We start from the raw sequence: 53,507 nt of genomic DNA, 5'->3' as shown, positions 1-53,507 counted from the left end.
GGAAGACGCCAAAGGTCATCCTCGTCGCCGTCGCCCGTAAGCTGCTTGTTATCGCTTACGGCATCATGAAAACCCGCCGCCCCTTCGTCCCGACTTGACGCCCGACACGGTATCTCAAGAAGAGGTCCACCGCCGCAACCGTCGGAGGCGCGGCCGCCAGCAAGGTAAAGGCGCAAGGACCTGCCGAGCCGGTCCGTCAGAGCGTTGATTTTCGGGGTGTGGCCGGCCGCCGCGCAATGATCGCTCGCCCCCCCCCCCCGCATTTCCGCTGCCGGCGTGGCGGTGTGCGGATGGTGGACCTGCCGATCACCACGGCGGCTGCCGGACTTCAGGACGTGGAGGCGGTCGCCGGCTTATCCAAAAGCCGAACGTGAGCCGGCGACAGGACAAGCTCGCTTCGGAGCTTGAATCCCATCGTGTACCAGGATCGGCAGGTCCCGCGCCATGCGCATCTCGACGTCACGGATGCTGTCGATCCGGCTGCCGCAGCCGTTGCAGATCAACCGCCGCCCGGCCGCCGGCAGATTTGGAGCCAGATCTTTGGCCGTCCGCCCTCGCCACGCCCGACCCGTTCGCCGTGATAGCCTTCAGAGCCGCTGAGGGACAACAGCGCCTTCCTGACAGTCTGCTATGGTCAGCGACCACCAGTTTGTCAGGGAGCGCCGTTGTCCGTCCCTTCAGGGACTCTCGTGAAGACCCATTTCCTGCGGCGGCAGCGAGGACGCCTGCGGCCCGGCCTCAGTGGCGGAAGTGGCGCATGCCGGTCATGACCATGGCGAGGCCCTTTTCGTCGGCCGCCTTGATCACCTCGTCGTCGCGCATGGAGCCGCCCGGCTGGATCACCGCCGTCGCCCCCGCCTCGGCGGCGGCCAGCAGGCCGTCGGCGAAGGGGAAGAAGGCGTCCGACGCCACCACCGAGCCCACCGTCTGCGGCTGGGCGAGGCCCTGGGCCTTGGCGGCTTCCGCCGACTTCCACGAGGCGATGCGGGAGCTGTCCACCCGGCTCATCTGGCCGGCGCCGATGCCGACGGTGGCACCGTCCTTGACGTAGATGATGGCGTTGGACTTGACGTGCTTGCAGATGCGGAAGGCGATCAGCATGTCGCGCAGTTCCTGCTCGCTCGGCTGGCGCTGCGTCACCACCTTGAGGTCGGCGGCGGTCACGCGGCCGTTGTCGCGGCTCTGCACCAGGAAGCCGCCGGCGAGGTTCTTGTAGGTGACGCCCGGCGCCGCCGGGTCCGGCATGCCGCCGGTCAGCAGCAGGCGCAGGTTCTTCTTGGCGGCGAAGATGGCGCGGGCCTCGGCATCGGCATCGGGGGCGATGACCACTTCCGTGAAGACCTTGGTGATCTCTTCCGCCGCCGCCGCGTCGATGGGGCGGTTCAGCGCCACGATGCCGCCGAAGGCCGAGACGGGGTCGCAGGCCAGCGCCCGCTGGTAGGCGGCGACCACATCGCCGCCGACCGCCACGCCGCAGGGGTTGGCGTGCTTGATGATGGCGACGGCGGGCTCGTCGAACTCGGCCGCCAGTTCGAAGGCGGCGTCGGTGTCGTTGAGGTTGTTGTAGGACAGTTCCTTGCCCTGCACCTGCTCGGCGGTGGCGATGCCGGGGCGGTCCTCGCCGGTAACGTAGAAGGCGGCCTTCTGGTGCGGGTTCTCGCCGTAGCGCAGGGTCTGCTTCAGGCGGCCGCCGACGGCGAAGCGGCGCGGGAACTCGTCGCTCACCTGACCGGCGAACCAGGTGGAGATGGCGGCGTCATAGGCGGCGGTGCGGGCATAGGCGATGGCGGCCAACTGCTTGCGCAGGGCGGCGGTGGTGGCGCCGCCGTTGGCTTCCATCTCCGCCTGCACGGCGGCGTAGTCTTCCGGGTCGGTGACGACGGTGACGGCGGCGTGGTTCTTGGCCGCGGCGCGGATCATGCCGGGGCCGCCGATGTCGATGTTCTCGATGCAGGTGTCGAAGTCCGCGCCCTTGGCGACCGTCGCCTCGAACGGGTAGAGGTTCACCACCACCAGGTCGATGGGCAGGATGCCGTGCGCGGCCATGGCGGCCTCGTGCTCGGCGTTGCCGCGAATGCCGAGGATGCCGCCGTGCACCTTCGGGTGCAGGGTCTTCACCCGGCCGTCGAGCATTTCCGGGAAGCCGGTGAAGTCGGCCACGTCGATGACCGGCAGGCCGGCATCGCGCATGGCCTTGGCGGTGCCGCCGGTGGACAGGATCTCGACGCCCTGGCCGGCGAGGAACCGCGCGAAGTCGATCAGGCCCGACTTGTCGGAAACGGAAAGCAGCGCCCGGCGGACGGGAAGGGTGGTGGTCATCGGCCGTGAACCCTGGATGTCGGTGGAGGAAGGCTGGCCGCGCTATAGCACATGCGCGCGCCGGGCGGAAGGCTGGGGGCCGCCGCCGTTGCCGCGCGGGCCGCCGCTGGTGTAAGGGTGGGGGAACCGTCATCGCCAGGGCCAGCCCATGACCGCGCTCCGCAATCCCGTCTTCTGCGCCATCGACACCACCGACCTCAACGCCGCCACGCGCCTTGCTGCCCGCATCGGCGACACGGTGGGGGGCATCAAGCTCGGGCTTGAGTTCTTCACCAGCCAGGGTCGCCGCGGCGTCGAGCAGGTGGCCAAGGCGAGCGAGGCGCCGCTGTTCCTCGACCTCAAGTTCCACGACATCCCCAACACGGTGGCCGGCGCCATCCGCGCCGCCGTGCAGCTGCGGCCGACCATCGTTAACGTTCACGCCGCCGGCGGCCGCACCATGATGCAGGCCGCCGCCCGCGCCGCCAGCGATGCCGCCGCCGAGTTCGCCGTGCCGCGCCCCATGGTGCTGGCGGTCACCGTGCTGACCAGCATGGACGACGACGACCTTGCCGGCACCGGCGTCGGCCGCGCCGTCACCGATCAGGTCCGCGCCCTGGCGGCGCTGGCCAAGGAAAGCGGCATCGACGGCGTGGTGTGCTCGCCGCGCGAGGCCACCCTGCTGCGCGCCGACCTCGGCCCCGACTTCAAGCTGCTGTGCCCCGGCGTGCGGCCGCACTGGGCCGCCGCCGACGACCAGAAGCGCATCATGACCCCGGCCGAGGCGGTGGCGGCCGGCGCCGATTACCTGGTGGTCGGGCGCCCCATCACCGCGGCCGCCGACCCCATCGCGGCGGCGGAAAAGATCGTCTCCGAACTGCCGCGTCCGGCGGCGGAGGTGCGCTGATGCCGGTGCTCGCCAAGATCTGCGGCATTCGTGACGACGATGCCCTGGTGGCCGCCGTCAACCACGGTGCCGCCTACATCGGCCTGGTGTTCTTCCCGCCCAGCCCGCGCAGCCTGACGCCGGCCGAGGCGGCGGAGCTGGTGGACGGCCTGCCGGAGGACGTGAAGAAGGTCGGCCTGTTCGTCGACCCCACTGACGACCAGCTGGCCGAGGCGCTGGCCCATGTCCGCCTCGATCTGGTGCAGCTGCACGGCAGCGAGACGCCGGCGCGGGTGGAGCAGATCCGCCAGGATTGGGGCGTGCCGGTGGCCAAGGCGGTGGGCATCGCCGATGCCGCCGACCTGACCGCCGCCGAGGCCTTCGCCGATGTCGCCGACATGCTGCTGTTCGACGCCAAGCCGCCGGCCGGTGCCGACCGCCCCGGCGGCCACGGCGCCGCCTTCCCGTGGCCGCTGATGCGCGACTGGAAGCGCCCCGACGTGCCGTGGATGCTGGCCGGCGGCCTGACGCCGGAAACGGTGGCGGAGGCCGTGCGCCAGTCGGGCGCCGCCATGGTCGACGTGTCCTCGGGGGTGGAGCGCGAGCGCGGCGTCAAGGACCCGGAGCTGATCCGCCGCTTCCTGGAGGCCTGCGACCGGGCGTGACGGGGCGGCCAGGCGATCAGGCGGCCGGAGGAATGCGCGCCACCACCTTGATCTCGAAGTCGAAGCCGGCGAGCCAGGTCACCCCCACCGCCGTCCAGTTGGGATAGGGCGGCTGCGGAAACATGTCGGCCTTGACGGCCATGATGGTTTCGAACTGCCGTTCGGGATCGGTGTGGAAGGTGGTCACGTCGATGATGTCGGCCAGGCCGCAGCCGGCGGCGGCAAGGGTCGCCCGCAGGTTGGCGAAGGCCTGCCGGACCTGGGCCTCGAAGTCCGGTTCGGGGCTGCCGTCGGGCCGGCTGCCGACCTGCCCCGACACGAACAGCAGGTCGCCCGACCGGATGGCGGCGGAATAGCCATGCTGTTCGTAGAGTGCGTGGCGATCAGCGGGGAAAACGGGTTCGGGACGGGTCATGACTTGGTCCTTTCCGACCTGGAGATTGACATACGGAGCGTATGCGAGATGATCTCACATACGTCGCGTATGTCAATGCCGGGGCGGTCCATCTGACAGGGGAGGGGGCGATGGCTCAGTCGAAGCGAGCCGCAACGATGGAAGCGAACCGCGCCCGGCTGATCGCGGCGGCGCGGGCGGCCTTCGCCGAACACGGGTTCGCGGCGGCCTCCATGGATGACCTGACGGCGGCCGTCCGGCTCACCCGCGGCGCCCTCTACCATAGCTTCGGCGACAAGAGGGGGCTGCTCGCCGCCGTGGTGGCCCAGATCGACGGCGAGATGGCCCAGCGGGCGCAGGCGGCGGCGGAGGCGGCCGGCGGTGGCTGGCCGGGGCTGCTGGCCGAGGGGCGGGCCTATATCCGCATGGCGCTCGACCCGGAAATCCGCCGCATCGTCCTGCTGGACGGGCCGGCGTTCCTGGGCGATCCCTCTCAATGGCCGAGCCAGAACGCCTGCCTGGAGGTGACCCAGCGCACCGTCGCCCGCCTCATCGCCGACGGCGTGCTGAAGCCGGTCGACATCGAGGCGGCCGCGCGGCTGCTGAATGGTGCGGCGCTGAACGCCGCCTTGTGGGTGGCCTCCAGCCAGGCGCCCGAAGTCGTGCTCCCCAAGGCCGTCGAAGCCTTCGAATGCCTGTCGGAGGGGTTGCTGGCGCGGCCCGCGCCGGCCACGTCCTGACCGGCCTGCCGGAGCCAAACGAAAACCGCCCGCCGGCAGGACCGGCGGGCGGTGATCGCAAGCGGCAGGGGCGGCGGCCGATCAGGCGGCGCGCAGCAGCTTTTCCAGGCGTTCGGTCGCGGCGTCGGGCTCGATCTGCTCGACGGCGGCCAGTTCGCAGGCCAGACGCTCCAGCGCCTGTTCATAGATCTGGCGTTCACTGAACGACTGTTCCGGCTGGGTGGCGGAGCGGAACAGGTCGCGCACCACCTCGGCAATGGAGACCGGGTCGCCGGAGTTGATCTTGGCTTCGTATTCCTGGGCGCGGCGGCTCCACATGGCGCGCTTCACGCGGGCGCGGCCCTTCAGGGTGGTCAGCGCCGTGTCCATGACCTTCTTCGTCGACAGCTTGCGCAGGCCCGAGCTTTTCGCCTTCGCGACCGGGATGCGCAGGGTCATGCGCTCGCGCTCGAAGGTGATCACGAACAGCTCCAGGTCCATGCCGGCGATGGTCTGCTTCTCGATATCCATCACCTTGCCGACGCCGTGAGCGGGATAGACGACGAAGTCACCAGCGGTGAAGGGCACGTTGCTCGACATTTTCTTTTCTTCTCTTCCCGTCAAGTCACACCAGGACGATCGGCCGCCTCTGGGGAGTGGGCGGCGCAGACCGCGGGGCCGTTGGGGGCCGGGGTTCCTGCAACCGGGTGAACGAAGATGGCGTCCACCGCCACGCATCCGGCCGGTCCGCGTGGCATGGCGATCTGTAGATCCGGTTCGGGCGTCGCCCGTCTCGGCTGCTGGGGCGGGGCCGGCGCGTGGAGGCATCCCATCAGGGCCGGTCCCAAAAAAAGTTCCGCCGGCGAGACCGAGCGGATACGGGTTATTCTATACCACGAAACGGGCGTCCGAGACAGGTAAAAAAAGCGTCAAACTGCCGCCCGGCCCGTGGCGGCAGGCGCAACGCCGCTTTCCGGAACGCCAGAGGCGGCCGTTGCGGGCCGCCTCTGCATCGCATCGCACCATGGAGATAGTGCGACTCCGGCTCAGTCGCCAGAGCCGGCGTTTTCGGACAGCATCTCGGCCTTGCCGGGCTTGTCCTTCCAGTCGTCGGCGTCGGGCAGCGCGTCCTTCTTGCGGGTGATGTTGGGCCAGCTGCCGGCCAGCTCGCGGTTCTTCTCGGCCCACTTCTGGGCGATGTCTTCCGAGTCGGGGAAGATGGCTTCCGCCGGGCATTCGGGCTCGCACACGCCGCAGTCGATGCATTCGTCCGGATTGATGACGAGCATGTTCTCGCCTTCATAGAAACAGTCCACCGGGCACACCTCGACGCAGTCGGTGTACTTGCACTTGATGCAGTTCTCGGTGACGACGTAGGTCATTTGGGGGTCAACTCCGGTTCGCTCGTATGGTCGGTTGTGTGCGGGGGTACGACCCGCGAGGTCAGGACGAAATCCCGAGTCGCTGCATCACCCTTTTGCGGGCGTCGCCGCTCTCCGCGTCTTCGACGTAGAGCAGGCCGCAGATGCGGCGCATCAGGTTGGCCTCGTAGTCGTGGACCTCCTTGTCGGCGTACACGACCTCCCACAACATTTCCACCATCTCGACGCGCTGATCGTGGTCAAAATTATCCTTGATCGCGCGGGTGTAGGCGTACAGCTCGGTGGTCTGCGCCGCTTCCGCCTCGGCATCGGCCAGCAGCTGGGCGGCCTCCTCCGGGGTCAGGGTGAAGCGGCCCTGCAGCAGGCGCAGGATGATGGCGCGCTCGGCGGCGTCGAAATCGCCGTCCAGGGTGGCGGCCTCGACCATGACGGCGGCGGCGGCCAGCGCCACGTCGTCGCGGCCGCGCCGGCGGGACTCCGGTGTGCCGCCATCGAACAGGAGTTGCTTGAGTTTGTTCAGCATGACCCGTTTCACGTGATGTCGCAGGGCGGCGCGATCAAGCGCCGGGCGTGACGGGGGCCGCAAGCGGGCTTGCCTTTGGCGGCGGGATGCGTCACTTAACCACCATGACCAGCCCCACGCAAGACGCCAGGCGGTCGGCGCCGGCGGTGGCCCGCAACCGCGACCCCATCCTCTCGGTCCTGCAACGCGCGTTGCCCGGCCGCGGTCTCGTGCTTGAGATCGCCAGCGGCACCGGCGAGCACGCGGTGCACTTCGCCGCCGCCCTGCCGCATCTGGAATGGCAGCCCACCGACCGCACGCCGGAGTCGCTCGCCAGCATCGACGCCTGGGCCGCGGCGGCGGCGGTGCCGACGGTGCGGCCGGCGCTGCACCTGGACGTCACCGACCACCCCTGGCCGGTGGCCGAGGCGGCGGCGGTGGTCTGCATCAACATGATCCACATCGCCCCGCCGGCGGCCACCGACGGCCTGCTGCGCGGTGCCGCGGCGGTGCTGCCGGCCGGGGCGCCGCTGGTGCTCTACGGCCCCTTCAAGGTGGGCGGCTTCCACACCGCCGACAGCAACATGGCCTTCGAGGCCTGGCTGAAGGACCAGAACCCCGAGTTCGGTGTCCGCAACCTGGAGGACGTCGCCGACCTGGCGGCGGTGGCCGGCTTCGCGGCGCCCGAGACGGTGCAGATGCCGGCCAACAACCTGACGGTGGTGTTCCGCCGCCGCTAGGGGCGGGGACGGTCCTACTTCTTCGGCGGCGTCAGGCAGCGCGCCTTGAAGTCGGTGCCGAAGGCGTCCAGCGCCGCCCGGTCTAGGGTCAGCCCCGGCGTTTCGTAGGCGCCGCGCGCCGCCACCAGATCATCGAAGCACTTCTGCATGGGCGGGCCGCCGTCGCCTTCCTCGTCGGCGAAGCGGCTGGCCGGTTCCTCGTCGAAGCCGAGGGTGACGCCGGTCAGCTGGTCGCCGCGGAAGTCGGCGGTGCCGATGCAGCAGATGGCGCAGGCGGCGATGTCGTCATAGGCCGCCACCGAGGTCTCGGCGCCGTGCAGGGCGATGTCCAGCAGGTCGTAGGGTGTGATGGCGACGCTGGCGGTGATGACGCCGTCGGCCAGCCCGGCCTCGATGATGCCGCCGTTGCAGCGGTCGCCGCCGAACGGCCGGTCGATGACCGTCACCGTGTCGCCGTCGCGGCGGAACACCACGATGCTGGAGAACTGGCCGGTGCCGCCGCCCCACGCGCGCGTCTCCACCACCATCCCCGCCTCCGTGCGGCCGAGCACGCGGTAGCCCGCCGTCGCCGTGTTCATGGGCTCTTCCATGTCGGTGTAGCGGTAGGTGCGTTCCAGCCAGCCGTCGGCATCGGGGCCGGTGGCCGGGTGGTCCGGGTGCAGCTCCATGTTCTCGTCCAGGCAGGCGTCGGGTGAGAAGGTTTCCGGCAGCGCCTCGAAGCAGTAGGGGTCGATGGGCGCCCCCTTGACCATCAGCTCGGCCGGCAGCCCGGCCGGGGCCGCCGGGGACTCGGCCGCCGCCGGAGCTTGTGCCTGGGCCGGCGCCGGAGCCGGCGCCGGAGCGGCCGCCAGGGCGGCGGCCGGCAGCATCAGGGCCGCGGTCACACTTGCCGCCGCCGCCAGCCTGCGGCCGGCGGACGGGATCAGTCTCGTCGCCATGGGTTCTCCCTCCCCGAGCATTGTGCCGTTACGATACCACCAAGCGCGGTGGGGCCGAAAGAAAACCGGCGGGCCGAAGCCCGCCGGTTCCTGGCCTTGCCGGACTGCCGGTGCCGCTACCTTACTCGGCGGCGACGGTGGCGGCGGGGGTGACGGGCACCTCCAGCTTGTCCAGCATTTCCTTCGGCACGATCTGCCAGAACTTGCCCACCTCGCGGCCCCAGTTGGCGAGGATGCGCTGGGCGTGGGCCGAACCGGTCTCCGCCGCGTGTTCCTCGATCAGGGCCTTGAGCTGCTGCTCGTAGTGGTCGACCGCGATGCGCTGCCAGATGACGTTGTCGGGGTTGGCCCGCAGCTCGAAGCTGGCGTCCTCGTCGTAGATGTAGGCCATGCCGCCGGTCATGCCGGCGCCGAAGTTGGCTCCGACCGCGCCGAGGATCACCACCACGCCGTTGGTCATGTACTCGCAGCCGTTGGAGCCGCAGCCCTCCACCACCACGGTGGCGCCGGAGTTGCGCACCGCGAACCGCTCGCCGGCCTGACCGGCGGCGAACAGCTTGCCGGCGGTGGCACCGTAGAGCACGGTGTTGCCGATGATGGTGTTGTCGTTGGACTTCAGCGGGCTGGAGACGGCCGGACGCACCACGATGGTGCCGCCCGACAGGCCCTTGCCGACGTAGTCGTTGCTGTCGCCGAACACTTCCAGCTTCAGCCCCTGCACCGCGAAGGCGCCCAGCGACTGGCCGGCCGACCCGCGCAGACGGACCGTGATGTGGCCCGGCTGCAGGCCGGTCATGCCGTACTTCTTGACGATCTTGTGCGACAGCTTGGTGCCGATGGCGCGGTGGGTGTTCCGCACGTTGTAGGTCAGCTGCATCTTCTCGCCGTCCTCAAGGGCCGGGCGGGCATCGACGATCATCTGGGCGTCGAGGGTTTCCGGCACCTCGTTGCGGCCGACCGTCTGGCAGGTGGTCGGCAGGCCGCCGTTGTCCGGCTGCACCAGCAGGGCGTTGAGGTCAAGGTCGTCCAGGTGGCTGGCGCCGCGGCTGACCTGGTGCAGCAGGTCGGAGCGGCCGATCACCTCCTCCAGCGAGCGGAAGCCGAGGCCGGCCAGGATCTCGCGCACTTCCTCGGCGATGAAGGTGAACAGGTTGACCACCTTCTCCGGCGTGCCGGTGAACTTGGCGCGCAGGGCCGGGTCCTGGGTGCAGACGCCCACCGGGCAGGTGTTGCTGTGGCACTGGCGCACCATGATGCAGCCCAGCGCGATCAGGCTGGTGGTGCCGACGCCGTATTCCTCGGCGCCCAGCATGGCGGCGATGACGATGTCGCGGCCGGACTTCAGGCCGCCGTCGGTGCGCAGCTTCACCCGGTGGCGCAGACGGTTGAGCGTCAGCACCTGATGCACTTCCGACAGGCCCATTTCCCATGGCAGGCCGGCGTACTTGATGGAGGTCTGCGGCGCCGCGCCGGTGCCGCCCGAGTGGCCGGACACCAGGATGACGTCGGCATTGGCCTTGGCCACGCCGGCGGCGATGGTGCCGATGCCGGTGCGGCTGACCAGCTTCACGGTGACCTGGGCTTCCGGGTTGATCTGCTTGAGGTCGTAGATCAGCTGGGCCAGGTCTTCAATGGAATAGATGTCGTGGTGCGGCGGCGGGCTGATCAGCATGACGCCCGGGGTCGCGTGGCGCAGCTTGGCGATCTGCACCGTCACCTTGAAGCCGGGCAGCTGGCCGCCTTCGCCGGGCTTGGCGCCCTGGGCGACCTTGATCTCGATTTCGCGGCACTGGTTCAGGTATTCGGCGGTGACGCCGAAGCGGCCCGACGCCACCTGCTTGATGGCCGAGTTGGCGTTGTCGCCATTGGGCGCCGGCCGGTAGCGCTCGCGGATCTCGCCGCCCTCACCGGAGTCGGACTTGGCGCCGATGCGGTTCATGGCGATGTTGAGCGTGCCGTGCGCTTCCGGCGACAGGGCGCCGAGCGACATGGCCGGGGTGATGAAGCGCTTGCGGATGGCGGTGGTGCTTTCCACCTCGTCCAGCGACAGGGCGGCGCGGTCGGAGCGGAAGTCCATCAGGTCGCGCAGGTGGATGGGCGGCATCTTGTAGAGGCCTTCCACATACCGGCGGTAGGTCTGATAGCTGTCCGTCGCCACGGCGTGCTGCAGGGTGTGGATGAGGTTGCCGTCGAAGGCATGGCGCTCGCCGCCGTTGCGGCGGACGCGGTAGACGCCGCCGATGGGCAGCACCACCGCCCCGGCCGCATAGGCCTTGGCGTGCTGTTCCAGCACCTTCTTCTGGATGCCCTGCAGGCCGATGCCGGAAATGCGCGACGACATGCCGGGGAAGAACTCCGCCACCAGCGTGCGCGACAGGCCGATGGCCTCGAAGTTGTAGCCGCCGCGGTAGCTGCTGATGACCGAGATGCCCATCTTCGACATCACCTTCAGCAGGCCCTCGCCGATGGCCTTCTTGAAGTTCTTCAGGCAGTGCTCCAGCGGGGTGTCGCCGAACAGGCCGCGGGCATGGCGGTCGGCGATGGCTTCCTCGGTCAGGTAGGCGTTGACCGTGGTGGCGCCGACGCCGATCAGCACCGCGAAGTAATGCACGTCCATGCACTCGCCCGAGCGCACGTTGACGCTGGTGAAGGTGCGCAACTGCTGGCGGACGAGGTGGGTGTGGACACCGCCGGCGGCCAGGATCATGGGGATGGCGGCGCGGGTCGGGCCGGCCTTCTTGTCGGTCAGGATGACGTGGGTGCAGCCGCCGCGCACGGCGTCTTCCGCCTCGCGCTGGATGGCGTGCAGGGCGTCGCGCAGGGCGTTGTCACCGGCCGTCGGATCGAAGGTGCAGTCGATCTCCGCCGCCGTGTCGCCCATGTGGCGGCGCATGGCGTTGAATTCCGACGTCAGCAGCACCGGGCTGTCCAGCTGCAGCAGGTCGCACTGGCTGGCGTCCTCCTCCAGGATGTTGCCCAGGTTGCCGAGGCGGGTGTTGAGGCTCATCACCCGCGTTTCGCGCAAAGAGTCGATGGGCGGGTTGGTGACCTGGCTGAAGTTCTGGCGGAAGAAGCAGTGCAGCCCGCGATAGGTGTCCGACAGCACCGCCAGCGGCGCGTCGTCGCCCATGGAGCCGACCGCTTCCTTGCCGTCCTCGCCCATGGGCTGCAGGATCAGTTCCATGTCTTCCATGGTCAGGCCGTAGCCCATCTGGCGGCGGCGCAGGTCTTCGCCGGTGATGCCCAGCGTCTCGCTGTGGTCGGCGGCTTCGATCAGGCCTTCCAGCAGGGTGATGCGCTTGACCCATTCGCCGAACGGGCGGCGGGCGGCCAGGGTGTCCTTGAGGGCGCGGTCGCTGAAGAACTTGCCTTCGCGCAGGTCGACGCCGATGCACTCGCCGGGGCCGACGCGGCCCTTCTCGACGATCTCCGCTTCCTGCAGGCGCACCATGCCGGTTTCCGAACCGACGATAAGCAGGCCGCTGGCGGTGACGGAATAGCGCATGGGGCGCAGGCCGTTGCGGTCCATGCCGGCGACCACCCAGCGGCCGTCGGTGGCGCAGATGGCGGCCGGGCCGTCCCACGGTTCCATGATGCAGTTGTAGTAGCTGAACATGGAGCGATGCTCTTCCGGCATCAGCTTGTTCTGGCCGATGCTTTCGGGAATGAGCGCCGCCTTCACCTCCGGCGCCGAGCGGCCGGCGCGGCACATCAGCTCGAACACGTTGTCGAGCGCCGCCGAGTCGGAGCCGCCGGCCTGGATGGTCGGCTTCAGGTCCTCGATCATGTCGCCGAACACGTCGGTCGCCATGCGGGTCTCGTGCGACTTCATCCAGTTGACGTTGCCCATCAGCGTGTTGATCTCGCCGTTGTGGGCGAGCATGCGGAAGGGCTGGGCCAGGCGCCAGGTCGGGAAGGTGTTGGTGCTGTAGCGCTGGTGATAGATGGCGAAGCTGGAGACGAAACGCTCGTCCAGCAGGTCGGGATAGAAGGTGGTCAGCTGTTCCGCCAGGAACATGCCCTTGTAGATGATCGACCGGCACGAGAACGAGCAGATGTAGAACTCGGTGATGTGCTCGGCCAGCACCTTCTTCTCGATGCGGCGGCGGATGACGTAGAGGTCGTTCTCGAACTTGTCGTCGTCAACGCCCTTGGTGTTGGCGATCATGATCTGCTCGATCTCGGGGCGGGTGGCGTTGGCCTTCTCGCCGATCACCGAGATGTCGACCGGCACCTGGCGCCAGCCGTAGATCGAGTAGCCGAAGTTGAGGATTTCCGACTCGGTCACCGTGCGGCAGCGTTCCTGCGCCGCCATGTCGTTCTTCGGCAGGAAGATCATGCCGACCGCCAGCTTGCCGCCGGCCAGGTCGTGGCCGGTGCGCTGGACGTGTTCCTTGAAGAAGTCCTGCGGAATCTGGACGTGGATGCCGGCGCCGTCACCGGTCTTGCCGTCGGCGTCGACGGCGCCGCGGTGGAACAGCACGCGCAGGGCCTCGACGCCGGCTTCCACCACCTCGCGGCGGGGCTTGCCGTCGAGCGCGGCGATCAGGCCGACGCCGCAGTTGTCGTGTTCCCAGCCGTAGTCGTAGGCACCGGCCGCCTTCAGGGTCTCGGCATTCTTCTTCCAGGTCTCGACGAACTGGCTGCCGGACTCGGGCTGAACCTTCTTGATCTCGGTCATCGGTGTCTACTCCCTCAGGAGGCCTGGGCCAGGGCGGGCGCGCTCTTGTCGGCGGCGGCCTTGGCGGTCACGTACTGGTGGATGCGCTCGGCGGCGTCGCGGCCGTCCTTGACGGCCCACACCACCAGCGAGGCGCCGCGCATGATGTCGCCGGCGGCGAACACGCCGGGGATGGAGGTCATCAGCGTCTTGTGGTCGGTCTTCACGGTGCCCCAGCGGGTGACCGCCAGCTCCGGCTCGTTGAAGTAGACCGGCAGGTCTTCCGGCTCGAAGCCCAGCGCCTCGATCACCAGGTCGGCGTCCATGGTGAACTGGCTGCCCTCGATGGGCTGCGGGCTCTGGCGGCCGGAGCTGTCGGCGACGCCCAGGTGCATCTTGATGGCGCGCACGGCGGTCACCTTGTGGTCGGCATCGCCGAGCAGGGCTTCCGGCGCCGCCATCCACACGAACTCGACCCCTTCCTCGACGGCGTTGGCCACTTCGCGCTGGGAGCCGGGCATGTTCTCGCGGTCGCGGCGGTAGACGCAGCGAACGGCCTTGGCGCCCTGGCGGATGGCGGTGCGCACGCAGTCCATGGCGGTGTCGCCGCCGCCGATGACGACGACGTTCTTGCCGGCGGCGTTCAGCTCGCCCGACTCGTAGGCCGGGACGCTGTCGCCCATGCCGACGCGGTTGGAGGCGGTGAGGTAGGTCAGCGCCTTGTGCACGCCGGTCAGGCCGGCGCCGGGGCAGGTCAGCTGGCGCGCCTTGTAGACGCCGGTGGCGACCAGCACGGCATCGTGACGGGCGCGCAGGTCGGCGAAGGAGATGTCCTTGCCGACATCGGTGTTGGGGTGGAAGACGACGCCGGCGTCCTGCAGCAGCTTCACCCGCCGCTCGACCACGTACTTCTCCAGCTTGAAGCCGGGAATGCCGTAGATCAGCAGGCCGCCGATGCGGTCGTGGCGGTCGTAGACATGCACGGCATAGCCCTTGCCGCGCAGCTGCTCCGCCGCCGCCATGCCGGCGGGGCCGCCGCCGATGATGCCGACCGACAGGCCGTTCTCGGCATCGGGCACCACCGGCTTGACCCAGCCTTCGGCCCAGGCGGTGTCGGTGATGTACTTCTCGACCGAGCCGATGGTGACGGCGCGGTGGCGGCTCTGCTCCAGCACGCAGGAGCCTTCGCACAGACGGTCCTGCGGGCAGATGCGGCCGCAGATTTCCGGCATGTTGTTGGTCGCCGAGGACACCGCATAGGCTTCCTCCAGGCGACCGCTGGCGGTCAGCATCAGCCAGTCGGGGATGTTGTTCCCGAGCGGGCAGTGGATCTGGCAGAAGGGAATGCCGCACTGCTCGCAACGGGAGGCCTGATCCGCCGCTTTCTCCGGCTCGAACGCAGTGTAGATCTCGTCGAAGTCCTCGCGGCGCATCTCGGCCGGGCGCTTCGTCGGATACTCCTGCTCGAGCGTGGTGAAGCGTAGCATCTTGTTGCGCGCCATGGCGCAGCCTCCTCGCGTCGACTGATGGAATGGGGGACCGTGGTCACCATTCCAATAAGTGCGAAAACCGCGGACTCCAAGCAAAAAATAACATTTAGGTCAACTTTGTTTACCAATTTCCGCGCAATTTTATAACCTGCTGCCGCCGCACTGCCTCAAATGGCTGATGCTGCGGGAATTTTAGTTCACATTTGTGAACCATGTCCCGGCTTCCGGCGGAATCCCTGGCTGTGATAGAAGGACCGCACACCATCCGCAGGGGGTTCTGGGTGACGCTTCTACAAATCCTGGTGCTCGCCGTGGTGCAGGGCATCACCGAGTTCCTGCCCATCAGTTCCTCGGGCCATCTGGTGCTGGTGCCGGCGGTGACCGGCTGGCCGGACCAGGGGCTGGACATGGACGTGGCGGTGCACGTCGGCACGCTGCTGGCGGTGCTGCTGTACTTCCGCGGCGACGTCTGGGGCATGGCCGTCGGCCTCACCCGCGTCGCCCGCGGCCGCCGTGATCCGCTCGGCCGGCTGGCGCTGCAGATCATCGTCGCCACCGTTCCGGTGGTGGTGGCGGGCTTCCTGCTGCGCGACATGATCGGCACGGTCGGCCGCCTGATCGCGGTGATCGGCTGGACGACGCTGCTCTACGGCATCCTGCTGTGGGTGGTGGACCGCCTGTGCATGACGGTCAAGCGGGCCGAGCACATGACCTGGGGCGACACGCTGGTGATCGGCCTGGCGCAGGTGCTGGCCCTGGTGCCCGGCACCAGCCGGTCGGGCATCACCATGACGGCGGCGCGCATGCTGGGCTACGAGCGCGGCGAGGCGGCGCGCATCTCCATGCTGCTGTCGATCCCCACCATCCTGGGCGCCGGCGTGCTGTCGGGCTGGCACATCGCCGAAAGCGGCGACTGGCAGCTGACCCACGCCGCCCTCATCGCCGCCGGCCTCGCCTTCCTGGCGGCCCTGGTGGCCATCGCCCTGCTGATGGCATGGCTGAAGCGGGCCAGCTACACCCCCTTCGCCGTCTACCGCATCATCCTCGGCATCGGGCTGCTGGCCTGGGCCTACGGGATGATCTGAGCCGCCGGCTCAGGCGCCGCCGGAGCCGCTGCGGCGGTACTGGCGGACCCGCATGGCCAGGGCCAGCACGTACAGGAACACGGCGATGGCGATCATCGTTTCCTGGACTTCCTGGTGGTGGCGGGTGGAGATGTCGAAGGGCGGCGGCAGGGCGGTGCCGGTCCACACCTGCAGGCGGTCGAAGATGCGCGGGGCGAACACCAGCGCCGCCGCCGGCGCCAGGGTCACTTCCGGCGTCAGCCAGGCGAGGACGCGGCCGCGCTCCATCCAGCCGAGGTAGCCGCGCGCCCGCGCCAGCGGCAGCAGGCAGCCGCCGATCAGGATCACCGCCGCGGCGATGGCCCGCGGCTTCTGGTCGAGCGCCCGTTCGGCCATGTTGTGCAGGTTGGTTTCCTGCTGCTTGTTGACCGCCGCCATCCACTCCGGCGTGTCCCACAGGAAGAAGTGCTGGCCCCAGCTCCATTCCTCGCCGGCGACCACCACCGCCAGCGCCGCCAGCAGCCAGAAGCACAGCCGCAGCCAGCCCACCTGCCGCACCCCGTCGGACAGCGCCACATAGGCGGCGGCGACGGCGGTGAGCACGAACAGCACGGCGGTCAGGTTCTCGCCGAAGCCGCGCTCGTCGTTGACGTACCACACGAAGGCCTCGGGCGAGACCATGCGGATGGCCAGGGCGCCCAGGAAGAAGCCGAGCGGCAGCCCCACCCACAGCCATGCCGGCAGGCCGGAGCGGCGCACGGCGAACTGCGGATGCGGATGCGGATGGTCAAGGAAGCGCAGCGCCCGGTCGAGGCGGCCCGGCGCACGGGCGGGGGTGGTGGTGGTGTCCTGTCGCATGGGCGGGACTATGACGCAAATGTAGCAGGCCGTAAATGTCGGGAACGCCCCCGGAAAGGCACGAAAAGAACGACGGGGCGGCCACGGCTGGCCGCCCCGTCGTGCCATGTCTCCGGTGCGGCGGGGTGGTCGCCGCCGCCGCCGCGATCAGAGTTCCGAGCGGGGCTGCTCGCGCAGGATGATCTGCTTGTGCAGGCTGCGGTAGCGCGACAGGTAGGTCGGCACGATGGCCTCCACCGTGGTCGGCGTGATGCCGAGGTCGCGCAGGCCCGGCTGGGCGCCGGACAGCACGTTGTCCTTGCGCAGCAGCTTCACCTGATCGCGGGTCAGCAGCGGCTTCGGCAGCAGCTGCAGGAAGGTCGCCTGCAGGTTCGCCACCCACATGGGCAGGGGGGCGACCAGACGGTTGCGGCGGGTTTCGTGCGACACCAGCTTCATGACGTCGCGCATGGACAGCACCTCGTCGCCGCCCAGCTCGTAGGTTCGGCCGGTGGGAGCCATGGGCTCCAGGCTGCGCATCAGCGCCTCGGCCACGTCGCCGACGTAGACCGGCTGGAACTTCGGACCGCCGTCGCCGACCAGATCAAGCTGGAAGCCGCCGTCGGCACCGCGCCGCACCGCCGGGGCGTGGTCGGTGAAGAACGGCAGCACCGGCGACAGCCGGGCCATGGAGGCGAACAGGTTGAAGAAGCCGTCCTCCGGCCCGAACACCACGCTCGGGCGGACGATGGTGGCCTCGGGGAAGGCGGCGCGCACGGCCTTTTCGCCCAGCGCCTTGCTGCGGGCGTAGGCGGAGTCGCTGGCCTCGTCGGCGCCGAGGGCGGACATCTGGATGAAGCGCTTCACGCCCGCCGCCTTGGCGGCCTTGGCGACGCGCTCGGCGCCTTCCACATGGATGCGCTGGAAGGTGGCCTTGCCGCCTTCGGCCAGGATGCCGACCAGATTGATCACCGCATCCGCCCCTTCGACGGCGCGGCTGACCGAGGCATCGTCGAGCACCGAAGCGGGCACCAGGCTGATCTGGCCGAGGTCGCCCATGGGCTTCAGGAACATGGCCTTTTCGATATCACGCACGGCGACGCGCACCCGGTCGCCACGCGCCGTCAGGCGCTTGACCAGATGGCGGCCGATGAAGCCGGAGCCGCCGAACACCGTCACCAGACGAGGCTTCGTCATCGCAATGGGTCTCCCTCTGTCGGGGCCGCAGGCGCGATCGGGCCCCCACCAATCCAGGTGGGCGCAAGGTCGCACAGCGCGCGCCTTTACGCAACCGGACGGGTGGGGCGCGACCGCTTTTCCATACCTCTTCCTGCGCAGGGGCGGGGCGGCCGGAGCACCGCCGGACGCGGCCGGAAAATTTTTTGCATTTTTGTGTTGACGCCCACCCCCGATCTGAGTAGAAAGCGGTCCTCCGACGGACGCAACGGACCGCGAGACGCCGGCGAAGAGCAAAAAACGCTTGACGCACAACGGCTTAAACGGTATCCAGTGTTCGCTCCACCTGCCCAGGTGGCGGAATTGGTAGACGCGCAGGTTTCAGGTACCTGTGGCCGAAAGGTCGTGGAAGTTCGAGTCTTCTCCTGGGCACCATCTCTTCTGATAGTCGCGAGTTCGCGCTACAGCGCATCCCTCAACAGACGCGCTCACGGCGCCCGCCGCTTTTCCGGCCCAGCGCTTCAGGCGCCACGGCGGAAGGCGGTTTTCGCATGTCCATCACCCTGCATCGCGGCGACATTCCGGCCGACCTGACCTTCGGGGACAGCGTCGCCGTCGACACCGAAACCATGGGCCTGTCGCTGGTGCGCGACCGCCTGTGCGTGGTGCAGCTGTCGTCGGGGGATGGCACCGCCCATGTGGTGCAGCTGGGCCGCGACTACGACTGCCCCAACCTGAAGCGCCTGCTGGCCGACCCGGCGGTCACCAAGATCTTCCACTTCGCGCGCTTCGACCTGGCGATGATCCGCCGCTCCCTCGGCGTCACCTGCACGCCGGTATGGTGCACCAAGATTGCCTCCCGCCTCGCCCGCACCAATACCGACAAGCACGGCCTGAAGGATCTCTGCCGCGACCTGACCGGAGTCGAGATTTCCAAGGAACAGCAGACGTCGGACTGGGGCGCCGCCACCCTGAGCGAGCAGCAGCTGGCCTATGCCGCCCAGGACGTCCTGTACCTGCACCGCATGCGGGCGGCGCTGGAAGGGCTGCTGGCGCGCGAGGGCCGCACCGAACTGGCGGCCGCCTGCTTCGCCTTCCTGCCGACGCGGGCGGCGCTGGATCTGGCGGGTTGGGACGACTTCGACATCTTCGCCCACTGATTGACAGGGCCGCCGGGCCTCCCTTTATACGCCCGGCACGACGTTGACGCCCCCGGCGCGCGCGCGTAGGGTTCAGCTCGATTCCGGCTGCTGCCCTTGCCATGAAGGCGCCGCACTCCGCGCGCAGAGTGCCCGACGGACAGCCGCCCGTGACGGGCGTCGAGGGTCCGACCGCCAGCGCCGCGAGAGATGAAGAGAGACGAACCCGTGTCCATTGCCGAGCCCGCCGCCGCCCGCCTCTCCCCCCCGGACGTCGCCTCCGCCCGCCGTGTGCTGGCGCTGGAGGCGGAAGGGCTGACGGCGCTTGCCGACTCGCTGGGTGACGCCTTCGCCGCCGCCATCGAGCGCCTGCACGCCGTCGACGGCCGCATCATCATCTCCGGCATGGGCAAGAGCGGCCACGTCGCCCGCAAGATCGCCGCCACCCTGGCCTCCACCGGCCGTCCGGCGCAGTTCGTCCACCCGGCGGAAGCCAGCCACGGCGACATGGGCATGATCACCCGCGCCGATGCGGTCATCGCCCTGTCCAATTCGGGCGAGACGCCGGAGCTGGCCGACCTCATCGCCTATACCCGCCGCTTCGGCATCCCGCTTGTCGCCATGACCGGCCGCCCCGGCTCCACCCTGGCGGTGCAGGCCGACGTGGCGCTGGTGCTGCCGCGGGTGAACGAGGCCTGCCCGCTCGGCCTCGCCCCCACCACCTCCACCACCATGATGCTGGCGCTGGGCGATGCCATCGCCGTCTGCCTGCTGGAGCGCAAGGGCTTCACCGCCGCCGACTTCCAGATCTTCCATCCGGGCGGCCAGCTGGGCCGCCGGCTGCTGACGGTCAGCGACCTCATGCACAGCGGCGAGCGGCTGCCGCTCATCACCGCCGACCGGCTGATGAGCGAGGCCATCGTGGAGATGAGCGCCAAGTCCTTCGGCTGCGTCGGCGTGGTGGACGGCGACGGCCGCCTGGCCGGCATCGTCACCGACGGCGACCTGCGCCGCCACATGGGCGACGGCCTGCTCGGCCAGACCGTCGGCGCCGTCATGACCCGCGGCGCCAAGACCATCCGCCCCGGCGCCCTGGCGGCGGAGGCGCTGCGCATCCTCAACACCCTGTCGGTGACCAGCCTGTTCGTGGTCGAGGACGGCCGCCCGGTCGGCCTCGTGCACATTCACGACTGCCTGCGGGCGGGGGTGGCATGATGGCGCGGGCGGACCAGCCGGGTCCGCGTCCCTTCTCCGCCGGGCCGGCTCGCGGTCCGCAGCGGCGGCGGCAGCCGGCCGCCTACAGCCGCTTCGTGCGGGCCATGAAGGTGGGCCTGATCGGCATCGCCCTCGCCCTGGTGGTGCTGGTGGTGCTGTGGCCGCAGTTGCGCACCATCGAGGACGAATTCCTGGTCAAGTTCGCCAGCCTGAAGGGCGCCCGCGTCGACCGCATCGAAATGGTCAACGCCCGCTACTTCGGCACCGACGAGCGCAACCGCCCCTATGCGGTGACGGCGGCCCGGGCGCTGGAGATCGACGCCGACCGGGTGGAGCTGGAAAGCCCCAAGGCCGACATGACCCTTGACCAGGGCTGGATCATGCTCAACAGCGACAAGGGCTTCTACAGCAAGTCGGGCAAGACGCTGGAGCTGGTGGGCAACGTCAACGTCTTCCAGGACGAGGGGTACGAGTTCCACACCGCCAGCGCCATCGTGCACGTGGAGATGGGCGACGCCCGCGGCAACCACCCGGTGGAAGGCGCGGGCGCCTTCGGCTGGGTCGCCGGCGAAGGGTTCGAGCTGACCGACAAGGGCAAGCGCCTGCTGGTCACCGGCAAGTCGAAACTGGTGCTCACGGGGGTCGGGGGCACCCAGGAAGGACGATGAGGATCATGCAGGTGCGGATGCGGGCGGCGGTGACGGCCCTGGCTCTCGGGCTCGGGCTGATGGCGGGCGGCGTTGTGGTGGTGGCGGACGGCGCCCCGGCGGCGGCCCAGACCCTCAACCTCGCCACCGGCGGCAGCGGCGGCGGCCAGGGCGCCGCGCCGGTGCCCATCGAGGTGCTGGCCGACGACGGCATCGAGTGGCTGCAGGACGAGAGGCGCTTCATCGCCCGCGGCAACGCGGTCGCCACCCGCGGCACCACTCAGGTGCTGGCCGACCGGCTGATCGCCGACTACCGCGAACTGCCGGAGGAGCAGGGCGGCGGCACCCAGGTGTTCCGCCTGACCGCCGAGGGTAACGTCACCATCCGCAGCCCGCAGGAAACCGCCACCGGCACCCGCTCCATCTACGACGTCGACGCCGCCATCCTGTACCTGTGGGGCGGCCCGGCGAAGCTGGTGACCCCCACCGACATGGTCTCGGCGACCAAGGAAATCCGCTACTACGAGCGCGACCGCAAGGCGGTGGCCGAGGGCGATGCCGTCGCCGTGCGCGGCGACCGCCGCATCAACGCCGACGTCCTGACCGCCTTCTTCGTCGACCCCGAGGCGGCGCCGCGCAAGCAGCCCGCCAAGGCCGCCGCCAACGCCAACGCCAACGACAGCCTGGCCGGCGGCAGCGAGCTGGAACGCATCTATGCCGACGGCAACGTGGTCATCACCACGTCGAAGGAGCGCATCGAGGCCCGGCAGGGCAATTACAATGCCAAAACCGGTATCGCGGAGATGGAGGGTTCGGTTAAGATCACCCAGGGCAAGAGCGTGCTGCAGGGTGATCGTGCAACAAGCAACCTGAACACCCACGTCAGCACCCTGCACAGCGGCGCCGGCGGCATGGCGCGCGGCCTTCTGGTTCCGAAAACCCAGGAGGGCCGAGGCGGCGCCGGCGGCAGCAACTAGGGCACGCTCCTGAACACCGGGATCCGCAGGCGGCCGAACCCTCGGCCGCGGCGGTGGGAGAGAGGATCAGTCAGTATGGCGCTTCGCCCCGTCGATATCGCCGCCAGCACCACGCCCGCCGCCGCCGGTGGCGATGCCGCCGACGGGCTGCGGGTGGTGCAGGGCGATGCCGGCCTTACGGTCAACAACATCGGCAAGCGCTACAAGGGGCGGCCGGTGCTGCGCGACGTGTCGCTCGGCGTCCACCGCGGCGAGGCGGTGGGCCTGCTCGGCCCCAACGGCGCCGGCAAGACCACCTGCTTCTACTGCGTCACCGGCCTCATCACGCCGGACAGCGGCAGCATCATGCTCGACGGCCAGGACGTCACCCGCCTGCCCATGTACCGCCGCGCCCGCCAGGGCATCGGCTACCTGCCGCAGGAGGCCAGCATCTTCCGCGGCATGACGGTGGAACAGAACCTGCGCGCCGTGCTGGAAGTGGCCACCGACGACGAGGACGAGCGCCAGCACCGCATGGAAAGCCTGCTGGCCGAGTTTTCCGTCGCCCACCTGCGCCGCGCCTCCGCCCTGTCGCTGTCGGGCGGCGAGCGCCGACGGGTGGAAATCGCCCGCACGCTGGCGACCAACCCGCACTTCGTGCTGCTGGACGAGCCGCTGGCCGGCATCGACCCCATTGCGGTGGGCGAGATCCGCGACCTGGTGGCGCACCTGAAGAACCGCGGCATCGGCGTGCTCATCACCGACCACAACGTGCGCGAGACGCTGGACATCATCGACCGCGCCTACATCCTGCACGAAGGCAAGGTGATGATGGAGGGCACGCCGGCCGACATCGTCTCGCACGAGGGTGTCCGCCGGGTCTACCTCGGCGAAAAGTTCAGCCTCTAGGTCGCGGGGGACGCCGTCTCACCATGGTGCTCGCGCCCAGCCTCCACCTCCGCCAGACCCAGTCCCTGGTGATGACGCCGCAGCTGCAGCAGGCGATCAAGCTGCTGCAGCTGTCGAACATCGAACTGACCGCCTACGTCGAGCAGGAGCTGGAGCGCAACCCGCTGCTGGAACGGGCCGAACCGCGCGATGCCGCCGGCAGCGAGGACCGCTACGACGACCGCCGCGATGCCGGCGAGGGGCTGCTGATCGACACCCCGGACGGCGGCGGCACCGCCTCGGAAGCGCCGCTCGACATCGAGGTCGACAACTCCTACGACGCCCAGGAATACGACGGCGGCGACGGGCCGGCGACTGCGGCGGCCGGCGGCGACTTCGGCGACGACTGGTCGAGCGTCGGGGCCGGCGGCCGGCGCGACTTCATGGACGACGACGGCGGCTTCGAGAACACCCTGGCCGGCGGCGTGTCGCTGCGCGACCACCTGATCGACCAGCTGGCCTGCGACGTGCCGGAGGGGCCGGACCGGCTGATCGGCCAGGCCTTCATCGACAGCCTGGACGACAACGGCTACCTCACCGTCAGCCCGGCCGAACTGGCCGAAACCCTCGGCGCCCCGCAGGCGCGGGTGGAGGCGGTACTCGACCGGCTGCAGCGCTTCGACCCGCCCGGCCTGTTCGCCCGTGATCTGGCCGAATGCCTGGCGCTGCAACTGCGGGAGAAGGACCGGCTCGACCCCTGCATGCAGGCGCTGCTGGCCAACCTGGACCTGCTGGCGCGGCGGGAATTCCCGCAGCTGATGAAGGTGTGCGGTGTCGATGCCGAGGATCTGGCCGAGATGGTGGCCGAGATCCGCGCCTGCGACCCGCGCCCGGCGCTGCGCTTCACCGATACCCCGGCGCAGCCGGTGGTGCCCGACGTGCTCATGCGCCCGGCTCCCGACGGTGGCTGGCACGTGGAACTGAACAGCGACGCCCTGCCGCGGGTGCTGGTCAACCACCGCTATTACGCCCTGGTGTCGAAGGCGGTGCGCAACAAGGAGGAGAAGGGCTTCCTGGCGGAGAACTTCCAGACCGCCAGCTGGCTGGTGAAGGCGCTCGATCAGCGGGCCAACACCATCCTCAAGGTGGCGGTGGAGATCGTCCGTCAGCAGGATGCCTTCTTCGTCCACGGCATCAGCGCCCTGCGGCCGCTGATCCTGCGCGACATCGCGACGGCCATCGAGATGCATGAAAGTACCGTCAGCCGCGTTACTTCGAACAAGTACATCGCCACGCCGCGCGGCATTTTCGAGCTTAAGTATTTCTTCACCCAGGCCATCGCTGGCGCCGATGGGGAATCCCACTCGGCGGAGGCCGTGCGTCACCGCATCCGCGCCCTGATCGACGCGGAATCCGCCGATGACGTGCTGTCCGACGACACCATCGTCGACCTGCTGAAGAAGGAGGGGGTGGACATCGCCCGCCGCACCGTCGCCAAGTATCGGGAAGCGATGCGCATTCCCTCTTCCGTCCAGCGGCGCCGCGAAAAGCGCATGAAACTTACGCAGGCCTGAGTTTCGCCGGATGACGTAGAACTTTCGCCCGAAGGACTTGCGGACGGCTTGACTTGCGATGGTTTACGGCCTACCTTCCCGCGCCTTGATCACATCCCCGTGCATGCGACCTCGCCGGCCCCGGCCCGGCTCATGCAGGGCAACCGCGGCGGCTGCCACACGGCGGCGGCGGTCCACCGGAAGATCGGGGCAGCAGAAGCGGCGCTTGCATCCGGCCGCTCCGGCCCTGACTTATAATTGTCACAGCCTTTTTCACGACGAGGGACCGGCATGGAGATCTCCGATCTGCTCAGCCCCGAAGCCGTCATTCCCAGCCTGAAGGCGACGAGCAAGAAGCAGGCGCTGCAGGAGATCGCGAAGCACGCCGCGGAGCTGACCGGGCTGCATGAGCGCGCCATCTTCGACACCCTGCTGGAACGGGAACGCCTGGGCACCACCGGCGTCGGCAACGGCATTGCCATTCCGCATGGCAAGCCGCCGCAGCTGACCCGGCTCTACGGCCTGTTCGCGCGGCTGGAACGACCGATCGACTTCGACAGCATCGACGAACAGCCCGTCGACCTGATGTTCCTGCTGCTGGCGCCCGAAACCGCCGGCGCCGACCATCTGAAGGCGCTCGCCCGCATCTCCCGCCTGCTGCGCGACCGCGGCATCTGCGAGAAGCTGCGCGGCACCGACAGCGCCGAAGGGCTCTACCTGCTGCTCACCCAGCACGAAGCCAACGCCGCCGCCTGACCGGCTGCGCGACCGCATCGACAGACGGGGCGGCCCCCATGCGGGCCGCCCCGTCTGTCGTCGTGGCCCCGGTCTGATACCCGGCAGGAACCGCCGGGGCGGCATATTCTGCCGGGCCGCCGGTGCCGCCGCGGCCCCGCCGCCGGCCGGAAAACGGCCGCCGGCCAGGGGGTGGTGGAGCGGCCCGCGGCTTGCATGGCGGAAGGTCTCTCTCGCATTTTTTCCGTGTCTCCGGTGCCTGCCATGAAGATCGACCACCAGACCACCGCCGCTGCCGCCTCCGGGGCTGCCACCAACATCGCCAACGGAGCCATCGGCTCCGCCAGCGACGCCGAGAAGGCGCGCGAGTTCCAGCAGCACCTGAAGACCGAGCTGCTCGACAAGGGGCTGATGGGCTGGGCCAAGGACCAGTGGAAGGAGAAGCTGGAGGAAAAGCTGCGCAAGGAGGTCATGGCCGACATGAACCTCACCGACGCCCAGCTGACCTCCATGGAAGAGACCCTGCGACGGACCATCGAGCAGCTCATCCGCGAGCAGCTGGAGAAGAAGATGCAGGATTCCCTGGCCGGCGGTCCGGCCGGCGCCGGGGCGCCCGGTCAGGGCCAGGACAAGGGCGGCCAGCCCACCGGTGTCGCCGCCGGCGGCATCAGCGGCAAGCCGACCCTGTCGCTGCCGGCGCTCACCCTGGCGCAGGGCTGGGGCGTCTGATCAGCCCTCGCCGGCCTCCGTCGCCGGCAGGAACCGCTCCGCCGGCAGCCGCACGGTGACGCTGGTGCCGGTTCCCGGCGCCGAGCGGATGGACAGGGTGCCGCCGTGCAGCGCCACCATGTCGCGGGCCAGCGACAGGCCGAGGCCCATGCCTTCGTACTTGCGCCCCAGGCTGGCATCCACCTGGGTGAAGCGCTGCAGCGCCCGCTCCACCTCCGCCTCGCTCATGCCGATGCCGGTGTCGGAGACCACGGCGATCAGGCTGCCATCCTCCGCCGCCCGCTCCAGGCTGAGGGAGACGGCGCCGCCGGCCTGGGTGAACTTGACCGCGTTGGACAACAGGTTGACCAGGATCTGCTTCAGCCGCCGTTCGTCGGCGTGATAGGGCGGCAGGCCGGGCGCCACGTCCACCGCCAGGGCGACGCCGGCATCCAGCGACCGCTGCAGGGCCAGATGCTCCACCGCCTTGCCCAGGCGGGCGAGGTCCACCGGTTCCTCGGTTAGGGTCAGGTTGCCGGTTTCGATGCGCGACACGTCCAGCACGTCGTTGACCAGCGCCAGCAGGTGCTCGCCGGAGGCGCGGATGTCGCGGGCGTATTCCAGGTACGTCTCGCTGCCGATGGGGCCGAGGGCCTGCAACTGCATGATTTCCGAGAACCCGATGATGGCGTTGAGCGGCGTGCGCAGCTCGTGCCCCATGGCGGCCAGAAACTCGGTCTTGGTGCGGCTGGCGACTTCCGCCGCTTCCTTGGCGGCGCGCAGGGCGGCGTCGGCCTCGGTCAGGGCGGTCACCTCCGACCCGGTGCCGCGGAAGCCGATGAAGCGGCCGGCGGCGTCGTAGGCCGGCACGGCGTTGACGCGGATGTAGTGGACGCTGCCGTTGATGGGGCGGCTGCGGTAGACGAAATCGCGCACCGGCCGCCGCGATTCCAGGGCGGCGCGATAGGCGGCGATGCCGGTCGGGTTCCAGGTGGGGTCGAGCAGGTCGTCGCGGTGACGGCCGACCACATCGGCGGCGCGGAAGGCGGTGGTGTCGCTGATGCGGTCGGAGACATAGGTGAAACGGCCGAGCCGGTCCATCTCCCAGAACCAGTCGCCGGAGGACCGGGCATAGTCGCCGAAGCGGCGCTCCGCCTCCTTCTGGCGGGTGATGTCGGTCAGCACCGCGACGATGCCGTCGGCATTGCCGGCTTCGTCGTAGTAGCAGGTCTTCGACACGATCATGTCGCGGCTGCTGCCGTCGCCCAGGGTGACCCGCGCCTCGTAGCTGACGCTGCCGCCGGCGTCGAGCAGGCTGCGGTTGATCTGCTGGGTGTCGACGCCGCTTTCCCGCAGCGAGACGTGGAAGATGGAGCGGCCGATGATGTCCACCACCGGCCGCGCCACCGCCAGCTGGAAGGCATCGTTGCAGAACACGTAGCGGCCATGGGCGTCGTGGGCGTAGATGGGCATCTGGGCGGTGTCGGCCAGCGCCTGGACGAAGCGCATGTTGTTGGCCAGGGCCTGTTCCGCCCGCCGCTGCGGTGTGATGTCGCGCCCTTCGGGGATGAGCATGACCACCCGGCCGCCATCGTCGACCACCGGCGAGATGGACACATCCACCACCCGCGGCTCGCCGTCGGGGGCCAGGTGGGTGGCCTCGAACCGCACCACGCGGCCCTGGCGGGCCTCGGCCATGGCGTCGCGCAGCAGTTCCTGCTGCACCGGGTCGTGATTCCACCACGGCGTATCCTCGAACGGCCGGCCGATGAGGTCCGCTTCCTGCCCTTCGGCGAAGCGCAGGGCGGTGCGGTTGACCTCCAGCAGGCGGCCGTCGAGCGACAGCAGGCCGATGAACTGCACCGAGTTGTCGAAGATGGTGCGGAAGCGCGCCTCGCTGGCCGCCAGCGCCGCCTCGCGCTGCTTCAGGTCGGTGATGTCGGTGCGGACGATGAGGATGTAGTCGTCGACCGTGCGCGTCTCGTTGATGAGGAACCAGCGGCCGTTGGCCATCTGCAGCTCGAACGGCTCGCTGCGGGTGCCGATGTCGGCCAGCCGCGGCGTCAGCCAGTCGTCGTCGCCGTCCAGGGTGGCGAAGCGGCGCACGAAGTTGCGCTCCTTCATGGCCCGCAGGAAGGCCTCGAACGGCTGCCCCGGCTGCAGGAACTCGCCGAATCCTGGGAAGTCGTCGATGTAGCGGCTGTTGGCGAGCGCCACCGTCTTGTCGGGGGCCAGCAGCAGCACTCCGTCGGCGACGGTTTCGATGGCGCTCAGCAGGTGGACCTCGGCGCGGGCGGCGCGGTCTTCCATGGCGCGGCTGCGGGTGACGTCCAGCCACACGCCGATCACCCGCTCCGCCCCCGGCGCGTTGCCGTCGCCCAGTCGCTTGGCGCTGGACAGGATCTGCCGTTCCGTGCCGGCGGCACCGCGGATGCGCAGCAGGCCGCGCGACGAATCGAGCCAGCCGTCGACGCGCTGGCGGTCGTCGGGGTGGACGAAGGACAGCAGCGCCTGCCGCGACGCCGGCACCTCCGGCCCCACCTCCAGCAGCCGGCGCAGGCCGGGCGACCAGGTCTCGCGGCCGTCGGCATCGCGCTCGAAGCTGCCCAGCTCGGCCAGCCGCTCGGCCTCCGCCAGCTGGTCGGCGGTGCGGGCGGCGGAGTCGGCGGCGTCGCGCAGGGCGGTGATGTCGGTGTGGCTGCCGACCAGCCGCACCGCCCGCCCCGAGTCGTCGCGGATGACGCGAACGCGGCTGAGGAAGGTGCGCCAGCCGCCGTCGCGGTGCCGCATGCGGAACTCGCTCTCGTAGGCGACGGTGCCGTCGGCGGCGGCCCGGCGGGTGCGCTCCTCCACCCGCGCCCGGTCGTCGGGGTGGGTGAGGCGGGTCCAGGTTTCCCAGCTGTCGGCCAGGTCGTCCGGGCCATAGCCGAGCAGATCCTTCCAGCGCGGCGAATAGGTGATGGTGTCGGCCGCCACGTCCCATTCCCACAGGCCGTCGTTGGCGGCCCGCAGGGCGTCGTCCAGCCGTTCCTCGCGCGCCCGCACGGCGGCTTCGCGCTGCTTCAGGGCGGTGATGTCGGTGTAGCTGACGACGCGGCCGCCGTCGGGAACGCTGCGCTCCTCCATCAGCAGCCAGCGGCCGTCGGCCAGCGGCAGTTCGCGCTGCACGTCCTGGCCGCTGTGGTGCAGGCGGCTGCGCTCCGCCGCCAGGGCGTCGCGGTCGCCGGCGAAGTAGCGCGACTGCACCGCCGCCTCCAGCAGCGCGGCGAAGCTGCGGCCGGGCAGGAAGTGGGGCGACAGGTCGGGGAACAGGGCATGCAGGCGGGCATTGGCGTAGACGACGCGATCGTCGGCGCCATAGATCAGCACGCCCGGCCCCAGGGCATCCAGGGCGGACGCGGGAATGACCGCCTCGCCGGCGCCGGCCTCTCCCGGCGCTGCGGCGGCGGACAACCGCGAGCACGTGTCCACCGTGATCCTAAGCTCCCGCTTCCCGCATGTGCGCTCCCGCGCAGGGAGGTGCCGGCTGCGCATCTGACGCGCGCATTGGGCGGCACCCTGTCCGATCAAAAGTATTACAGCCTGAGGCGGCGGCATAGCCGGAAATTCCACTGCCGCCGGTACACCGCCAAGGCCCTGGTGCCGTCATGGAGATTTCCGTTTCTCTGCAACGCAGCATGAGGTATTGCGTCCCGATGACCTATTGGTCACCCTGCCAGACGCACGCGGGCCAAAAACCGCGACCGAGGACGAGACTGGGAAGGATCAAATCGATGTCTGATTACGTTGCGCCCCTGAAGGACATGAGCTTCGCCCTGAAGCTCGCCGGAATGGACGAGGTTGCCGCCCTTCCCGGCTACGAGGAGGCGTCCGAGGATCTGATCGCCGCCGTGCTGGAGGAAGCCGGCAAGTTCGCCCACGGCGTGCTGTCGCCCATCAACTGGGACGGCGACCGCAACGGCGCGGTGCTGGAAAACGGCGTCGTGCGCACGGCGCCGGGCTGGATCAACGCCTATCACCAGTTCGCCGAAGGCGGCTGGAACGGCGTGCCCTTCGACCCGGAATACGGCGGCCAGGGCCTGCCGTGGGCGGTGGCGACGGCGGTGAACGAGATGTGGCAGGGCGCCAACATGGCCTTCGGCCTGTGCCCGCTGCTCAACCAGGGCGCCTGCGAACTGCTCAGCCACTACGGCAGCGACGACCAGAAGCGCACCTACCTGGAAAAGATGGTCGCCGGCCAGTGGACCGGCACCATGAACCTGACCGAGCCGGGCGCCGGTTCCGACCTCAGCCAGGTGCGCACCAAGGCGGTGAAGGACGGCGATGTCTACCGCATCACCGGCTCCAAGATCTTCATCACCTACGGCGACCACGACCTTACCGAGAACATCATTCACCTGGTGCTGGCGCGCACTCCCGATGCGCCTCCGGGCGTGAAGGGCATCAGCCTGTTCATCGTGCCGAAGATGCTGGTCAACGCCGACGGCTCGCTGGGTGAGCGCAACGACGCCCGCTGCGTGTCGCTGGAGCACAAGCTGGGCATCCACGCCAGCCCGACCGCCGTCATGGCCTTTGGCGACAGCGGCGGTGCGATCGGCTATCTGGTCGGCGAGGAAAACCGCGGCATCGAATACATGTTCATGATGATGAACAATGCCCGCCTCAACGTCGGCCTGCAGGGCGTCGCCATCTCGGAACGCGCCTACCAGAAGGCGCTGGGCTACGCCAAGGAGCGCGTGCAGGGCAAGCCGGTCGGCTTCAAGGGCGACAAGACGCCGGCCATCATCGGCCATGCCGACGTGCGCCGCATGCTCATCACCATGAAGGCGCTGACCGAGGCGACCCGCGCCCTGGCCTACTACGCCATGGCCCAGTTCGACATCGCCGGCCGCCATGCCGAGGCCGAGGTGCGGGCTGCCGCCGCCGACCGGGTGGCGCTGCTGACCCCGGTGGTGAAGGCGTGGTCGACCGACGTCGGCGTCGAGGTGGCGAGCCTGGGCGTGCAGGTCCACGGCGGCCTCGGCTTCGTCGAGGAAACCGGCGCCGCCCAGTACTACCGCGACGCCCGCATCGCGCCGATCTATGAAGGCACCAACGGCATCCAGGCCAACGACCTGGTGTTCCGCAAGGTGACCCGCGACAAGGGCGCCGTCGCCATGGGCTGCATCGCCGACATGCGCGCCACCGCCGCCTCTGCCACCGGCGATCTCGCCCCGCTGGGCGCGGCGCTGGTCACCGGCATCGACGCCCTGGAAGCGGCCACCAAATCGCTGGTCGACAGCGACCCGGTCACCGTCGCCGCCGTCGCCTATCCGTACCTGCGGCTGTTCGGCACCGTCGCCGGCGGCTGGATGATGACCAAGGCGGCGGTCGCCGCCCAGGCCGCCCTGGCGGCCGGCGAAGGCGACCCCGAGTTCGCCCGCGCCAAGCTGGCCACCGCCACCTTCTACGCCACCAACATCCTGCCCATGGCCGGCGGCCATCTGGCGGCGGTGCAGGCCGGCGCGGCGCCGGTGCTGACCATGACCGACGAGCAGTTCGGCATCGATCTCTGATCGCCGACCGCTGATCGTTCAGCCTTGAGCAAGCGCCCCGGACCGGCTGGTCCGGGGCGTTTTGCCGTCGGCTGTGGCATGATGGCGGTTCCGTTCCCCGCCGCCTGCAAGGAAACCCGCCATGTCCGCCGCCGCCGCTGCCGCTGCCCGCACCGTCGCCCTCGTCACCGGCCATTCGCGCGGGCTGGGGGCGGCGCTGGCGGAGTCGCTGCTGCGCCGCGGGGTGGCGGTGGTCGGCCTCGCCCGCCATGGCAACGACGCCCTGGCCGCTGCCTTTCCGGCCCAGCTGCGGCAGGTGGTGCTCGACCTCGCCGACGTGGAGGCGGTGACGCAATGGGCGGCCGGTCCGGCCCTGTCCGAGTCGCTGGCGGGGGCGGAGCGGGCGCTGCTCCTCAACAACGCCGGCGTGGTGCAGCCCATCGGTCCGGCCGGCAGCCTGCCGCCGGAGGCGGTGGCGCGGGCGGTGGCGGTGAACGTGACGGCGCCGCTGCTGCTGACCGAAGGGTTCCTGGCCGCCACCGCCGCCGCCGGCTGCCGCGACCGCCGGGTGATGCACATTTCCAGCGGCGCCGCCCGCAGCGCCTATGCCGGCTGGAGCGTCTATTGCGCCACCAAGGCGGCGCTCGACCACCACGCCCGCGCCGTCGCGGCCGATTCGCTGCCCGGCCTGCGCCTGTGCAGCATGGCGCCGGGGGTGATCGACACCGACATGCAGGGCGAAATCCGCGCCACCCCGGCGGAGCGCTTCCCGCTGCTCGACCGTTTCCGCGACCTCAAGGCCGGCGGCGGGCTGATGGCCCCCGAGGCCTGCGCCGAGCGGCTGGTGGAGCATCTGCTGGGCGCCGCCTTCGGGGCGGTGCCGGTGGCCGACCTGCGCACCCTGGCCGACTGACTCGCCGCAGCAAAACCCGCACAAACATTGCAGCAGTTCTGTCGCTGCTATCGTTTCTGCAAATCATTTGCAGTTTCGACTTGTGAAATATTTGCCGCTGCCCTTGAATCAGGCGCAGTGGCCTGCAATATTGTGCAAACCTGACCGGCGCACGCTGGATTGGATTGGTTTGTGCATTCATCATGGGGAGACGGCCGATGCGGGGTGATCCGACCATCATCGCCGAACTGAACGGGCTGCTGGCTTACGAGATGCTGGCCGCAGACCAGTATTTCGTCCACGCCCACATTTACGAGGACATGGGCCTCCACCGCCTGTTCGCGCGCATCAAGCACGAGCAGGAAGAGGAACTGGAACACGCCCAGAAGCTCATCCGCCGCATCCTGTTCCTGGGCGGCGTGCCGGACCTTGGCACCCGCGCGACGCCGACCATCGCGGCCGACGTGCCGGGCATGCTGCGCGCCGACCTCGACATGGAACTGAAGGTGGTGAGCGAACTGCGCCGGGTGATCAAGCTGGCGGAGGAAAAGCGCGACTACATCACCCGCCAGGTGCTGGTCGAGCTGCTGGACGACACCGAGGAAGACCACGTCTACTGGCTGGAACAGCAGTTCCGCCTGATCGACGCGATCGGCATGGAAAACTACCTGCAGAGCCAGATGGAAGGGGGCGAGCCGTCATGAAGGGCAACAAGGACGTCATCAAGCAGCTCAACAAGGTCCTGAAGATTCAGCTGACCAACATCAACCAGTACTTCCTGCATGCCCGCATGCTGAAGAACTGGGGCTATCACGAGCTGAACGAGCGCAGCTACAAGGCCTCCATCAAGGCCATGAAGCATGCCGACAAGGCCATCCAGCGCGTGCTGTTCCTGGAAGGCCTGCCCAACCTGCAGGACCTGGGCAAGCTGCTGATCGGCGAGGCGGTGCCGGAAGTGCTCGCCAATGACCTCAAGGCCGAGCAGGCCTACCGCGAGCTGCTGGTCGAGGTGATCGCCCTGTGCGAGGCCGAGCAGGACTTCATCAGCCGCGAGATGCTGGTGGAATTCCTCGACGACGCCGAAGAGTACATCGACTTCCTGGAGACCAGCATCGGTCTCATCGGCAAGGTCGGCCTGCCGAACTTCCTGCAGTCCGCCATGGGCGAACTGGACGACTGAGGCACGGACGCCCGCGGCAGCCGCCGCGGGTTGGCCGGACGGAGCAGGGCGGGCGCCGCGACGGGCGCCCGCCCTTTTCCATGCCCGCCCGGCGCCGCCACGCCGTCGGCAGGCGGCTCACCGCCACGCCGCCGGCAGGCGGCTCAGCGCGAGTTATCGCCGTTGAACAGGTTGCCGACCGACCCCAGCACCGAGCCCTCGCCCTTGCTGCCGCCGTTGACCGGCGCCGCCGCCAGCATGCGGCCGGCGAGGCGGGAGAACGGCAGGCTCTGCAGCCACACCCGGCCGGGGCCGGTGAGGGTGGCGAAGAACAGGCCCTCGCCGCCGAACAGCATGGTCTTGATGCCGCCGGCCTTGACCACGTCCATGGTCACCGTGTCGGTCAGGGCGGCGATGCAGCCGGTATCGACGTGAAGGGTCTCGCCCGGGGCCAGCTCGCGGCAGACGGTGGTGCCGCCCATGTGGATGAAGGCCCAGCCGTCGCCTTCCAGCTTCTGCATGATGAAGCCTTCGCCGCCGAACAGGCCGGTCAGCACCTTGCGCTGGAACCAGATGCCGAGGGAGACGCCCTTGGCGGCGGCCAGGAAGCTGTCCTTCTGGCAGATCAGCCGGCCGCCCACCTGCGACAGGTCCACCGCCAGGATGGTGCCGGGGAAGGGGGCGGCGAAGGCGACATGGGCCTTGCCGCTGCCGGTGTGGGTGAAGACGGTGGTGAACAGGCTTTCGCCGGTGACCAGCCGCTTGCCGGCGCTGAGCAGCTTGCCGAACATGCCGCCGCCCTCCTGGCCGGAGCCGTCGCCGAAGACGGTGGTCATCTCCACCGACCTGTCCTTGTACATCATGGCCCCGGCCTCGGCGACGACGCTCTCGCCGGGGTCGAGCTGGATCTCAACGAACTGGGTGTCGTTGCCGACCAGGCGGAAATCCACCTCGTCGGACCGCTGCCGCCGCGCCGCCCCCCAGGGCGAGGCGGTGCCCGCCGGCGGCGGGGGCGGCGGCGCCGCCAGGCCGGCATCGGTCGCGAAGGCCGCCGCCAGGGCCGGCAAGGCGCCCACCGGCTGCCACTGCTCCATCCCCGCCCGCCACGCCCAGGCGTCGCGGTTGGCCCGCGCGTAGGCGATGGCCGACGCATCATCCAGCGGGCCGCAGCGGTCGCTGCCGCGGCTGAAATACCAGTCGCTCATGGTCTTCCCCCTCCCTCGACCGCCGGCACTGCCGCCGGGCGGCACGGTGATCCCTGCGCCGACCATCTCAGCCCGATTCCCCGCCGCGGTCAATGCAGCGGCGGGGAGGGGATGTGGACGAGGAGGAGGAGGGAAGGAGGGGGCGGCCGTCCTCAATGGGTGGCGCTGCCGGTGGCGTCCTTGGCGTGGTACTGCAGGAACTTCAGCACCAGACGGTTCTGTTCCTTGGTGAGCTGCGAGAAGCGCTCCATGGACTTGAGCTGGCCGATCCACTGGTTCGCCAGGAAGTGGTCGGGCGTGTGGGCCACATGGCAGACGGCGCAGTCGCCGTTGTACAGGTCGCGGGCATAGGCCCAGATGGGGGTGATGTCCGGCGCCACGTTCTCCTTGGGCAGCCAGACGTCCAGGCTGACCGGCATCCAGGTCTGGCCCGTATCCGGCAGAACCTGGGCGGCGCCGGTGGTGGCGCGCTCCACCGTCGGCTTGGCCATGACGGCGGTCAGGATGCGCTGGCCGGGGGCGCCGTAGATGACGCTCTCCGCCCCTTCCTGCTGCCAGCCGGAGACGGTGGCCTGCAGCCAGTCGCCGGCGCGGGCCTTGATCGCCAGTTCGGTCGCCGGCAGCAACTGGCCGGCCGCCTGCGTGCCGTTCTGTTCCAGGAAGAAGGGCAGGGTTTCCAGGGTGTAGGCGGCCTTGCCCAGGTCGGCGTGGGCGGCGGCGTCCTTCAGCTCGTCGAAGGCGCGGGCGAAGGCCTTGGACATGTCCGGCAGCTTGTGGGCGATGCCCTTGTGGCAGTCGATGCAGGTGCCGCCGGTCTCCAGGGCCTCGGCGTGGCGCTTGCGCGCCTCTTCGCGCTGCTCGGCCATGGTCATGGCGTCGAAGGCATGGCAGCTGCGGCATTCGCGCGAATCGGTCGCCTTCATCCGCTCCCACACGCCGTTGGCCATGGTCAGGCGGTAGTCCTCGTACTTCTCGGGGGTGTCGATGGTGCCGAGGATGGAGTGGTACAGGTCCTTGCTGGCGCGGACCTTGGCCGCCAGGTAGGGCCAGCCCTCCGCCGGTACATGACAGTCAGAACACTCGGCACGAATACCTTTGGTGTTCTGGAAGTGGACTGTCTTCTTATATTCCTCGAACGGAATGTTCATCTCGTGGCACGAGACGCAGAAGTCGTTGCCGTGGGTTGACTTGAGCGCCGCATGCAGTCCGCCCCAGCTTGCGCCGGCGACGCCGACGCCGGCCAGGAACACCACGCTCCAGGCCAGAGGGCTCGGCCGGCGGAGCCAGCCCCAGATTCGCTTGAACATTTTCCGCTCTCCTTCGGTCCGGGCCCTCGGGGACGTTCAAGCGCGACCATAGCATGAGGAGGTTAACGGCGTTCGTCGTGAGCTAAACGATTCATGCAACCCTGTTAAAGGTCAGGGTGAAATGTAAGTATCTTGTAAATGGACGCGAAGGTTTCCTATCCTGCCCGGACAAGAACGGCCCGGTGGTGCGCTGCCGGTCGGGGGGAGGCGAGCGAGCGTCGTGAGCATGAAAAGCGGACTGCACGTCCTGATCATCGGCCCGCACTGCGGCGATCACACCGATCTGGTGTCGCTGCTCGGCGCCAGCGACCTGGAAGTGGCGCTGGAACCTCGGCCGGATCGGGTGGGGGACCACGTCAACGGCACCCGGCCGGCGGTCATCGTGTTCGACACCGACATGCCGCCGCCCGGCGGGGTGGGCGTGATGGCCACCCTGCAGCGGGCCTGCGAGTTCGGTGTCATCGTCCTGTGCCCCGGCGCCGATGCCGCCGACTGCATCCTGGGGCTGGAATCCGGCGCCGACGACGTGGTGGAGCGCGACCGCGATCCGCGCGAAGTGGCGGCCCGCATCCGGCGCCTGCTGGTACGGGGGCAGGCGTTGCGCGACGCCGCCCAGGGCGCCGACGACATCGTCTTCTCCGACTGGCGCCTCAGCCTGGAGCGGCGGGACCTGCGGGCCACGGACGGCACCCGCGTCCACCTGACCCGCGGCGAGTTCGAACTGCTGGCCGCCCTGGCCACCCGCCAGGGCAAGGTCATGAGCCGCGACCAGCTGCTGGACCATATCAGCCACCGCGACTGGGCGCCGAGCGACCGCACCGTCGATGTCCTGATCAACCGCCTGCGCCACAAGATCGGCGAAAACCCCCGCGAGCCGCGCCACCTGGTGACGGTTCACGGGGTGGGATACGTGTTCAACCCGTAACCCCGAGCAGCCCCTTCCCGGAGGTTCCCATGCCCGAGTCCCTGCCTGCGGCCGATCGCGCCCATCTGTTGTCGTGGCTGTCGTCGGTGTTCCTGCGCGAGCCCGATGCCGCCGCCGTCGCCCTGATGCACGGGCCGCAGGGCGATGCCGTTGTCGCCGCCCTGGCGCCGGTGCCGCCGCTGGCCGCCGAGGCCGCCGCCCTGATTGCCGCCCTGCGGCGCCTGCGGCAGCAGGAGGACGACGACCGCAGCACCGCCCTGCGGCTGGCCGGGCGGTTCGCCACCCTGTTCCTGGGCGCCAGCGGCCCCAACGGCGCCCACCCCTATGCCTCCGTCTACGAGGACGGGCGCACCCACGGCGCGGCGACCGGCCGGTCGGCGGCCTTCCTTGCCGAACACCACCTGGCAGTGGCCGAGGGCGTGCCGGAGCCGGCGGATCACATCGGCATCCAGCTGGCCGCCCTGGCCGCGCTGGCGGAGCGGGAAGCGGCCGCCGCCGCCGAAGACCCCGCCGCGGCCGACGCCCTGCGTGCGGCCCAGGCGGGCTTCGCCGCCGCCGAGGTGCGGCCGTGGATCGACACCTTCCGCGCCAGGGTTGAGCACGACGATCCCGACGGCTACTACGCCGCCGCCGCGCGCCTGACGGCGGCGGTGCTGGAGGCTGTGGCGGCGTCGCCGGTGGCCCGTTAACAACCGGATAACAAAACAGTTTCGGAAATACACATCGACGCTGAAGGGCATTAACGGGCGGGCTGTAGACTGACGTCAACGGTACCCGCCGGGCATACGCAACGCGCCGCCGGGTCTCATCTCCACTGGGAACGGAGGCGACCATGGGATTGCAGTCCACATCCGCGCAGGGCAACGGCCTGAGCCGGCGCCTGTTCCTCCAGGGCTCGTCGGCCCTGGCGGGGCTGGCCGTGGCTGGCGGCGCGTCGGTGCTGGTGGCGGGTCGGGCCGCCGCAGCCCAAGGAGCCTCCGGCCTCATCCTGTCGGGCTCGCACTGGGGCGTGTTCAAGGCCAAGGTGGAGGACGGCAAGTTCGTCGCCGCCGAGCCCATCGCCGCCGACAAGCACCCGACCGACATGCTGCGGGGCCTGCCCGACAGCGTCTATTCCCCCGCCCGCATCCGCTACCCCATGGTCCGCGCCGGCTACCTGAAGAACGGCCCGCAGGCCAATGACGCGGCGCGCGGCAGCGAGGAATTCGTCCGCGTGTCGTGGGACCAGGCCATCGATCTGGTGGCCAAGGAACTGCAGCGCGTGAAGACCGAGCACGGCAACGAGGCGATCTTCGGCGGCTCCTACGGCTGGAAGAGCGTCGGCAAGCTGCACAACTGCCGCAACCTGCTCGGCCGTCTGCTGAACCTGCACGGCGGGTACATCAACCACACCGGCGACTATTCCACCGGCGCGTCGCAGGTGATCATGCCGCATGTGGTCGGCCGGCTGGAGGTCTATGAACAGCAGACCGCCTGGCCGGTGGTGGTCGAGCATTCCGAGCTGGTGGTGCTGTGGGGCGCCAACCCGACCATCACCAACCAGATCGACTGGATCCTGGCCGAACATGGCGGCTACGAAGGCTTCCAGGCGCTGAAGGAGAAGGGCACGCGGGTCATCGCCATCGACCCGGTGCGGTCCGAAACCATCGACTACCTGGGCGCCGAGTGGATCGCCCCGCGGCCGCAGACCGACGTCGCCATCATGCTCGGCATCTGCCACACGCTGGCCAAGGAAGGCCTGCATGACAAGGCGTTCCTGGACGAGTACACCGTCGGCTACGACGTCTTCGAAACCTACCTGATGGGCCGCGCCGCCGACGGCGTGGAAAAGACCCCCGAGTGGGCGGAAAAGATCTCGACCATTCCGGCCGACGTCATCCGCCAGCTGGCCCGCGACTTCGCCGCCAAGCGCACCATGCTGATGAGCGGCTGGGCGATGCAGCGCATGGACCACGGCGAACAGGCCCACTGGGCACTGGTCACCCTGGCCTGCATGCTGGGGCAGATCGGCCTGCCCGGCGGCGGCTTCGGCCTCTCCTACCACTACTCCAACGGCGGCACGCCGACCGCCAATGCGCCGGTCCTGCCGGGCGTCACCGCCGCCGGCAAGGCCGTGGAAGGCGCGGCGTGGCTGGAGAAGAGCGGCCTGGCGGCCATTCCGCTGGCCCGCATCTCCGACATGCTGCTCAACCCGGGGGCGACCATCGACTTCAACGGCGGCAAGGTCACTTACCCCGACATCCAGCTGATCTACTGGGTCGGCGGCAACCCCTTCGCCCACCACCAGGATACCAACCGCCTGGTCAAGGCGTGGCAGAAGCCGCAGACGGTCATCGTCCACGACATGGTGTGGACCCCGACGGCCAAGTTCGCCGACATCGTGCTGCCCGCCAACACCTCCTACGAGCGCAACGACATCGAGCAGGGCGGCAGCTATTCCCTGCGCCTGATGGCCGGGATGCACAAGGTGGTCGAGCCGCTGTACGAATCGCGCTCCGACTTCGACATCTTCAACGCCATCGCGAAGAAGCTGGGCTACGGCGACGGCTTCGACGAAGGCAAGTCGGAGATGCAGTGGATCCAGCAGTTCTACGACGCGGCGCTGGAACAGGCGCGGGCCCGGCGCATCGACATGCCGGCCTTCAAGGACTTCTGGGACTCCAACGAACCGCTGGTGTTCGAGCCCGACGAGGCGGCGCTGAACTTCGTCCGCTATGCCGACTTCCGCGAACAGCCGTTGCTGGAGCCGCTGGGCACGCCCTCGGGCAAGATCGAGATCTTCTCCACCACCATCGAGAAGATGAAGTATGACGATTGCCCGCCGCATCCGACCTGGATGGAGCCGGTGGAATGGGTGGGCGCCGAGAACGCCAAGTGGCCGCTGCACATCGACACGGCGCACCCGCGCTATCGCCTGCACTCGCAGCTCAGCGCCTCGGCCAGCCTGCGGGACAAGTACCTGGTCAACGGCCGCGAGCCGTGCTGGATCAACACCAAGGACGCCGCCGCCCGCGGCATCGCCGACGGCGACATCGTGCGGGTGTTCAACGACCGCGGCGAGATCCTGGCCGGCGCGGTGGTGACCGACCGGGTGCGCGAAGGCGTCGTCCGCGTCAACGAGGGCGGCTGGTACGACCCCGCCAAGCGCGGCCAGCCGGGCAGCCTGGACAAGTACGGCAGCGCCAACGTGCTGGCGGTGGACAAGGGAACGTCCAAGCTCGCCCAGGGCAACTGCGGCCACACGGCCATCGGCGACGTGGAGAAGTTCACCGGCGAAGTTCCGCCCGTGACCGCCTTCGACCCACCGCCCGCCACCAGCTGACACCGCGGCCTGGGGGTAAAGACAGGGAGTAAGGACACGGCGGCCATCGGGTAGACGCAGCCTCAGCGCTGCCGACACCCGGTGGCCGCCGGTGTTGTTTGGGGGTGGGGGGGGAGAGCGCTTTTTTTTGAGGGGGATGGTGAGGTCCCGGGCGTTGGGCCGGGAGTCGGATCTGCGGCAGGGGAAGGGTGGCGGAGAGGGTGTCCGCTTTCATCACAACAACAACAGGTGGTTGCCGGATTCGTGTAGCATATACCCATCATCCTACCCATCCTGCAGCCCGCGTTATAGTCCTCGCGCTTATGCCGTTCAAATCCGACAGCGACAGCATATCTGCACACCGGGGATAGCAATGGGGGCGGTAGGGTTGATCATATCTCGTCCTCGCTCGTTTGCAGGCCAGCGTGAGTCGGTGCCGTCGAGCGCTGCGGGGGGCTGATCGTAGCCCCTCCTCTAGGCCGCCGGGATGGCGAGGGCCCAGTCACTCAAGTGAAACAGGTGCGGCCCGGATATCGGCAATCAGCGGAGCATGCGCGCTGGCCAAACGAGGCCGTCTCTCGAAATCGCCAGAGCCTTTTAACCATTCGCATTGTCAAAATCCTGGCCACTTGTGTAGCACCCATCGGGTGCGCCATAACTTACTTGCGCAACTCGGAGCAGGTCCGCGATAACCGCAGATGGGGGGCAGGGTAATGGTGTCTATCGATCAGAGGCCCTTTGACTGGAGGGCTTCCAGATGCGCTTAAAAAGCCTCGGGTTTCACGAGAGTGGTTCGGACGACGATGTTGTCGCTATACTTGTCGGGCCAAATGGGTCCGGGAAGAGCAATTACTTGCGTGAGATTGCGACAGAATATCGCGGTAAACGAAGTGTCTCGATCATCTGCAACACAGCTTACGATCGCTTCTCCGGGTTAAGGGGCGTTGACCGAATCTCTGCGGGTCGCGGGGTGAACTCACCTAAGAGCATCATAAAACGGGCGGTGTCGGTGACCCTCGACAGCGAGGGTTCCGAATATTATCAGATCAACAAAATCCTCGATTATTGCGGGTATAAATCGCGATTCGGATTCAAGGTAGAGCGGCCGGGGGGCGGCGGCTTGGGTCCTGATCACCAGTCAGGATGGGACGATTTTGAGTTAGAGAAGTCGTCTTACTTCGCTGGAGACAGGGCCGATTTCGAACATGCTCGCCAACTCCTCAGCCTGGTGCCAAACGAAACAATCTGGATAGACCCCGCTAATTCACCTCTTGATTTTTCACTAAACCGTGAATTTGCGGCCGTTCTTCGCAATGAGCCCCACCTTCGAAAGGCAAACCTACTGCGCCGAATCCACTTTTTTTTAGAAAGAAAAGACGGATCGGAGATAGAAATTCATCATGCAAGCTCAGGAGAGCTTTCGTTAATATCGTCGCTGGTCTTTTTGATCACGACGGCAAAGCCAAATTCAATTGTAATTGTGGATGAGCCGGAGAATAGCCTACACCCCGGATGGCAGCGCGAGTACGTAGATAAGGTCCTCGCAGCACTCATGTACCGTAACGTGTCGATTATAATTGCGACACATGCTCCCCTTATCGTTACGGGGGCGATTACGCTACATCCTGGTCGCGTCTCAGTCCACCGGGTCATAAACCGTCAGCCGCACAGCCTCCACATTCCAGCCACAAGCAATGGGATAGAGGAGGTGTTGTGGAGGGCATTCGAGGTCGTGACACCTGCAAACCACTTCGTTAGCGAAGAAATCGTCGAGGCGATTCACAGGTACGAGCATGGCGCTCTTTCAAAAAAGGGCCTGTTAGGGCTTGTGGACGGTATGGAGGAGAAGAGCTTCGACGGCAAGCAAAAGGAATTTTTCGAAGCGGTTCGTTCTCTTATCCAGGATATTGCAAAGAAAAACGGCGAAGCCGGGCTTTAGGGGGGCGACAATGGGTGATGCCTATAAGCCAGCGCTTTGTGAACTTGTCCTGACTGAGGACGAGTACAAGGCTATTGAAGAAGCTATGAAGCTCGATAAGCCGTGGGACATAGAAAATGCCGAAATCAAATCGGTAAAGGCGAAAATCCGCGATCATCATCTTCGGCGCCATGGCAACACGTGCTGTTACTGTCGAACTAATCTTAATGGTGCGGGACATTTTATGATCGACCGCGAACACGTCCTTCCAAAGAGCAAATACAAAAGTTTTACGTTTTCCGTCTGGAATCTGTCCGTGTCCTGCAAGCGGTGCAACATGCAGTTTAAGGGGGAATGTGACAAATTTGTGCTTGATAAACAAAGTGGTGCGGATTTCAAGAGCTCACTAAATTACCAAATTATTCATCCTAACTTTGACGAGTGGGAGAATTATCTTTGCCGGGAGGCTAAGCAGGTCAACAGAAAGAATATGGTCGTCTACACCGTGCTAAATGATCACAGCAAGGGCGCTTACACGCACGAGTATTTCGGCCTGAAGGAACTTGAGGTAAACAGCTTTGACGAGGCGCAAGGTATCGAACGTCGAGGGGATGCCACGGAGACAATCATTGAAGCCCGTGCGATTGCTCGAGATCATGGCCAGTAGGGTGGGCGACCTTCTACCATACGAGAGGCTCGCAGTTGGGGGCATGCCATGAAGCCAGCTCTAGGACAATTCGTGGAAGTTCGTGGCCGGCCTTGGCTAGTCGAAGGCGACGACGAGCTTGGGGACGGGTTGTCGGTCCTGCGACTGTCCTGCATCTCGGACGACGCCCAAGGAGAGTTGCTAGAGGTCTCCTGGGAAGCCGAGGTTGGTGCCCGCGCTCTTTCTGATGACGCCTGGGGGCGGATTGCCGAAGATGGGACCGATGATGTCTTCACCTTCTCGGCCTATCTGCGCACGCTCAAATGGAACACTGCCACGGCTGCGGACAAGAACCTTTTCCAGGCTCCGTTCCGCGCCGGCATCGCCTGGACGCCTACCAGCTCCTCCCGCTGCAAAAGGCCCTCAAGCTGCCGCGGGTAAACCTGCTGATCGCCGATGATGTGGGCCTTGGCAAAACGGTCGAGGCCGGGCTGGTCCTGCGTGAATTGCTGCTACGCCGGCGGATCGATTTCACGGTAGTTGCCGCACCGCCGTCGATGACGCTGCAGTGGCTGGACGAGCTGGAAGCCAAATTCGGCCTTGCTTTCACCATCATCGACCGCGAGCGGCTGGCCGAGATGCGGCGCCTGCGCGGCTTCGGCGTCAATCCATGGGCCACGGGGTCACGTTTCATCATCTCCTACCGCCTCCTGACCGACGAGACCTATGCGGCAGGTCTGCGGGATCTGCTCGGCCCCTTCCGGTCGCGCGCGCTCCTGATCTTGGACGAAGCCCATCATGCCGCGCCGGCAAGCGGCGCCAAATACGCGGTGGACAGCCAATTCACCAAGGTCGTGCGCGATCTGGCCGGCCGGTTCGAGCACCGTCTCTTCCTGTCGGCCACTCCTCACAACGGCCATTCCAGCAGTTTCTCGGCCCTGCTGGAGATGCTGGATCCACAACGTTTTACCCGTGGCGTCGAGGTGCGGCCCAGGGACATTGATCCGGTCATGGTCCGTCGGCTGAAATCGGACCTGCGTCGGATCGACCCCAGCTCGTTCCCCGAGCGCCTGATCAAGCCCGTAGTCCTGGAGGGCCTTCCAGAAACAGCGCCGGAACTCCAGCTATCCCGTCTGCTCGCGGACTACGGCGAGTTGCGCGGCAAGCGCATTGCGGCGCTGCCACGGCGGGAAGCTGCCCAGGCGAAGCTGGTCTTCGTCGGACTGCAGCAGCGCCTGCTGTCTTCCGTCGCCGCTTTCGCCCGCACACTGGGTGTTCATCGCAGAAGCCTGGAACGCTTGATCGCTCAGGCGGATGCCAAGGCACCCACCGCAGCAGCGGAGGCGTTCGTCAAAGGCTTAGCGGCGGACGATGAACTTCCCTTCGGCGATGAGGTCACCCTGGAACAGGCGCTTGACGCCGACGATGCGTCGGCCGTTGAGGCAGCTACCGAGCTCGGCAGTGCCGGAGCCGCACGCGAGCAGTTGAAGGACGAGCTGGCGTTGGTCGATGAGATGCTGGCCATCGCGGAAAAACACGCACGCCGGCCGGATGCCCGTGTCCAATGGCTGCTGTCCTGGATCGAAGAGAACCTGGCTCCTGGCGGCCATTGGAATGAGCGCCGGCTCATCCTCTTCACCGAGTACGAGGACACCCGCCGCTGGCTGCAGAAGCGCCTTCTGGAAGGCCTGTCCGATGCTTCTGGCGATGTGGACCGGCGGATCGGCGTCTTCACCGGTGCCACCGGCCAGGATCGGCGGGAGGCCATTAAGAGGGCTTTCAACGCCGACCCGCAGGTGGAGCCTCTCCGCATCCTGATCTGCACCGATGCCGCCCGGGAAGGCATCAATCTCCAGAGCCGTTACCACGACTTGGTCCATTTCGACCTGCCCTGGAATCCGTCTCGCCTGGAGCAGCGCAACGGCCGCATCGATCGCAAGCTGCAGCCCTCCCCCCCAGGTGTTCTGCCGGTATTTCCGCTACGCCCAGCGCGAGGAAGACATCGTCCTCGACGCTCTGGTATGGAAGACTGAGAAAATCCGCACGCAGCTTGGGTCCGTCGGCCAGGTGATCGAGGAGCGCCTGACCAACCGGTTGGCTGAGGTGGGTATCGAGCGTGGCCGGGCAAAGGCGCTGGCCGACTTCATCCGGGACGCCGACGACGAGGAACGGCTCGCTCGCGCCCGTGAGGAGATGGACGATGAGGAACGGGCCCGCCATGAGCGCCTGCTCAAGGACCTCGACGATCTCCGCAAGGTGCTGGAGCGATCCCGCGAGCGGGTTGGCGTAGAACCGCGGGAACTGGTGCAAGTGGTGGGCACCGCGCTGGCGCGGGCTGGCAAGCGCCTGGACGAGGCGCGGGCCGGCTCGGTTGGTCCGGTGGACATCTTTCGCTTCGACCCCCAGGATCCCGCCTTCGCCGACGACCCGGCTTGGGCCGAGGTCTTCGACGATCTGCGTGATCGCCGCCGCAAGCGTGGTGAAAGGCCGGGGGACTGGCGGCGCGCATCCCAGGTTCGGGCCATCGCCTTCGAGCCTCCAATCAAGCCCGATGGCTCGGATGCGGCCGGTGTGGTGCAGGTGCACCTGGAGCACCGCCTGGTGCGCCGGTTGCTGTCCCGGTTCCTCTCCCAAGGCTTCCAGACGGGCCTGCAGCGTGTCTGTGCGGCGATGGGGCCCGGTGCCCAGCCTCGCGTGGTGATGCTGGGCCGCCTATCCGTTTACGGCCCCGGGGCCGTGCGCCTGCATGAGGAATTCATCCCGGTCACCGCCATCTGGACCGAGGCTGCCCGTGACAGCAAGGCGTTGAAGGCCCTGGGCTCCCGGGGCGAGAAAACCACCATGGACCAGCTCGAGGCCGCGCTTCGGGAAGGGCGTTCGGTCAGCGCCTCGGTGCTGGAGCGCATCCGTGCCTTTGCCCGCAAGGACGCCCTCGACCTGGAGCCGGAGCTCGCTAACCGGGCGAAGGAACGGCTGGCCACCGTGGCCCGGGACTTGGCCGCCCGCGGCGAGGAAGAAGCCAAATCGCTGCTGCAATTGCTGCAGGCGCAGAAGGGCCGCATCCAGAAATCCGTGGACACCTATGATCCCAACCAGCTCGCCCTTCCCGGCATCGCCGAGGATGAGCGCAAGCAGCGGGAGCGGGACCACAGGCACTGGGGCGTCCGCCTCCATGAGATCGAGGCAGAAATTCGCGAGGAGCCCCAGCGGTCCGCGATGGCTATACCGTGAAGGCGCACCGGCTGGAGCCGGTGGGCCTTGTCTACCTCTGGCCCGTATCCGGCTGATAATCATGCGTGACCAAGTAAGCTTCGATCCCGATCTCGAATGGCTGGACCATGTCCAGCCCGTGGGCTTGGTGGTGGCGCGTGCCCTGCTCAAGGAGCTTGGCCTTGCCCCCGAGATGCAGACCCAGGCCGACAACGCCCAGGTGGCGGAATTCCTGGCCGCACCGGATGCCGATGGCCCGGCCTTGCCCGATGTCTGGCCCTTCCTCGAGGGCATCCTGAACTGGCAGCCAAAACTGGTGGCCGGCGCGCCGGGTGGCGATCCTGTTCCCGAGTCTCTGGTCGTCCGCCTGCCGGTATACGACACCACGCTGGAGCCCCACATGGCGGTTCGCGCCGCCCGCGCCGAGGACGGGTGGCAGATGTTGGTTCGGATCGAACCGGTGGGCATGGACCCCGACGACCGGGGCGCCCTCGACGGCTGGGAGGCGTCGCCGCACCAGAGGTTCGAGCGCCTGCTGCGCGAGACCGGCATTCCTGCCGGTATCCTGGTCAGCGACCGCCACCTCCGGCTGGTCTATGCTCCCCGGGGCGAGACCTCGGGCTGGCTGACCTTCCCCCTTCGCCCCCTGGCCACGGTGGCCAGGCGCCCCATGCTGGGCGGCCTGAGGCTGCTGGTGAACCGTTTCCGCCTGTTCAACGACGCCGAGGAACGCCGCCTGCCGGCGCTGTTGAAGCAAAGCCGCGAGGCCCAGGCTTCGGTGTCCACCGCCTTGTCGGAACAGGTCCTCGGCGCCCTGCACGAGTTGCTGCGCGGCTTGTCGGGGGCCGAGCCCGAGCTGGTGCGGGATCTGGCCGAGAGCCGGCCCGAGCATTTGTACGAGGGCTTGCTGACGGTGCTGATGCGGCTGGTCTTCGTGCTCTATGCCGAGGACCGTGACCTCATCCCCTCGCGCACCGATGCCGCCGCCCGTGCTCTGTATGACCAGGGCTATTCCCTCCGTGGCCTGCACGCCAAGCTGTTGGAGGATTTGGCCCGCAATCCTGACACCATGGACGAGCGGCTGGGCGGCTGGGGACGGCTGATCGCGCTATTCCGCCTGGTCCACTCCGGACACCGCAGTGGCTGGATTCGCGGCCGTGGCGGCAAGCTGTTCGACCCGGATGCCTTTCCGTTCCTGGAAGGCCGCGACAGCCGGGGCGAAGAGCCCCGCATCCCCAAGGTGACCGACGGCTATGTGTTGCGGGTTCTGGACGGGCTGGTGACGCTGAAGGGCGAGCGTCTGTCCTACCGCACCCTCGACGTGGAGCAGATCGGCTCGGTCTACGAGACCGTGATGGGCTTCACCGTCGAGCGGGCATCCGGCCCTGTGCTGGCCATCAAGGCCGGCAAGAACAATCGCACCCCGGTGTTCGTCGATCTGCAGGAATTGGTGGGCTGCAAGGGCGAGGAACGCATCAAGCGCCTGAAGGAAGGTGCCGGTCGGTCCCAGCTCACCGCCAAGCAGCAGAAGGCCATCAAGGATGCCAAGCTCGAAACAGTCATCGCCATCAACTGTGGGGCGTGCCCCCACATGGCATTTGCGCGCATCAACGCCAAGATGGTCTACTCGAATACGCTAGACGTTCTGGCTGACGATAAGCTCTCGTCTTTTTGTATTCTCCAATCTCGCCCCCACGAGGTCTGAACCCGCTTCTTCGCGTCCTCGATGAAGGATGACCTACGCTACACCCCTAGCGACTGCTTCGAAACCTTCCCCTTCCCGGAAGGCTTCGAGAGCGATCCCAAGCTTGAAGCCATCGGCCAGGCCTACCACGACCACCGCGCCGCGCTCATGGTCGCGGCCAACGAGGGCCTGACCAAGACATACAACCGCTTCCATGACCGCACCGAGATGCCCGAGGACATCCAGGAACTGCGCCGTCTGCATGACGAGATGGACCGGACGGTGCTGCGGGCCTATGGCTGGGAGGATCTGGCAGAGCAGGCGCAGCCGCTCTTTCTCGACGAAACCAATGAGGACGACCACAAATACCAGGGCCGCTATTTCTGGCCAGCGGAGTTCCGCGACGAGGTGCTGGCCCGCCTGCTGGCGCTCAACGCCGAGCGTCATAAAGAAGAAGTCGCCGCCGGCATCGCACCGGCGGGTGGGGGCCATGCTGACGATGACGAGGGGGAGGACGACGAATGACCGCACAATCGAAGGTGACCAAGGTGGCCAAGATGCCGCCGCTGGCCGATCAGCCCATGGCGCTGATGCACGTCATCTGGATGGCGGAATATCAGGGGCCGGAAAAGGGCGCCTATTTCGGCGGCTTCAAATGGGCCAGGAAGCACGGCTACGGGCACGAACTCTACAATTTTAAGCCGGTTGACGGCCTGTGTTACGGGCATGTGGAGATCATGCCGCGCGACATCGGCGGAGAGGAGGTCGACCCTCAGCTCCGCATTGAGGCCCTGGGCGCTGGCAAGGACGATAACGCGGCTCACGGTGTCCTCGTCGTGTGGACGGCGCCGAACCCCGAAAAACGCGGGCGCACCATCATCGGCTGGTACAAGAACGCCACCGTTTACCGGGACCGGCAGTGGCCGAAAGGCGATCTGAAAAAGAAGCGCTCTTACAAGGGCCCGTGCTCCTACCGCGTCGTCGCCCGCGCCGAGGATTGCATGCTGTTGCCGCCCGAAAAGCGCGTTCTGACCATCCCCGCGCGTACCAAGGGAGAAAAGGGCCTTCCCGGTCAGTTCGGAGCGTTCTATCCCGGTGCACATGACCAGGAAAAGACCCGGGAACTGGAACGCCGCATCCGGGCCTTCATCGAGACTGGCCGTGCCGAACCTCTGGGAGGCAAAATCAAAAAGCCGAATCCAGGCAAGGGCCCAGTTGATGCGAAGCTACGTAAGGAAATCGAGGAGGCGGCGGTCCAGCACGTTTGGTCCCACTTCGAGCAATTGGGCTTCGCGATCGAAGACTTGCAGAAAGATTGCGTCGGCTATGACCTGCTGGCGACCAAGGGCGATGAGATCCTGTGCGTCGAGGTGAAGGGGCGGTCGGGCAGTGAGCCCGTTGCCGATTTCACGCCTAACGAGTTCGACGCCATCAAGCGGCACCAGCGGAACAAGTTCGAAGACGGTTGCTACCGCATCTGCATCGTCACCGATGCCCTGATAAAGCCCCAGCTCCACCACTTCGCCTATTGGCGGCCCGAAGAGTCTGGACGGAAGGGCCAGTGGCGATCGATCGATGGCCGCCTGCAGCTTCAGCTTGATCCTCAGACCGCCGCGCGCGGGATCGCCAAGGAACTGTGATGCATGACTGACGCGGTTATTGTGAAATGCGATCCGGTGGAACTGTCCGCTCTGGGGTCCGTCGCGGTGCTGGTCCCCGGCCACAAGGGGGCGGCGCCTCAGTTGGATGACCGCGTGTATGTCTGGACCTCCGAGACCGCGGGTGGGATTGGCCTCGCCATGTGCGGAGTGGTTGCCGGCGTGGTGTCCCAAGGCCCTCGGCACCATCTTCTGCTCCACATCGCCTGCGGGACGCCAACCAAGCCGCTGACCGTGGATGATTTGCATCCGTTCAGGGATGACCTGGGCGATGCCCCCTTGGCCAGGCTGGCCCGAAAGCTCATCTATCACGCCCACAACAAGGTGGCGGCCTTGTCGCCGGAAGAAGTGACGTTCCTCAACGGCCATTTTTCGGAGCATGCCCCATGACCTCCAGCACGGCCATCCGCGGCGAATTGGTGGAGATCTTCCGACGCGACCTCGTCGGTCCTTTGCCATGGGATGCGGACATCGCGCGCGAACGGCTGAATACGAACCCTGCCCGATGGTACCTGACCGGCTTCCTGGCGCCGGCAGACGACGCTCCGGAAAGCGATGATCCGCTGGTCCAGGAGGAGATGGACATCGAGGCGGCATCCGCCATTGGGGCCGGCGCCGGCGGCGCGGCGGGTGACGAGGAGGATGCGGAAAAACCGGGCTCTAGCCGTCGGCTTTTTCCGTCATCTGTAGGCCTGACCGTGCTGCTTCCCATCGAGGTGGCCGAGGTCGATGTCGTCGTCACCTGGGGTGACTATGTGACCGAACCGCCGCTGCCCGAAGGCGTGTTGATCGACGAACGCTCTGGCGGAAAAGACGGAAGCGCCCCGCGCACGGTGGACTGGGTCCGCGTGCCGAGGCAATCCTCGGTCCGCCTGCCCATCCCACACTCTGGCCGCAGCCGGCACCTGCTACCCGAAAGCGCCTCGCTCATGAAGCGCGGCGGGGCTCTGCAACTGGATGTGCACGCCCGTGAGTTCCATTTCGAAACTCCCTCGGGGGCGGTCGAACATGTCCGGGCCGTCACAATTTTCCTGGTCAATCGTCGTGCGTGCGCGGATGGCCGCGGGCATTGAGCTCCTGCGGCGTGATGGACGCGCGCGGCAGGCATTCCGGTTCATGAACCTTGCGGTCGCACGGGCCGCGAGAAAGCGAACCCCTGGACTGTCCCGGGCCCCGGCCTGGCGACCCTTCCAGCTTGCCTTCATCCTGCTCAATCTCGGCGCACTCGTCGATAAGACCCATGACGACCGCGAAGTCGTCGATCTGTTGTTCTTCCCCACTGGTGGCGGCAAGACCGAGGCCTATCTTGGCCTTGCGGCCTTCACCATCGCTCACCGCAGGCTCTCCGCCTCGGGCGTCCTTGGCGCAGGTGTGGCCGTCATCATGCGCTATACGCTGCGGCTGCTGACCCTCGACAGCTAGCCCGCGCGGCCGGTGTGGTTTGCGCCCTCGAATTACTGCGCACCAATTCGGCCAACGTGGACGAAAAGGGCCACCCGCTGCTCGGGGATTGGCCCATCGAGATCGGGTTGTGGGTGGGATCCGATGCGTCGCCCAATCGCCTGGGCGGCAAGGGAGATACCGGTGACGATACCGCCGTGACACGGGTGCGGCGGTTCCGCAAGCATGGGGACAGGGCGCCGGCGCCGATCAAGAACTGCCCCTGGTGCGGCACGCCGTTCTCGAAAGAATCCTTTGCCTGCGTGCCGAACGACCACGCCCCCCGCAACCTGGAAATTCGGTGCGACAATGCCGAGTGCGAATTCACGGGGGACCGGCCGCTGCCGCTGCTGACCGTTGATGAGACCATCTGTCGGCGGCTTCCCGCGTTCGTGATCGCCACGGTGGACAAGTTCGCCACCCTCCCCTGGGTGGGGGCGTCGGGTGCCTTCTTCGGCCATGTGGACCGGTTCGAGGCAAGCAATGGATTCTTTGGGCCCGCCGACGGTCCCGGGCGGGGACGGAAACTCGACAATGATTTCACCCTCGACCCACCCGATCTGATCATTCAGGACGAACTGCACCTGATTTCCGGTCCCTTGGGGACCGTGGCGGGGCTGTATGAGACCGCGATCGACCGACTGGCCAGCCGCCGGATGTTCGGCAAGGTCATCCGGCCCAAGATCGTTGCCTCTACGGCCACTGTCCGCCGGGCGGCTGGGCAGATCCGTGCGCTGTTCGACCGCGAGCACACGGCGGTCTTTCCCCCGCCGGGCATCGACCGGACGGACAGTTTCTTTGCGAGGACCGTCAATGATGAGCGCAACCCGCCCCGGTGGTATCTGGGACTGGCGGCTCAAGGGCGCGGCCCCAAGCTGGTGTTCCTTCGCGCTTTGACCGCCCTGCTGGCGGTCTCCGAGGCACTTTACGAGCGTGAGGCGGGTCAGGAAGGGCGCAACCCGGCAGACCCGTACATGACCGCGCTTTGCTATTTCAACGCTCTGCGCGAGTTGGGCGGCGCGCGGCGCATCGTTGAGGACGAGGTCCGGGACCGCGTGGCCCGGTATGGAGATGAGCGACGGCGCGTTGACCCTGCGGACAGCCCGTTCCGGAACCGGTCGATCCGTGAGCCCATGGAGCTCACCTCGCGTGTTTCAACCGACCAGGTCGCCGAGGCCAAGCGGCGGCTGGAGCAATGCTTCGGTTCCGACGAAGTGGTGGATGTGGCGCTGGCCACGAACATGATCTCGGTGGGCCTCGACATCACGCGGCTGGGTCTGATGCTGGTTCAGGGGCAGCCTAAAACAGCTGCCGAGTACATTCAGGCCACTTCGCGCGTCGGCCGGGATGTGGAGCGGCCCGGACTGGTCGTGACTATCCTGAACGTCCATAAGCCACGCGACCGCATGCACTACGAGCAGTTTTGCCACTTCCACCGCACATTCTATCGCGTGGTGGAGGCGACCAGCGTGACCCCCTGGGCCGCCCGGGCCCTGGACCGGGCGCTGGCTGCCGTGGTGGTCGCCATCGGGCGGCATGTGGATCCGGATATGACGCCTGAGAACGCCGCGCGGCAGTTGAAGAACTATCCGGCACTCCGTCAGCAGATCCGGGATGCCATTGTCAGTCGCGCTCCAAACGACGCTGTGGCCGGCGGTAAGGCAGCGCTTGCACAAGCAGTCGATGGCCTGCTGGACGACTGGATCGCGGTGGCCGATGAGGTCAGCGGCCTTGTCTACACGCGCAATGGAGGGCCGCGCCCTCTGCTCTATCAGCCTCTGGACCCCGCTCTCCCCAACCTTGGCCCGAGCATCAACGTTTCCAGGCGGGGCGGTCCATGCGAGATGTGGAGGCCAACGCCACCCTCAAGGTCCGCGACCCATGGGGCAACTCCATCGCCAATGCCAGCGACCTGGCGTGAGGACAAATCATGGCCCGGAACATCCTTCGTCTTAGCCAGCTCATCACCACTTTCGAACCCGGCGCCATGGTGGATCTCCCGACGCGCTCCGTTCTCGTGGGCGGTCTGGAGCGCTGGGAGATGCGCGATGCCGCATTCAAGCCGATTAACGAGCCGCGCCTCGTGGCGATGCTGGAAAAGAAGCTGAAGGAAGATGGCCGGCTGGAGGAGAATCAGCACCTCACCCTGCGCACGCCGCCACTCGCCAGTGACATCCCCGGACGTGAGCCACCCGGTATTCACGTGACGGTCTTTCCCACGTGGATCGTCTGCAAGGCCGAGGATGCGCCTGCGTCGAATAACGATGTCCGGCGGCGGCGCCTTGTGAAGTGGCAGGATCTCGCCCCATCCGGTGGTCGGCAGCGATACGAAACCGATGAAAGAAAGAAACTTGAGGTGACGCCCCTCCGCTTTGTGGGCGCCTGCGAGGACGGCCACCTTCAGGACATCGACTGGCGCTGGGTCGTCCATGGCAAGGACAATTGCCGTGAGCAAATGTGGGTTGAAGAGCGGGGAACCTCCGCAGATCCCCGGGACACCCGGGTGATGTGTGATTGCGGCAAGTCCATGTCGCTGCAGGAAGCCTTCCTCCCCGGCCGCCTGGGGGCCTGTAAAGGCGAGCGCCCATGGTTGGGAGACCGGGACCCCAACGGATGCCGCCATCAGCTGCGCCTGCTGACGAGAACGGCAACGAACACCTACTTCCCCCAGGTGGCCACAGTAATCTCCCTGCCGGCCGCCGAAGATGAATTGTCCCGGCTTGTAGAGGCGCAGCTGGGTCAGCTTTCTGATGTCAAGGGTGCGGAAGACATCCGGCAGGGCCCGCAGATTCAATCAGGCGATCAAGGCCGCCTTCGAGGGCTTTAGCGATGACGAGGTGTTTTCACGCCTGGAGTTGGTCCGCACTGACCTTCCCCCTGAAGCCGATCCATTCAGAGGGTGAGTGCTTCGGTTGATTGAGCCGCTCCCCGACCTTGGACCACCGGAGGGAGGGAGGGAATCTCGTTTTGAGCCGCTCCCCGACCTTGGACCACCCGAGGCAAGAAATCTCGGGTTGAAACGCCTCAGGGCAGGCG

The 53,507-nt window shown here is 67.7% G+C and carries 45 protein-coding genes and 1 tRNA gene; 33 read left to right on the top strand and 13 right to left on the bottom strand.

Annotated features, from left to right (window positions below; all coding sequences use genetic code 11):
- Positions 1–738 precede the first annotated feature (738 nt).
- Positions 739–2,319, bottom strand: a complete 1,581-nt coding sequence (gene purH, locus ABD056_RS14675) for a bifunctional phosphoribosylaminoimidazolecarboxamide formyltransferase/IMP cyclohydrolase (RefSeq protein WP_343867762.1) — start codon at positions 2,317–2,319, stop codon at positions 739–741.
- Between the two features lie 148 nt (positions 2,320–2,467).
- On the opposite strand from purH, the gene pyrF reads away from it, so the two are divergent.
- Entirely contained in the window at positions 2,468–3,205 is a 738-nt protein-coding gene (gene pyrF / locus ABD056_RS14670; protein WP_343867760.1) for an orotidine-5'-phosphate decarboxylase, read from the top strand.
- On the top strand, positions 3,205–3,849 hold the full coding sequence (locus tag ABD056_RS14665) for a phosphoribosylanthranilate isomerase (protein ID WP_425545043.1): 645 nt from the start codon (positions 3,205–3,207) through the stop codon (positions 3,847–3,849). Before pyrF ends, ABD056_RS14665 begins: the two co-directional genes overlap by 1 nt.
- A 16-nt stretch (positions 3,850–3,865) precedes the next feature.
- Here ABD056_RS14665 and ABD056_RS14660 read toward each other — a convergent pair whose 3' ends face one another.
- Positions 3,866–4,264, bottom strand: a complete 399-nt coding sequence (locus tag ABD056_RS14660) for a RidA family protein (RefSeq protein ID WP_343867758.1) — start codon at positions 4,262–4,264, stop codon at positions 3,866–3,868.
- Between the two features lie 137 nt (positions 4,265–4,401).
- On the opposite strand from ABD056_RS14660, the gene ABD056_RS14655 reads away from it, so the two are divergent.
- Positions 4,402–4,983: a TetR/AcrR family transcriptional regulator gene (locus ABD056_RS14655; RefSeq protein ID WP_343867756.1), complete on the top strand. Its 582-nt coding sequence runs from the start codon at positions 4,402–4,404 to the stop codon at positions 4,981–4,983.
- A gap of 81 nt (positions 4,984–5,064) precedes the next feature.
- Here the strand turns inward: ABD056_RS14655 and ABD056_RS14650 are convergent, their stop codons facing one another.
- The 3 genes from ABD056_RS14650 to ABD056_RS14640 form a co-directional block, all read right to left on the bottom strand.
- On the bottom strand, positions 5,065–5,562 hold the full coding sequence (locus tag ABD056_RS14650; protein WP_343867754.1) for a CarD family transcriptional regulator: 498 nt from the start codon (positions 5,560–5,562) through the stop codon (positions 5,065–5,067).
- 446 nt (positions 5,563–6,008) lie between these two features.
- The gene (fdxA, locus tag ABD056_RS14645; RefSeq protein WP_343867753.1) at positions 6,009–6,344 is read right to left on the bottom strand and encodes a ferredoxin FdxA; all 336 of its coding nucleotides are present in this window, start codon (positions 6,342–6,344) and stop codon (positions 6,009–6,011) included.
- A 61-nt stretch (positions 6,345–6,405) separates the two neighbouring features.
- Positions 6,406–6,867, bottom strand: a complete 462-nt coding sequence (locus tag ABD056_RS14640) for a tellurite resistance TerB family protein (protein ID WP_343867751.1) — start codon at positions 6,865–6,867, stop codon at positions 6,406–6,408.
- A gap of 104 nt (positions 6,868–6,971) precedes the next feature.
- On the opposite strand from ABD056_RS14640, the gene ABD056_RS14635 reads away from it, so the two are divergent.
- Positions 6,972–7,586 (top strand): DUF938 domain-containing protein, encoded by a 615-nt coding sequence (locus ABD056_RS14635; RefSeq protein ID WP_343867749.1) that lies wholly within the window; start codon positions 6,972–6,974, stop codon positions 7,584–7,586.
- Between the two features lie 14 nt (positions 7,587–7,600).
- Here ABD056_RS14635 and ABD056_RS14630 read toward each other — a convergent pair whose 3' ends face one another.
- The 3 genes from ABD056_RS14630 to ABD056_RS14620 form a co-directional block, all read right to left on the bottom strand.
- On the bottom strand, positions 7,601–8,524 hold the full coding sequence (locus ABD056_RS14630) for a hypothetical protein (RefSeq protein WP_343867747.1): 924 nt from the start codon (positions 8,522–8,524) through the stop codon (positions 7,601–7,603).
- A gap of 121 nt (positions 8,525–8,645) precedes the next feature.
- Positions 8,646–13,205, bottom strand: coding sequence for a glutamate synthase large subunit (gene gltB / locus ABD056_RS14625; protein WP_343867746.1), 4,560 nt, complete (start codon positions 13,203–13,205; stop codon positions 8,646–8,648).
- Positions 13,206–13,219: 14 nt separating this feature from the next.
- Positions 13,220–14,686: an NAD(P)-dependent oxidoreductase gene (locus tag ABD056_RS14620; protein WP_343867744.1), complete on the bottom strand. Its 1,467-nt coding sequence runs from the start codon at positions 14,684–14,686 to the stop codon at positions 13,220–13,222.
- 269 nt (positions 14,687–14,955) lie between these two features.
- Between ABD056_RS14620 and ABD056_RS14615 the strand changes: the two genes are divergently transcribed.
- A complete protein-coding gene (locus tag ABD056_RS14615) occupies positions 14,956–15,759 on the top strand; it encodes an undecaprenyl-diphosphate phosphatase (protein ID WP_343867764.1) in 804 nt (267 codons plus the stop codon).
- Positions 15,760–15,768: 9 nt separating this feature from the next.
- Here the strand turns inward: ABD056_RS14615 and ABD056_RS14610 are convergent, their stop codons facing one another.
- On the bottom strand, positions 15,769–16,596 hold the full coding sequence (locus ABD056_RS14610; protein WP_343867743.1) for a hypothetical protein: 828 nt from the start codon (positions 16,594–16,596) through the stop codon (positions 15,769–15,771).
- 147 nt (positions 16,597–16,743) lie between these two features.
- Entirely contained in the window at positions 16,744–17,772 is a 1,029-nt protein-coding gene (locus ABD056_RS14605) for a complex I NDUFA9 subunit family protein (protein WP_343867742.1), read from the bottom strand.
- A 327-nt stretch (positions 17,773–18,099) separates the two neighbouring features.
- Here ABD056_RS14605 and ABD056_RS14600 point away from each other — a divergent pair.
- From ABD056_RS14600 to ABD056_RS14560, 9 genes are all read left to right on the top strand, one after another.
- Positions 18,100–18,186, top strand: a tRNA-Leu gene (locus ABD056_RS14600).
- Positions 18,187–18,302: 116 nt separating this feature from the next.
- Positions 18,303–18,911 (top strand): ribonuclease D, encoded by a 609-nt coding sequence (locus tag ABD056_RS14595; RefSeq protein WP_343867740.1) that lies wholly within the window; start codon positions 18,303–18,305, stop codon positions 18,909–18,911.
- Between the two features lie 189 nt (positions 18,912–19,100).
- On the top strand, positions 19,101–20,105 hold the full coding sequence (locus tag ABD056_RS14590) for a KpsF/GutQ family sugar-phosphate isomerase (RefSeq protein WP_425545042.1): 1,005 nt from the start codon (positions 19,101–19,103) through the stop codon (positions 20,103–20,105).
- Positions 20,102–20,773 (top strand): LPS export ABC transporter periplasmic protein LptC, encoded by a 672-nt coding sequence (gene lptC / locus ABD056_RS14585; protein ID WP_343867736.1) that lies wholly within the window; start codon positions 20,102–20,104, stop codon positions 20,771–20,773. The genes ABD056_RS14590 and lptC overlap by 4 nt, the downstream gene beginning before the upstream one ends.
- 5 nt (positions 20,774–20,778) lie before the next feature.
- Positions 20,779–21,729 (top strand): LptA/OstA family protein, encoded by a 951-nt coding sequence (locus tag ABD056_RS14580; protein WP_343867734.1) that lies wholly within the window; start codon positions 20,779–20,781, stop codon positions 21,727–21,729.
- A gap of 75 nt (positions 21,730–21,804) precedes the next feature.
- Positions 21,805–22,617 carry an LPS export ABC transporter ATP-binding protein gene (gene lptB, locus ABD056_RS14575; RefSeq protein WP_343867733.1) on the top strand — a complete coding sequence of 271 codons (813 nt, stop codon included), beginning with the start codon at positions 21,805–21,807 and terminating at the stop codon, positions 22,615–22,617.
- A 23-nt stretch (positions 22,618–22,640) separates the two neighbouring features.
- The gene (gene rpoN / locus ABD056_RS14570; RefSeq protein WP_343867731.1) at positions 22,641–24,170 is read left to right on the top strand and encodes an RNA polymerase factor sigma-54; all 1,530 of its coding nucleotides are present in this window, start codon (positions 22,641–22,643) and stop codon (positions 24,168–24,170) included.
- Positions 24,171–24,440: 270 nt separating this feature from the next.
- Positions 24,441–24,905, top strand: coding sequence for a PTS IIA-like nitrogen regulatory protein PtsN (gene ptsN, locus ABD056_RS14565; protein ID WP_343867730.1), 465 nt, complete (start codon positions 24,441–24,443; stop codon positions 24,903–24,905).
- 243 nt (positions 24,906–25,148) lie between these two features.
- Positions 25,149–25,613 (top strand): hypothetical protein, encoded by a 465-nt coding sequence (locus tag ABD056_RS14560; protein WP_343867728.1) that lies wholly within the window; start codon positions 25,149–25,151, stop codon positions 25,611–25,613.
- Here the strand turns inward: ABD056_RS14560 and ABD056_RS14555 are convergent, their stop codons facing one another.
- Positions 25,614–29,045 carry a PAS domain S-box protein gene (locus tag ABD056_RS14555; RefSeq protein ID WP_343867726.1) on the bottom strand — a complete coding sequence of 1,144 codons (3,432 nt, stop codon included), beginning with the start codon at positions 29,043–29,045 and terminating at the stop codon, positions 25,614–25,616.
- Between the two features lie 320 nt (positions 29,046–29,365).
- On the opposite strand from ABD056_RS14555, the gene ABD056_RS14550 reads away from it, so the two are divergent.
- The 4 genes from ABD056_RS14550 (at position 29,366) to bfr (ABD056_RS14535) (ending at position 33,198) form a co-directional block, all read left to right on the top strand.
- Positions 29,366–31,147: an acyl-CoA dehydrogenase gene (locus tag ABD056_RS14550; RefSeq protein WP_343867725.1), complete on the top strand. Its 1,782-nt coding sequence runs from the start codon at positions 29,366–29,368 to the stop codon at positions 31,145–31,147.
- A 121-nt stretch (positions 31,148–31,268) separates the two neighbouring features.
- Positions 31,269–32,039 (top strand): SDR family oxidoreductase, encoded by a 771-nt coding sequence (locus tag ABD056_RS14545; RefSeq protein ID WP_343867724.1) that lies wholly within the window; start codon positions 31,269–31,271, stop codon positions 32,037–32,039.
- Between the two features lie 197 nt (positions 32,040–32,236).
- Positions 32,237–32,722, top strand: coding sequence for a bacterioferritin (gene bfr, locus ABD056_RS14540; protein ID WP_343867722.1), 486 nt, complete (start codon positions 32,237–32,239; stop codon positions 32,720–32,722).
- Complete coding sequence (gene bfr / locus ABD056_RS14535) at positions 32,719–33,198, top strand: bacterioferritin (protein ID WP_343867721.1); 480 nt, start codon at positions 32,719–32,721, stop codon at positions 33,196–33,198. The genes bfr (ABD056_RS14540) and bfr (ABD056_RS14535) overlap by 4 nt, the downstream gene beginning before the upstream one ends.
- Positions 33,199–33,341: 143 nt before the next feature.
- Here the strand turns inward: bfr (ABD056_RS14535) and ABD056_RS14530 are convergent, their stop codons facing one another.
- Complete coding sequence (locus tag ABD056_RS14530; protein ID WP_343867719.1) at positions 33,342–34,382, bottom strand: AIM24 family protein; 1,041 nt, start codon at positions 34,380–34,382, stop codon at positions 33,342–33,344.
- 152 nt (positions 34,383–34,534) lie between these two features.
- Positions 34,535–35,689, bottom strand: a complete 1,155-nt coding sequence (locus ABD056_RS14525; protein ID WP_343867718.1) for a NapC/NirT family cytochrome c — start codon at positions 35,687–35,689, stop codon at positions 34,535–34,537.
- Positions 35,690–35,915: 226 nt separating this feature from the next.
- On the opposite strand from ABD056_RS14525, the gene ABD056_RS14520 reads away from it, so the two are divergent.
- The 15 genes from ABD056_RS14520 to ABD056_RS14450 all read left to right on the top strand — a co-directional run bounded on the left by ABD056_RS14520 (position 35,916) and on the right by ABD056_RS14450 (position 53,298).
- Positions 35,916–36,614: a winged helix-turn-helix domain-containing protein gene (locus tag ABD056_RS14520; RefSeq protein WP_343867717.1), complete on the top strand. Its 699-nt coding sequence runs from the start codon at positions 35,916–35,918 to the stop codon at positions 36,612–36,614.
- A 29-nt stretch (positions 36,615–36,643) separates the two neighbouring features.
- Positions 36,644–37,303 (top strand): TorD/DmsD family molecular chaperone, encoded by a 660-nt coding sequence (locus ABD056_RS14515; protein ID WP_343867716.1) that lies wholly within the window; start codon positions 36,644–36,646, stop codon positions 37,301–37,303.
- Between the two features lie 143 nt (positions 37,304–37,446).
- Entirely contained in the window at positions 37,447–39,936 is a 2,490-nt protein-coding gene (gene torA, locus ABD056_RS14510; RefSeq protein ID WP_343867715.1) for a trimethylamine-N-oxide reductase TorA, read from the top strand.
- A gap of 736 nt (positions 39,937–40,672) precedes the next feature.
- Positions 40,673–41,854 (top strand): AAA family ATPase, encoded by a 1,182-nt coding sequence (locus ABD056_RS14505; RefSeq protein WP_486303416.1) that lies wholly within the window; start codon positions 40,673–40,675, stop codon positions 41,852–41,854.
- Between the two features lie 10 nt (positions 41,855–41,864).
- On the top strand, positions 41,865–42,500 hold the full coding sequence (locus tag ABD056_RS14500) for an HNH endonuclease (protein WP_343867711.1): 636 nt from the start codon (positions 41,865–41,867) through the stop codon (positions 42,498–42,500).
- Between the two features lie 302 nt (positions 42,501–42,802).
- Positions 42,803–44,512: a DISARM system SNF2-like helicase DrmD gene (gene drmD / locus ABD056_RS14495; RefSeq protein ID WP_343867709.1), complete on the top strand. Its 1,710-nt coding sequence runs from the start codon at positions 42,803–42,805 to the stop codon at positions 44,510–44,512.
- Positions 44,439–45,710: a hypothetical protein gene (locus tag ABD056_RS14490; RefSeq protein WP_343867708.1), complete on the top strand. Its 1,272-nt coding sequence runs from the start codon at positions 44,439–44,441 to the stop codon at positions 45,708–45,710. The genes drmD and ABD056_RS14490 overlap by 74 nt, the downstream gene beginning before the upstream one ends.
- Before the next feature lie 61 nt (positions 45,711–45,771).
- Entirely contained in the window at positions 45,772–47,394 is a 1,623-nt protein-coding gene (locus ABD056_RS14485; protein ID WP_343867707.1) for a hypothetical protein, read from the top strand.
- A 21-nt stretch (positions 47,395–47,415) separates the two neighbouring features.
- Positions 47,416–47,898 carry a hypothetical protein gene (locus tag ABD056_RS14480; protein ID WP_343867705.1) on the top strand — a complete coding sequence of 161 codons (483 nt, stop codon included), beginning with the start codon at positions 47,416–47,418 and terminating at the stop codon, positions 47,896–47,898.
- The gene (locus ABD056_RS14475) at positions 47,895–49,013 is read left to right on the top strand and encodes a protein NO VEIN domain-containing protein (protein WP_343867703.1); all 1,119 of its coding nucleotides are present in this window, start codon (positions 47,895–47,897) and stop codon (positions 49,011–49,013) included. Before ABD056_RS14480 ends, ABD056_RS14475 begins: the two co-directional genes overlap by 4 nt.
- A 3-nt stretch (positions 49,014–49,016) precedes the next feature.
- Positions 49,017–49,421, top strand: coding sequence for a hypothetical protein (locus tag ABD056_RS14470; protein WP_343867701.1), 405 nt, complete (start codon positions 49,017–49,019; stop codon positions 49,419–49,421).
- Positions 49,418–50,104, top strand: coding sequence for a hypothetical protein (locus ABD056_RS14465; protein ID WP_343867699.1), 687 nt, complete (start codon positions 49,418–49,420; stop codon positions 50,102–50,104). Before ABD056_RS14470 ends, ABD056_RS14465 begins: the two co-directional genes overlap by 4 nt.
- 43 nt (positions 50,105–50,147) lie before the next feature.
- On the top strand, positions 50,148–50,453 hold the full coding sequence (locus tag ABD056_RS14460; protein WP_343867697.1) for a hypothetical protein: 306 nt from the start codon (positions 50,148–50,150) through the stop codon (positions 50,451–50,453).
- 56 nt (positions 50,454–50,509) lie between these two features.
- Positions 50,510–52,579 carry a helicase-related protein gene (locus ABD056_RS14455; protein WP_343867696.1) on the top strand — a complete coding sequence of 690 codons (2,070 nt, stop codon included), beginning with the start codon at positions 50,510–50,512 and terminating at the stop codon, positions 52,577–52,579.
- Positions 52,513–53,298: a hypothetical protein gene (locus ABD056_RS14450; RefSeq protein WP_343867694.1), complete on the top strand. Its 786-nt coding sequence runs from the start codon at positions 52,513–52,515 to the stop codon at positions 53,296–53,298. The genes ABD056_RS14455 and ABD056_RS14450 overlap by 67 nt, the downstream gene beginning before the upstream one ends.
- Positions 53,299–53,507: the final 209 nt, after the last annotated feature.

It is taken from the genome of Caenispirillum bisanense, assembly GCF_039523075.1.
Lineage (GTDB): Bacteria > Pseudomonadota > Alphaproteobacteria > Rhodospirillales > Rhodospirillaceae > Caenispirillum > Caenispirillum bisanense.
Note: the sequence above shows the minus strand (reverse complement) of the source record. Positions and strands in the feature narration are given on the sequence as shown.

Bases quoted from the DNA above. Each gene is read 5' to 3' on its own strand.
- purH (WP_343867762.1), bottom strand. From the start codon at position 2,319: ATGACCACCACCCTTCCCGTCCGCCGGGCGCTGCTTTCCGTTTCCGAC.
- pyrF (WP_343867760.1), top strand. From the start codon at position 2,468: ATGACCGCGCTCCGCAATCCCGTCTTCTGCGCCATCGACACCACCGAC.
- ABD056_RS14665 (WP_425545043.1), top strand. From the start codon at position 3,205: ATGCCGGTGCTCGCCAAGATCTGCGGCATTCGTGACGACGATGCCCTG.
- ABD056_RS14660 (WP_343867758.1), bottom strand. From the start codon at position 4,264: ATGACCCGTCCCGAACCCGTTTTCCCCGCTGATCGCCACGCACTCTAC.
- ABD056_RS14655 (WP_343867756.1), top strand. From the start codon at position 4,402: ATGGAAGCGAACCGCGCCCGGCTGATCGCGGCGGCGCGGGCGGCCTTC.
- ABD056_RS14650 (WP_343867754.1), bottom strand. From the start codon at position 5,562: ATGTCGAGCAACGTGCCCTTCACCGCTGGTGACTTCGTCGTCTATCCC.
- fdxA (WP_343867753.1), bottom strand. From the start codon at position 6,344: ATGACCTACGTCGTCACCGAGAACTGCATCAAGTGCAAGTACACCGAC.
- ABD056_RS14640 (WP_343867751.1), bottom strand. From the start codon at position 6,867: ATGCTGAACAAACTCAAGCAACTCCTGTTCGATGGCGGCACACCGGAG.
- ABD056_RS14635 (WP_343867749.1), top strand. From the start codon at position 6,972: ATGACCAGCCCCACGCAAGACGCCAGGCGGTCGGCGCCGGCGGTGGCC.
- ABD056_RS14630 (WP_343867747.1), bottom strand. From the start codon at position 8,524: ATGGCGACGAGACTGATCCCGTCCGCCGGCCGCAGGCTGGCGGCGGCG.
- gltB (WP_343867746.1), bottom strand. From the start codon at position 13,205: ATGACCGAGATCAAGAAGGTTCAGCCCGAGTCCGGCAGCCAGTTCGTC.
- ABD056_RS14620 (WP_343867744.1), bottom strand. From the start codon at position 14,686: ATGGCGCGCAACAAGATGCTACGCTTCACCACGCTCGAGCAGGAGTAT.
- ABD056_RS14610 (WP_343867743.1), bottom strand. From the start codon at position 16,596: ATGCGACAGGACACCACCACCACCCCCGCCCGTGCGCCGGGCCGCCTC.
- ABD056_RS14605 (WP_343867742.1), bottom strand. From the start codon at position 17,772: ATGACGAAGCCTCGTCTGGTGACGGTGTTCGGCGGCTCCGGCTTCATC.
- ABD056_RS14595 (WP_343867740.1), top strand. From the start codon at position 18,303: ATGTCCATCACCCTGCATCGCGGCGACATTCCGGCCGACCTGACCTTC.
- ABD056_RS14590 (WP_425545042.1), top strand. From the start codon at position 19,101: ATGAAGAGAGACGAACCCGTGTCCATTGCCGAGCCCGCCGCCGCCCGC.
- lptC (WP_343867736.1), top strand. From the start codon at position 20,102: ATGATGGCGCGGGCGGACCAGCCGGGTCCGCGTCCCTTCTCCGCCGGG.
- ABD056_RS14580 (WP_343867734.1), top strand. From the start codon at position 20,779: ATGCAGGTGCGGATGCGGGCGGCGGTGACGGCCCTGGCTCTCGGGCTC.
- lptB (WP_343867733.1), top strand. From the start codon at position 21,805: ATGGCGCTTCGCCCCGTCGATATCGCCGCCAGCACCACGCCCGCCGCC.
- rpoN (WP_343867731.1), top strand. From the start codon at position 22,641: ATGGTGCTCGCGCCCAGCCTCCACCTCCGCCAGACCCAGTCCCTGGTG.
- ptsN (WP_343867730.1), top strand. From the start codon at position 24,441: ATGGAGATCTCCGATCTGCTCAGCCCCGAAGCCGTCATTCCCAGCCTG.
- ABD056_RS14560 (WP_343867728.1), top strand. From the start codon at position 25,149: ATGAAGATCGACCACCAGACCACCGCCGCTGCCGCCTCCGGGGCTGCC.
- ABD056_RS14550 (WP_343867725.1), top strand. From the start codon at position 29,366: ATGTCTGATTACGTTGCGCCCCTGAAGGACATGAGCTTCGCCCTGAAG.
- ABD056_RS14545 (WP_343867724.1), top strand. From the start codon at position 31,269: ATGTCCGCCGCCGCCGCTGCCGCTGCCCGCACCGTCGCCCTCGTCACC.
- bfr (WP_343867722.1), top strand. From the start codon at position 32,237: ATGCGGGGTGATCCGACCATCATCGCCGAACTGAACGGGCTGCTGGCT.
- bfr (WP_343867721.1), top strand. From the start codon at position 32,719: ATGAAGGGCAACAAGGACGTCATCAAGCAGCTCAACAAGGTCCTGAAG.
- ABD056_RS14530 (WP_343867719.1), bottom strand. From the start codon at position 34,382: ATGAGCGACTGGTATTTCAGCCGCGGCAGCGACCGCTGCGGCCCGCTG.
- ABD056_RS14525 (WP_343867718.1), bottom strand. From the start codon at position 35,689: ATGTTCAAGCGAATCTGGGGCTGGCTCCGCCGGCCGAGCCCTCTGGCC.
- ABD056_RS14520 (WP_343867717.1), top strand. From the start codon at position 35,916: ATGAAAAGCGGACTGCACGTCCTGATCATCGGCCCGCACTGCGGCGAT.
- ABD056_RS14515 (WP_343867716.1), top strand. From the start codon at position 36,644: ATGCCCGAGTCCCTGCCTGCGGCCGATCGCGCCCATCTGTTGTCGTGG.
- torA (WP_343867715.1), top strand. From the start codon at position 37,447: ATGGGATTGCAGTCCACATCCGCGCAGGGCAACGGCCTGAGCCGGCGC.
- ABD056_RS14505 (WP_486303416.1), top strand. From the start codon at position 40,673: ATGCGCTTAAAAAGCCTCGGGTTTCACGAGAGTGGTTCGGACGACGAT.
- ABD056_RS14500 (WP_343867711.1), top strand. From the start codon at position 41,865: ATGGGTGATGCCTATAAGCCAGCGCTTTGTGAACTTGTCCTGACTGAG.
- drmD (WP_343867709.1), top strand. From the start codon at position 42,803: ATGGAACACTGCCACGGCTGCGGACAAGAACCTTTTCCAGGCTCCGTT.
- ABD056_RS14485 (WP_343867707.1), top strand. From the start codon at position 45,772: ATGCGTGACCAAGTAAGCTTCGATCCCGATCTCGAATGGCTGGACCAT.
- ABD056_RS14480 (WP_343867705.1), top strand. From the start codon at position 47,416: ATGAAGGATGACCTACGCTACACCCCTAGCGACTGCTTCGAAACCTTC.
- ABD056_RS14475 (WP_343867703.1), top strand. From the start codon at position 47,895: ATGACCGCACAATCGAAGGTGACCAAGGTGGCCAAGATGCCGCCGCTG.
- ABD056_RS14470 (WP_343867701.1), top strand. From the start codon at position 49,017: ATGACTGACGCGGTTATTGTGAAATGCGATCCGGTGGAACTGTCCGCT.
- ABD056_RS14465 (WP_343867699.1), top strand. From the start codon at position 49,418: ATGACCTCCAGCACGGCCATCCGCGGCGAATTGGTGGAGATCTTCCGA.
- ABD056_RS14460 (WP_343867697.1), top strand. From the start codon at position 50,148: ATGAACCTTGCGGTCGCACGGGCCGCGAGAAAGCGAACCCCTGGACTG.
- ABD056_RS14450 (WP_343867694.1), top strand. From the start codon at position 52,513: ATGCGCGATGCCGCATTCAAGCCGATTAACGAGCCGCGCCTCGTGGCG.